Source organism: Micromonospora sp. NPDC005163 (assembly GCF_053599835.1).
Genome location: NZ_JBSFYP010000047.1, coordinates 1 through 52,536, shown reverse-complemented (window position 1 = coordinate 52,536; position 52,536 = coordinate 1). Strand labels below are relative to the sequence as shown.

General features: G+C 71.5%; 43 protein-coding genes and 7 pseudogenes. 24 read left to right on the top strand and 26 right to left on the bottom strand.

The features are described from left to right. Nucleotides 1–122: 122 nt before the first annotated feature. The 5 genes from ACWD6N_RS26715 to ACWD6N_RS26695 all read right to left on the bottom strand — a co-directional run bounded on the left by ACWD6N_RS26715 (nucleotide 123) and on the right by ACWD6N_RS26695 (nucleotide 4,368). The gene (locus tag ACWD6N_RS26715; protein WP_354962523.1) at nucleotides 123–1,700 is read right to left on the bottom strand and encodes an MDR family MFS transporter; all 1,578 of its coding nucleotides are present in this window, start codon (nucleotides 1,698–1,700) and stop codon (nucleotides 123–125) included. A 70-nt stretch (nucleotides 1,701–1,770) separates the two neighbouring features. Beyond that, nucleotides 1,771–2,388, bottom strand: coding sequence for an acyl-CoA-like ligand-binding transcription factor (locus ACWD6N_RS26710; RefSeq protein WP_354962522.1), 618 nt, complete (start codon nucleotides 2,386–2,388; stop codon nucleotides 1,771–1,773). 40 nt (nucleotides 2,389–2,428) lie between these two features. After that, entirely contained in the window at nucleotides 2,429–3,271 is an 843-nt protein-coding gene (locus ACWD6N_RS26705; RefSeq protein WP_354962521.1) for an alpha/beta fold hydrolase, read from the bottom strand. Further along, on the bottom strand, nucleotides 3,237–3,599 hold the full coding sequence (locus ACWD6N_RS26700; RefSeq protein ID WP_354962520.1) for a DUF4873 domain-containing protein: 363 nt from the start codon (nucleotides 3,597–3,599) through the stop codon (nucleotides 3,237–3,239). Before ACWD6N_RS26700 ends, ACWD6N_RS26705 begins: the two co-directional genes overlap by 35 nt. Before the next feature lie 40 nt (nucleotides 3,600–3,639). After that, on the bottom strand, nucleotides 3,640–4,368 hold the full coding sequence (locus ACWD6N_RS26695; protein ID WP_387322150.1) for a TetR family transcriptional regulator: 729 nt from the start codon (nucleotides 4,366–4,368) through the stop codon (nucleotides 3,640–3,642). A gap of 48 nt (nucleotides 4,369–4,416) precedes the next feature. Between ACWD6N_RS26695 and ACWD6N_RS26690 the strand changes: the two genes are divergently transcribed. Beyond that, nucleotides 4,417–5,313: an AurF N-oxygenase family protein gene (locus ACWD6N_RS26690; protein WP_354962518.1), complete on the top strand. Its 897-nt coding sequence runs from the start codon at nucleotides 4,417–4,419 to the stop codon at nucleotides 5,311–5,313. Nucleotides 5,314–5,364: 51 nt separating this feature from the next. Here the strand turns inward: ACWD6N_RS26690 and ACWD6N_RS26685 are convergent, their stop codons facing one another. Beyond that, the gene (locus tag ACWD6N_RS26685; RefSeq protein WP_354962517.1) at nucleotides 5,365–5,916 is read right to left on the bottom strand and encodes a winged helix-turn-helix domain-containing protein; all 552 of its coding nucleotides are present in this window, start codon (nucleotides 5,914–5,916) and stop codon (nucleotides 5,365–5,367) included. Nucleotides 5,917–6,240: 324 nt separating this feature from the next. Here ACWD6N_RS26685 and ACWD6N_RS26680 point away from each other — a divergent pair, with 324 nt between their 5' ends. Continuing rightward, the gene (locus ACWD6N_RS26680) at nucleotides 6,241–10,611 is read left to right on the top strand and encodes a S8 family serine peptidase (RefSeq protein ID WP_450005240.1); all 4,371 of its coding nucleotides are present in this window, start codon (nucleotides 6,241–6,243) and stop codon (nucleotides 10,609–10,611) included. Nucleotides 10,612–10,685: 74 nt separating this feature from the next. On the opposite strand, the gene ACWD6N_RS26675 is transcribed toward ACWD6N_RS26680, so the two are convergent. Next, on the bottom strand, nucleotides 10,686–11,201 hold the full coding sequence (locus ACWD6N_RS26675; protein ID WP_387322154.1) for a winged helix-turn-helix domain-containing protein: 516 nt from the start codon (nucleotides 11,199–11,201) through the stop codon (nucleotides 10,686–10,688). A 348-nt stretch (nucleotides 11,202–11,549) separates the two neighbouring features. Between ACWD6N_RS26675 and ACWD6N_RS26670 the strand changes: the two genes are divergently transcribed. From ACWD6N_RS26670 to ACWD6N_RS26650, 5 genes and pseudogenes are all read left to right on the top strand, one after another. Next, entirely contained in the window at nucleotides 11,550–12,551 is a 1,002-nt protein-coding gene (locus ACWD6N_RS26670; RefSeq protein ID WP_387322156.1) for a phosphatase PAP2 family protein, read from the top strand. Nucleotides 12,552–12,612: 61 nt separating this feature from the next. Continuing rightward, entirely contained in the window at nucleotides 12,613–13,308 is a 696-nt protein-coding gene (locus tag ACWD6N_RS26665; protein WP_354962513.1) for a response regulator transcription factor, read from the top strand. 233 nt (nucleotides 13,309–13,541) lie between these two features. Next, nucleotides 13,542–13,979: pseudogene (locus ACWD6N_RS26660) on the top strand (HAMP domain-containing protein); the annotation flags it as partial. Nucleotides 13,980–14,097: 118 nt separating this feature from the next. Beyond that, on the top strand, nucleotides 14,098–14,772 hold the full coding sequence (locus tag ACWD6N_RS26655) for a sensor histidine kinase (RefSeq protein ID WP_450005239.1): 675 nt from the start codon (nucleotides 14,098–14,100) through the stop codon (nucleotides 14,770–14,772). Continuing rightward, nucleotides 14,769–15,278 carry a hypothetical protein gene (locus tag ACWD6N_RS26650; protein WP_387322161.1) on the top strand — a complete coding sequence of 170 codons (510 nt, stop codon included), beginning with the start codon at nucleotides 14,769–14,771 and terminating at the stop codon, nucleotides 15,276–15,278. The genes ACWD6N_RS26655 and ACWD6N_RS26650 overlap by 4 nt, the downstream gene beginning before the upstream one ends. A gap of 16 nt (nucleotides 15,279–15,294) precedes the next feature. On the opposite strand, the gene ACWD6N_RS26645 is transcribed toward ACWD6N_RS26650, so the two are convergent. The 3 genes from ACWD6N_RS26645 to ACWD6N_RS26635 are packed head-to-tail and all read right to left on the bottom strand — an operon-like array spanning nucleotide 15,295 to nucleotide 18,604. Further along, the gene (locus ACWD6N_RS26645; RefSeq protein ID WP_387322163.1) at nucleotides 15,295–16,317 is read right to left on the bottom strand and encodes a D-alanine--D-alanine ligase family protein; all 1,023 of its coding nucleotides are present in this window, start codon (nucleotides 16,315–16,317) and stop codon (nucleotides 15,295–15,297) included. Beyond that, entirely contained in the window at nucleotides 16,314–17,456 is a 1,143-nt protein-coding gene (gene alr, locus ACWD6N_RS26640; protein ID WP_387322165.1) for an alanine racemase, read from the bottom strand. The genes ACWD6N_RS26645 and alr overlap by 4 nt, the downstream gene beginning before the upstream one ends. Beyond that, nucleotides 17,453–18,604, bottom strand: a complete 1,152-nt coding sequence (locus ACWD6N_RS26635; RefSeq protein WP_387322167.1) for an acyltransferase family protein — start codon at nucleotides 18,602–18,604, stop codon at nucleotides 17,453–17,455. Before ACWD6N_RS26635 ends, alr begins: the two co-directional genes overlap by 4 nt. A 187-nt stretch (nucleotides 18,605–18,791) precedes the next feature. On the opposite strand from ACWD6N_RS26635, the gene ACWD6N_RS26630 reads away from it, so the two are divergent. After that, nucleotides 18,792–19,667, top strand: a complete 876-nt coding sequence (locus ACWD6N_RS26630) for an LLM class F420-dependent oxidoreductase (protein ID WP_354962507.1) — start codon at nucleotides 18,792–18,794, stop codon at nucleotides 19,665–19,667. A 119-nt stretch (nucleotides 19,668–19,786) separates the two neighbouring features. On the opposite strand, the pseudogene ACWD6N_RS26625 reads toward ACWD6N_RS26630, so the two are convergent. After that, nucleotides 19,787–20,923 (bottom strand): annotated as a pseudogene (locus ACWD6N_RS26625) (catalase); the annotation flags it as partial. A gap of 235 nt (nucleotides 20,924–21,158) precedes the next feature. On the opposite strand from ACWD6N_RS26625, the pseudogene ACWD6N_RS26620 reads away from it, so the two are divergent. From ACWD6N_RS26620 to ACWD6N_RS26560, 13 genes and pseudogenes are all read left to right on the top strand, one after another. Continuing rightward, nucleotides 21,159–22,041, top strand: a pseudogene (locus tag ACWD6N_RS26620) (alpha/beta hydrolase family protein). A gap of 139 nt (nucleotides 22,042–22,180) precedes the next feature. Beyond that, nucleotides 22,181–22,966, top strand: coding sequence for an ABC transporter ATP-binding protein (locus tag ACWD6N_RS26615; protein ID WP_354962506.1), 786 nt, complete (start codon nucleotides 22,181–22,183; stop codon nucleotides 22,964–22,966). Between the two features lie 71 nt (nucleotides 22,967–23,037). Beyond that, nucleotides 23,038–23,745: an ABC transporter ATP-binding protein gene (locus ACWD6N_RS26610; RefSeq protein ID WP_387322798.1), complete on the top strand. Its 708-nt coding sequence runs from the start codon at nucleotides 23,038–23,040 to the stop codon at nucleotides 23,743–23,745. A 30-nt stretch (nucleotides 23,746–23,775) separates the two neighbouring features. Continuing rightward, complete coding sequence (locus tag ACWD6N_RS26605; RefSeq protein WP_354962505.1) at nucleotides 23,776–24,654, top strand: branched-chain amino acid ABC transporter permease; 879 nt, start codon at nucleotides 23,776–23,778, stop codon at nucleotides 24,652–24,654. Continuing rightward, nucleotides 24,651–25,763 carry a branched-chain amino acid ABC transporter permease gene (locus ACWD6N_RS26600; RefSeq protein WP_387322170.1) on the top strand — a complete coding sequence of 371 codons (1,113 nt, stop codon included), beginning with the start codon at nucleotides 24,651–24,653 and terminating at the stop codon, nucleotides 25,761–25,763. The genes ACWD6N_RS26605 and ACWD6N_RS26600 overlap by 4 nt, the downstream gene beginning before the upstream one ends. Before the next feature lie 84 nt (nucleotides 25,764–25,847). Then, nucleotides 25,848–27,134 carry an ABC transporter substrate-binding protein gene (locus ACWD6N_RS26595; protein WP_387322172.1) on the top strand — a complete coding sequence of 429 codons (1,287 nt, stop codon included), beginning with the start codon at nucleotides 25,848–25,850 and terminating at the stop codon, nucleotides 27,132–27,134. 199 nt (nucleotides 27,135–27,333) lie between these two features. Next, a complete protein-coding gene (locus ACWD6N_RS26590; RefSeq protein WP_449938508.1) occupies nucleotides 27,334–28,101 on the top strand; it encodes an SDR family oxidoreductase in 768 nt (255 codons plus the stop codon). Nucleotides 28,102–28,186: 85 nt separating this feature from the next. Beyond that, complete coding sequence (locus ACWD6N_RS26585; protein ID WP_387322800.1) at nucleotides 28,187–28,798, top strand: TetR/AcrR family transcriptional regulator; 612 nt, start codon at nucleotides 28,187–28,189, stop codon at nucleotides 28,796–28,798. A gap of 64 nt (nucleotides 28,799–28,862) precedes the next feature. Next, a pseudogene (locus tag ACWD6N_RS26580) lies at nucleotides 28,863–29,117 on the top strand (AAA family ATPase); the annotation flags it as partial. A gap of 10 nt (nucleotides 29,118–29,127) precedes the next feature. Continuing rightward, a complete protein-coding gene (locus tag ACWD6N_RS26575) occupies nucleotides 29,128–29,301 on the top strand; it encodes a Beta-galactosidase C-terminal domain (RefSeq protein ID WP_354962500.1) in 174 nt (57 codons plus the stop codon). Beyond that, complete coding sequence (locus ACWD6N_RS26570; RefSeq protein ID WP_387322176.1) at nucleotides 29,298–31,382, top strand: alpha-glucuronidase; 2,085 nt, start codon at nucleotides 29,298–29,300, stop codon at nucleotides 31,380–31,382. Before ACWD6N_RS26575 ends, ACWD6N_RS26570 begins: the two co-directional genes overlap by 4 nt. 245 nt (nucleotides 31,383–31,627) lie before the next feature. Then, nucleotides 31,628–32,936: pseudogene (locus ACWD6N_RS26565) on the top strand (extracellular catalytic domain type 1 short-chain-length polyhydroxyalkanoate depolymerase). Between the two features lie 38 nt (nucleotides 32,937–32,974). Continuing rightward, complete coding sequence (locus tag ACWD6N_RS26560) at nucleotides 32,975–34,360, top strand: endo-1,4-beta-xylanase (protein WP_387322178.1); 1,386 nt, start codon at nucleotides 32,975–32,977, stop codon at nucleotides 34,358–34,360. A gap of 55 nt (nucleotides 34,361–34,415) precedes the next feature. On the opposite strand, the gene ACWD6N_RS26555 is transcribed toward ACWD6N_RS26560, so the two are convergent. From ACWD6N_RS26555 to ACWD6N_RS26505, 11 genes and pseudogenes are all read right to left on the bottom strand, one after another. Further along, nucleotides 34,416–35,852: a hypothetical protein gene (locus ACWD6N_RS26555; RefSeq protein WP_387322180.1), complete on the bottom strand. Its 1,437-nt coding sequence runs from the start codon at nucleotides 35,850–35,852 to the stop codon at nucleotides 34,416–34,418. Nucleotides 35,853–35,869: 17 nt separating this feature from the next. Then, nucleotides 35,870–36,436, bottom strand: coding sequence for a hypothetical protein (locus ACWD6N_RS26550; RefSeq protein ID WP_387322182.1), 567 nt, complete (start codon nucleotides 36,434–36,436; stop codon nucleotides 35,870–35,872). A 14-nt stretch (nucleotides 36,437–36,450) separates the two neighbouring features. Beyond that, nucleotides 36,451–36,711 carry a hypothetical protein gene (locus tag ACWD6N_RS26545; RefSeq protein WP_387322184.1) on the bottom strand — a complete coding sequence of 87 codons (261 nt, stop codon included), beginning with the start codon at nucleotides 36,709–36,711 and terminating at the stop codon, nucleotides 36,451–36,453. Nucleotides 36,712–36,758: 47 nt separating this feature from the next. Beyond that, entirely contained in the window at nucleotides 36,759–39,509 is a 2,751-nt protein-coding gene (locus ACWD6N_RS26540; RefSeq protein WP_387322186.1) for an AAA family ATPase, read from the bottom strand. Between the two features lie 515 nt (nucleotides 39,510–40,024). After that, nucleotides 40,025–40,480: an NUDIX domain-containing protein gene (locus ACWD6N_RS26535; protein ID WP_334624357.1), complete on the bottom strand. Its 456-nt coding sequence runs from the start codon at nucleotides 40,478–40,480 to the stop codon at nucleotides 40,025–40,027. A 63-nt stretch (nucleotides 40,481–40,543) separates the two neighbouring features. After that, nucleotides 40,544–40,696: pseudogene (locus tag ACWD6N_RS26530) on the bottom strand (GNAT family N-acetyltransferase); the annotation flags it as partial. Between the two features lie 140 nt (nucleotides 40,697–40,836). Next, nucleotides 40,837–41,511 (bottom strand): cytidylate kinase family protein, encoded by a 675-nt coding sequence (locus tag ACWD6N_RS26525; protein WP_387322188.1) that lies wholly within the window; start codon nucleotides 41,509–41,511, stop codon nucleotides 40,837–40,839. Nucleotides 41,512–41,953: 442 nt separating this feature from the next. Next, complete coding sequence (locus ACWD6N_RS26520) at nucleotides 41,954–42,493, bottom strand: GNAT family N-acetyltransferase (RefSeq protein ID WP_354962492.1); 540 nt, start codon at nucleotides 42,491–42,493, stop codon at nucleotides 41,954–41,956. A gap of 136 nt (nucleotides 42,494–42,629) precedes the next feature. Further along, on the bottom strand, nucleotides 42,630–43,625 hold the full coding sequence (locus tag ACWD6N_RS26515) for a WGR domain-containing protein (protein ID WP_387322190.1): 996 nt from the start codon (nucleotides 43,623–43,625) through the stop codon (nucleotides 42,630–42,632). A gap of 91 nt (nucleotides 43,626–43,716) precedes the next feature. Continuing rightward, nucleotides 43,717–44,961: an RNA polymerase sigma factor gene (locus ACWD6N_RS26510; protein WP_387322192.1), complete on the bottom strand. Its 1,245-nt coding sequence runs from the start codon at nucleotides 44,959–44,961 to the stop codon at nucleotides 43,717–43,719. Nucleotides 44,962–45,016: 55 nt separating this feature from the next. Then, entirely contained in the window at nucleotides 45,017–45,397 is a 381-nt protein-coding gene (locus tag ACWD6N_RS26505) for a YciI family protein (RefSeq protein WP_387322194.1), read from the bottom strand. A gap of 200 nt (nucleotides 45,398–45,597) precedes the next feature. Here ACWD6N_RS26505 and ACWD6N_RS26500 point away from each other — a divergent pair, with 200 nt between their 5' ends. Beyond that, nucleotides 45,598–45,990 carry an MmcQ/YjbR family DNA-binding protein gene (locus ACWD6N_RS26500; RefSeq protein ID WP_387322196.1) on the top strand — a complete coding sequence of 131 codons (393 nt, stop codon included), beginning with the start codon at nucleotides 45,598–45,600 and terminating at the stop codon, nucleotides 45,988–45,990. Here ACWD6N_RS26500 and ACWD6N_RS26495 read toward each other — a convergent pair. From ACWD6N_RS26495 to ACWD6N_RS26480, 4 genes are read right to left on the bottom strand one after another with little or no spacing between them, the layout of a single operon-like run. Next, entirely contained in the window at nucleotides 45,946–46,506 is a 561-nt protein-coding gene (locus tag ACWD6N_RS26495; protein ID WP_387322198.1) for a hypothetical protein, read from the bottom strand. The genes ACWD6N_RS26500 and ACWD6N_RS26495 overlap by 45 nt on opposite strands. A 23-nt stretch (nucleotides 46,507–46,529) precedes the next feature. After that, nucleotides 46,530–47,933: a Si-specific NAD(P)(+) transhydrogenase gene (sthA, locus tag ACWD6N_RS26490; protein ID WP_354962486.1), complete on the bottom strand. Its 1,404-nt coding sequence runs from the start codon at nucleotides 47,931–47,933 to the stop codon at nucleotides 46,530–46,532. 44 nt (nucleotides 47,934–47,977) lie between these two features. Then, entirely contained in the window at nucleotides 47,978–48,616 is a 639-nt protein-coding gene (locus ACWD6N_RS26485; RefSeq protein ID WP_387322202.1) for a response regulator, read from the bottom strand. Then, complete coding sequence (locus ACWD6N_RS26480; protein WP_450005238.1) at nucleotides 48,613–49,464, bottom strand: sensor histidine kinase; 852 nt, start codon at nucleotides 49,462–49,464, stop codon at nucleotides 48,613–48,615. Before ACWD6N_RS26480 ends, ACWD6N_RS26485 begins: the two co-directional genes overlap by 4 nt. An 8-nt stretch (nucleotides 49,465–49,472) precedes the next feature. Here ACWD6N_RS26480 and ACWD6N_RS26475 point away from each other — a divergent pair. Both ACWD6N_RS26475 and ACWD6N_RS26470 read left to right on the top strand, forming a co-directional pair. Continuing rightward, nucleotides 49,473–49,958: pseudogene (locus ACWD6N_RS26475) on the top strand (ABC transporter ATP-binding protein); the annotation flags it as partial. After that, on the top strand, nucleotides 49,955–52,477 hold the full coding sequence (locus ACWD6N_RS26470; protein WP_450005237.1) for an ABC transporter permease: 2,523 nt from the start codon (nucleotides 49,955–49,957) through the stop codon (nucleotides 52,475–52,477). The pseudogene ACWD6N_RS26475 and the gene ACWD6N_RS26470, both read left to right, overlap by 4 nt. Nucleotides 52,478–52,536 lie beyond the last annotated feature (59 nt).

The window sequence follows — 52,536 nt, the reverse complement described above, 5'->3', positions numbered from 1 at the left end:
CCCTGATCCCCTCGCCCGGGCCCGGCCCTCGCGCCCGGCCCGAGCGGTCCGGCGGGGGGCAGGGGTGTGGGCGCAGTGCGGGGGCGGGCCGATCGGCCCGCCCCCGCCTGCTGTAGTACGGCTCAGTGAATCGCGGCGTTTGCGGCCGCCTCCTCCTGGGCGCGTCGTTCGTCCCCGCTGAGGGTGTGCAGGGGCTTTTCCTTGATGAACAGCACGACGATCAGCGCGATCAGCGCGATCGGCGCGCCGATCAGGAACAGGTCGGCGGTGGCGGTGCCGTAGACGTCCTGCACGATGCGCAGCACCGGCTCGGGCAGGGTGGACAGGTCGGGCACCTCGGCGGAGCCGCCACCGGCCGCGGCCGGGCCGAGTCGCTCGGTCGTCAGCGAGGTAACCCGGCTCGCCAGGACGGCACCCAGGGCGCTGACCCCGATGGCGCCGCCCATGCTGCGGAAGAACGTCAGCACGGAGGTGGTGGCGCCGAGTTCCTGAGCGGGCACGTCGTTCTGCGCGGCGAGCACGAGGTTCTGCATGAGCATGCCGACGCCGATGCCCAGCACGGCCATGTAGACCGACAGGACGACGACGCTGGTGTTGGCGTCGATGGTGCCCAGGAGCAGCATCCCGACGGTCATCACGGCGGCGCCGGCCACGAGGTAGGCCTTCCACCGGCCGAACTTCGTGATGAGCTGGCCGGCCACCGTCGACGAGACGAGCAAACCGAAGATCATCGGAAGGCTCATCAGGCCCGCGACGGTCGGCGACTTGCCCAGCGAGATCTGGAAGTACTGGGACAGGAAGACGGTGCCACCGAACATCGCGACACCGACCAGCACGCTGGCGGCGGTGGCCAGCGAGACCGTGCGATTGCGGAAGATGCCCAGCGGAACGATCGGCTCCGCCGCCCGCGATTCGACGAGAACGGCCAGCGCCAGCAGGACCAGACCGCCCAGGACCATGACGGCCGTCCAGCCCGATGCCCAGGGGAACTTGTTCCCGGCGAGGGACGACCAGATCAGCAGCGTGCACACGCCCGCGGTGATGAGGACGGCGCCCAGCCAGTCGATCTTGAACTTGCGGCGAGCCACCGGGAGGTGCAGGGTGCGCTGCAGCAGGACGATGGACAGGATGGTGAACGGGACCCCGATCAGGAAGCACCACCGCCAGCCCAGCCACGACGTGTCGACGAGCAGACCGCCGATCAGCGGACCGGCGATGGTGCCGACACCGAAGACCGCGCCGAAGATACCGGCGTAGCGGCCCAGCTCGCGCGGCGGGATCATCGCCGCCATGACGATCGTGGCCAGCGCCGTCATGCCGCCGGCGCCGATGCCCTGCACGACCCGGCTGATCAGCAGCACCTCGACGTTCGGCGTGAAGCCCGCGATCAGCGAACCCACCACGAACAGCCCCAGCGACAGTTGGATCAGCAGTTTCTTGCTGTAGAGGTCGGCCATCTTGCCCCACAGCGGCACCGTCGCCGTCATGGCGAGCAGTTCGCTGGTGACGATCCAGGTGTAGACGGTCTGGCTGCCGTTCAGGTCGGCGATGATCCGCGGCAAGGCGTTCGCCACCACCGTGGAGGCGAGGATGGACACGAACATGCCGACCATCAGGCCGGAGAGGGCCTGGAGAACCTCCCGACGCGACATGCGCGTGCCGACGTCGGCAACGTCAGCGGGCGGGGCGGTGGTGGTCATTGACGCTCCCTTTTCGGGGTCTTGATCGGAGTGGCTGCCCCCGGAACCTGATGCACCGGGGGACTGGTGGTCAGGACTGGTGTGGTGGATCCGGCAGGCCGGCGGCGACCGTGGCGAACGCCTCGTCCACGAAGTCGCGCAGGGGCCGGCTGTCGTCGGCGGCCCAGCGCAGCATCGCGGTGCGGAAGGTGGCACCGGCCACCGCGGTGACCAGCGCCGGGTGGCCGTGCTCGGGGTCGACGCCGAGGCGGGCGGCGAGGGCGGTGACCATGCCCCGCTCGGTCTCGATGTTCCCGGTCATCAGCCGGGGCACCAGCGCGGGGTTCTGTGTGATGACGGCCAGCCGCAGCCGCCACAACTCCCGGTCGGCCTGCATCGTGTCGATCGCCTCGTCGAGGGCGAGTCGAACGGCCTGCAACGCGGGCACGTGCGGTGGGGCGGCGGCCAGTCGCGCCACCACCGGTGTGCCGTCGAGCGCCGGGTCGTCGGTGAGCGCCTCGTCCTTGCAGGTGAAGTAGTTGAAGAAGGTGCGCGAGGAGACGTCGGCGGCTTCGCTGATCTCCTCGACCGTCACGTGCTCCAGGCCCCGTTCGGCGACCAGGCGCAGCGCGGCGGCGGTCAGCGCGGCCCGCGTCTGCCGCTTCTTGCGGTCGCGACGCCCGGTGGCGGCCTGGTCGGTATCGGTCACCCGGGGAGGCTAGAAGGCAAGTTGCGTACCGTGCAAGTTTTTATTCTGTGAAGTGATGTTCGTGACCCGCCCGATCCGCTCGACCGGTGCGGGGCACGGCGCCGGTGGTCTCCAGGATGAGCGCGGCGACCAGATCCGGGTCGTCGCTCATCGGTACGTGCCCGCAGCCGGGCATCGTCACCACCCGGGCCGCCGGCAGGCCGGCCCGGGCACGCTCGGCCTGGTGTACGCCGAAGATGCGGTCGCAGTCACCCCAGCCGATGGTCACCGGCACCGCCGCGTCGGCCAGCCGGAGACCGTCGAAGCGGTAGTCGCGGGCGGCCCGGGCCACGGCGCTGAAGCCGAGCCCACGCCGCAGGGCGAGCGCGTCGCCCAGCGCGCGGTCGGCGTCCAGCAGCCGTGGGCGGGCCACCAGCGGCGCGAAGCACATCGCCCGCAGGTACGCCGACCGCAACGCGACCCGCATGATCGGGGTGGGCAGGTACGAATTGGCCCGCAACATCGTGAGGATGGCCAGTGCCCGCCGGCGCTCAGCGGTGGTGAAGAACCCGGCGGGGGAGAAGGCGGTGGCCGAGGCGACCGCCCCGGTCGCGGCGAGTTCCAGGCCGATCGCCCCACCGAGGCTGTAGCCGGCCACGTGCGGGCGCTCCAGCCCCCACCCGGTCAGGATCGGCAGTATCCCGGCGACGGTGGCCGCCATGTCGGCGGGCATGCCCGCGTCGGGCACCGGAGAGTTCCCGAAGCCGGGCAGGTCGAGCGCGATCACCTCGTGGTGGGCGGTGAGCAGGTCGAAAACCGGCTCCCAGGCCTGGTGGCGGTGACCGATGCCGTGGATGAGCACGAGCGGTTCACCGCTGCCCGCGCGGCGAAAGTGAACTGTCATGACTACCCTTCCACGGAGGTCTGGCTCCATCACTTCTCCGGTAGCTCGGGCACGGAACCGGTTCGGCTGCCGGTGGCCAGGGTGGATCGCCCACGCCGGTGATCCGTACGCCGCCCCACGGGTCGACCTCGGCCAGCCGGGTGGGCCGGACCCGGTCGGCGATGCGCAGCTCGACGTCACGCCGGCCGGAGCGCAGCAGTTGCGCCACCTGCGGGTCGGGCTCGATTCGTCCACCCCAGTGGTAGCGGCCGTCGACCGGCTCCCACCGCCCGCTGAGGTGCACCCGGACGGTGGTGCCCGCGAGGCTCGCCGGGCCGTGGTAACTCACGCCGCCACCCGGTGCTGATGATTCGCTCGCTGACGCACGCTCATGGCGTGATCCGTTCGTGGGCGCGGGTGAGCTCGCGGGGCAGGTCGGCGCTGGCCCGTACGCCCTCGATCCCGTTCCACAGCAGAGCGGTCAGGTAGTCGGTGAGGGCTGCCCGGCTGATCGGCTGACCGTGCGTGGTCCACCAGTCGCCGACCGCCTGCACGAAGCCCACCAGGCCGTACGCCCACGGCTCGGCGGGGCCGGCGTCCAGCCCCAGCGCGCGCAGCCGGTCGCCGATCACGCGGGCCAGCCCGGCGGCGACCTGCTGGCTGGTCCCGGCGACGACCTGGTGGATGCCGGGATGACCGGACTGGTGCATCAGGAACCGGTAGAGCGTGGGCTGCGCCTCGATCACCCCCAGGTAGGCGTCGATCGTCGCCTGCACCAGGCCGCGTTCCTCGCGGACCTGCTCCACCGCGGGCGCCACGGTGTCGATGATCCGGGCCGCCACCACCTCGCTCACGGCGACCCAGAGTTGCGACTTGTCGGCGAAGTAGCGGTAGAGGACCGGCTTGCTGACGCCGGCGGTGGCGGCCACCTGGTCCATGTCGACCTCCGGCCCGTACCGCAGCAACGCCTGCACAGCGGCCCCGATCAGTTCCCGCCGTCGTTGCTCACGATGGTCGGCCCACCGGTCCCGGCGGCCGTTGCCCTTCGCCTTCCGGCCCTCGTCGGCGGCCGGGGCTGCCGGATTGGATCCATTGACATCTTTGAGCGGCGATTGCATGCTACTACTCGTAACAGTTACCTGACGTCACGTCAATATGGAGGGGCCATGGACGCGACACCGGCGGAATCGGAGCGCACCGCCGTCGCCGAGCGACTGCTCACGTCCTCGCTCCGCACCAGCTACGACCCGGTCGTCGAGATCGACTGGGACGCTCCGCACACTCCGGGCGCCTACTGGCTCCCGCCGCACCGCAGCAGCCTCTACGGCACGCCGCTGTGGGAGCAGCTCAGCGAGGAGCAGCGCGTCGAGCTGACCAAGCACGAGGTGGCCAGCGCGGCCAGCGCCGGGCTGTGGTTCGAGACGATCCTCATGCAGATGCTGATCCGGGAGTACTACGGCGCCGACCCGACCAGCCGGCAGGCCCAGTACGCGCTGACCGAGGTCGCCGACGAGTGCCGGCACTCCATCATGTTCGGCCGGCTGATCGAGGCGATGGGCTGCCCGGTCTACCGGGCGAGCACGGTGGACCATCACCTCGGGCGCTTCCTCAAGGCCACCGCCAGCGGCCCCCGGATGTACGCCGCGATCCTCATCGCGGAGGAGATCCTCGACGCGTTCCAGCGCGAGATCATGGCCGACGAGTCGCTCCAGCTGCTCATCCGGATGGTCTCGCGCATCCACGTGGTGGAGGAGGCGAGACACGTCCGGTTCGCCCGCGAGGAACTGGCCGCCGCGGTCGCGGCCACCGGCCCGGTGGGCATGGCGTACGCCCGCCTGCTGGTCGGTCGTGCCGCCGGCACGATCGCCAACCGCCTGGTCCATCCAGACGCGTACGCGGCGGTGGGCATCCCACCGGCGGTCGGCCGGGCCGCCGCGCGCGCCAACCCGCACTGGCGCGCCACCCTGCGCTGGTCGGCGGAGCGGGTGCACACCCATCTCGCGGGCGTGGGTCTGGTGGCCGGGCCGGGCCGTCTGCTGTGGACCCGCGCCGGGCTGATCTGACCGATCGACACCCGATGGTCACCGGGGCGCTGCCCACATCAGGCAGCCGCGTCAGGCCCGTCCGATCCGCGGCTCCTGGCGATCGGTCAGCCGCAGCCCGACGCCGCGTACGGCCTCGATCGTGGCGCCGGTGCCGAGCTCGTGCAGCTTGCGTCGTAACCGCTTCACCAGCGACTGTACGTCCGCCTTGCGCTCGCGCCCTTCGTCGCGCCAGACCGACCGGTGTAGCTCGGCGTAGCTCCAGACCCGAATCGGCACGGTGGTCAGGCAGATCAGCAGGTCGTGTTCGAGTCGGGTCAGGTCGACCTCGCGGTCCTGACAGCGGGCGGTGGACCGGTGCGAGTCGATGACCAGGGCGGAGCCGGCCGCGACGGCGGGCGCTGGCGGGGGCGGTGTGCCGGCGGGCTGCTGTGGAGTCGCGATCAGCCGGCGCAGCTCGTCGAGGTCGGCCACCAGCAGCAGCGGTGCGATGCCCTCGAGCTGCTCCGCGAGCCGGATCCGCTCGGTCGGCGACGAGGTCACCGCGATCAGCAGCGGGAACGGCTCGTCGACCGGCTCGGACCCGTCCAACGCTGCCTCGTCGTCCTCGGCCACAGCACCCACCCGGGATCCATGGGCATCATCCTGCCCACCTCGCGTCATGGTCCTGACAGTGTTGGGCAAGCGTGCCGCCAGCCTGGCAACCGTTAGCGACAAGTTGCTCACGGCAAGTTCTTGATCGTCCGTTCTTCTCGATCATAGTGTCCACTCGGGCAACCGGCGTGACCCGCGCGGTGTATGGGGAGGCATGAAGGGTTCGTCCGCTCGGTTCCATCGAGGCGGATCTCCCGCACCCTCACCATGGCCCATTTTTCACCCTGGGTTGTTCTGAGGGACGCAGCACCGATGTTCAGACGTCCACAATGGAGGCGCACAGCCAGATCAGTGGTGAGCGCTGGTGCGGCGATGATCCTCGCCGCGACATGTCTGGCCAGTATCGGCTCGGGCGCGCAGGCGGCGCCCGGCGGGACGGGGGCCGGCGCCGCTCCGGGGGACAAGATCCGACCGGAGCTCGCGAAGCAGCTCCAGGCCAAGAGTGCAGGGGACTTCTGGATCCGGTTCAAGGACCGGGCGGACTTGAGCAAGGCCAGCGCCATCAAGGACTGGTCCAAGCGCGGCACGGCGGTCGCGGAGGCACTGCGCAAGACGGCCGCCGACAGCCAGGGCAAGATCCGGGCCGAACTCGACGGATCGGGCACCAAGTACCAGACCTTCTGGGCGACCAACGCCATCAAGGTGAGCAGCGGCTCACTGGCGATGGTGCAGAAGTTCGCCGCCCACTCGGAGGTGGAGGGTCTCTACGCCCCGGTCGCCTACAAGGTTCCCGAGGTCACCAAGGGCACCGACGAGAAGACCGTGAACGCCCTCGAGTGGGGCATCGCGAACATCAACGCCGACGACGTCTGGAGCCAGTACGGCGTCACGGGCGAGGGCATCACCATCGCGAACATCGACACCGGGGTCCAGTTCGACCACCCGGCGTTGGTCGGCTCCTACCGCGGCAACAACGGCGACGGCACGTTCGACCACAACTACAACTGGTTCAACGCCGCCGGGACGTGCGCGACCGCGCCCTGTGACAGCAATGGCCACGGTACGCACACGATGGGCACCATGGCCGGCTCCGACGGCGCGAACCAGATCGGTGTCGCTCCCGGGGTCAAGTGGATCGCGGCGAACGGCTGCTGCCCCAGCGACGCGGCGCTGATCGAGTCGGGTCAGTGGATGCTCGAGCCGATGGACCTCAACGGCCAGAACGCGGACGCGAGCAAGCGACCGAACATCATCAACAACTCGTGGGGCAGCCAGAACCCGTCCAACGAGCCCTTCATGGAGGACGTGACGCTGGCCTGGGCCGCCTCCGGGATCTTCGGGGTCTGGTCCAACGGCAACAGCGGACCGGCGTGCCAGACCAGTGGTTCGCCGGGCAGCCTCGTCAGCAACTACTCGACCGGCGCGTACGACATCAACAACAACGTCGCTGGCTTCTCGGGCCGGGGTGTCGGACAGAACGGCGAGATCAAGCCCAACATCTCGGCGCCGGGCGTGAACGTCCGGTCGAGCATTCCGGGCAACGCCTACGGCAGCATCAGTGGCACGTCGATGGCCGCTCCGCACCTCGCGGGCGCGATCGCCCTGCTGTACTCGGCGGCCCCGTCGCTGGTCGGTGACATCAACGCGACCCGTGCGCTGCTCAACGGCGCCGCGATCGACAAGGCCGACGACCAGTGCGGTGGCACCCCGGCGGACAACAACGTCTACGGCGAAGGCCGACTGGACGCCCTCGCCCTGCTCAACGCCGCCCCGACCGGCGACACCGGCACCCTGGCCGGCACGGTCACCGACGCGGCCACCGGCAGCCCGATCGCCGGTGCCACCCTGACGCTCACCGGACCGACCGGCCGCGAGGTGTCCACCGGCGCCGACGGCAAGTACTCGACCACGCTTCCGGTCGGTGACTACCAGGTCGCCGTGGCGGCGTTCGGGTACGGCAGCACGACCAAGCCGGCGACCGTCACCGACGGCGCGACCACGACGCTCAACGTCGCGCTGACGGCGGTGGCGAGCGTCAACGTCACCGGAGCGGTCACCGACGGTTCCGGACACGGCTGGCCGCTGTACGCCAAGGTCACCGTGACCGGCGTGTCGGGCGTGTACGACTACACCACGCCGGCGAACGGCCGCTACAGCATCAAGCTGCCGGCCGGGCAGACCTACACCCTGACGTACGAGTCGCAGTACCCGGGCTACCAGACCGTCACCAAGGAGGTGGTGGTCGGCTCGCGCAACGTGACCGCCAACGTCGCGGTGCCGGTGAACACCAACACCTGCACGACGGCGCCCGGCTACACGTTCGGTTCCGACGGTGAGTACGAGACCTTCGACGGCGCCACCGTGCCGGCCGGCTGGTCCGTGGTGGACAACAAGGGCAACAGCCAGGTCTGGAAGTTCACCGACGACGGCAACCGCGGCAACCTGACCGGTGGCACCGGCAACTTCGCGGTGGTCGACAGCGACGCGTACGGCGCCGGCGGGAGCCAGGACACCTCCCTGGTCAGCCCGGTGGTCAACCTGACCGACGTCACGGCCCCGGTCATCCGGTTCAACCAGGACCTCAACCAACTGGCCGACGACACCGGCGATGTCGATCTGAGCATCGACGGCGGTGCCACCTGGACCAACGTGCTCCGGCAGGAGACGGACGTCCGGGGTCCGAAGGTCACCGAGATCCCGATCCCGCAGGCGGCCGGTAAGGCGCAGGTCCAGGTGCGGTTCCACTACTACGACGCCTCGTACGAGTGGTGGTGGGAGGTCGACAACGTACTGATCGGCAGCCAGGTCACCTGCGTGCCGGTCGACGGCGGTCTGGTCGTCGGTCACGTCCGTGACAAGAACGACAGCAGCTACGTCAACGGCGCCACCGTCACCAGTGCCGACCGGCCCGCCGAGAGTGCCGTCACCGTGGCGACCCCGGACGACCCAGGGCTGCCCGACGGCTTCTACTGGCTCTACTCGACCCTGACCGACACGCACAAGTTCACCGCGAAGGCCGGCAACTACGTCAGCCAGAGCAAGCAGGTCGACGTCCAGGCCGACTGGGCGACCGCCGCGAACTTCCAGCTCGCGGCCGGCCGGCTGTCGGTGGCGCCGGACCAGGTGAGCGCGACGGTGCAGATGCCCAACGGCAAGGCCAGCAAGACGTTCACGGTGACCAACACCGGCGGGGCGCCGGTCGAGGTCGAGTTCAGTGAGCGCGACAACGGGTTCGAACTCCTCCGGGCGGACGGGTCCCGGATGACCAGGCAGCAGGTGCTCGGAGCCACCGGCGCACCGGAGCAGCGGCTCACCGTCCCGACGTCGTTCGCCGCCAAGGCGTCCGGCAAGGCGGCCATGGCGGTCCCCGCCGCGGTCACCCCGCAGGCCGCACCGTGGACGGACATCACCGACTACCCGGCCAACATCATGGACAACCGGGTGGTGACGCTGGACGGCAAGGTCTACTCGATCGGCGGTGGTGACGGGTCCAGCTCGACCACGAAGAACTACGCCTACGACGCGGTTGCCCAGACCTGGACGGCGATCGCCGATCTGCCCGGCGCCCGCAACGCCCTGGCGGTGGGCGTCGTGGACGGAAAGATCATCGCGACCGGCGGCTGGGCGGACGGCGGCCCGGACGCGGCCACCTGGTCGTACGACCCGGCGGCCAACACCTGGACGGATCTGGCCGACAACCCGGCGCCGAGAGCTGCCGCCGGGCAGGCTGTCGTCGACGGCAAGCTGTACGCCATCGGTGGCTGCACCACGGCGGCCTGTACGCCGATGTCGAACACCGTCGTCCGGTACGACCCGGGCAGCAACACCTGGGAGACGATGGCGAACTACCCGAAGTCGGTGGCCTTCGCCTCCTGCGGCGGGATCGACGGCACCATCTACTGCACCGGCGGCAACGACGGGGCCGCCGCGCAGAAGGCCAGCTACTCCTTCGACCCGGGTGCCAACACCTGGACCGCCATCGCCGACGCGCCGGTCGACAACTGGGCCAGCTCGTTCGCTGTCGCCAGCGGCAAGCTCCTCGTCGTCGGCGGTTCGCAGGGCGGGGCCATCAGCAACGCCGGCTTCGCCTACGACCCGGGCACCAGCTCGTGGTCCAACCTGCCGAACTCCAACACCGCGCGGTACCGCGGTGGCGCGGCGTGCGGCTTCTACAAGATCGGCGGCTCGTCCGGCAGCTTCAGCGCGGCGCCGGACAGCGAGGTGCTGCCGGGCTTCGAGGGTTGCGCCGAGGCGGCGGCCGATGTCAGCTGGATGACGATCGACAAGTCGGCGGTCACCCTGACGCCGGGTCAGAACGTCACGGTCACCGTCGGGATGACGGCGAACGTGGACCAGCCGGGCACCTACTCCGGCTCGGTCGGCATCAAGGAGAACACGCCGTACACGGTGGCGCCGGTGGCGGTGACCATGACCGCGACGCCTCCGAAGACCTGGGGCAAGCTCATGGGCACGGTGACCGGGACCAGCTGCCAGGGTGCGACCTCGCCGATTGCCGGCGCGGTGGTCCAGGTCGACTCGTGGGCGATGTCGTGGACCTTCGCCACCGACACCCAGGGCAAGTACGCCTACTGGGTGGACCGTCGCAACAACCCGCTCACGATGATCGTCGCCAAGGACGGCTGGAAGCCGCAGACCCGTCAGACGAGGATCGACACCACCACGCCCACGGTGGAGAACTTCGGGTTGTCGCCGATCCGGTGCTGAACGCCTGACCGGTAAGTGACAGATCCGGCCCGCCTCGTCGCTGACCAGGCGGGCCGGACCATGTTCGTCGGCGGTCAGACCGGGGCGAGCCGGAAGCCGACGCCGCGGACCGCGTGGATCGTCGCCGCGGCGTTGAGCCGGACGAGTTTGCGGCGTACCCGGCGGATCACGGAGTGGATGTCCGAGCCGCGGCCGAGGTGCCGGTTGCCCCAGACCTCGAGATGCAGTCGCTCGTAGGTCCAGACCTGCCCGGGCGCGTCGACCAGGCAGAGCAGGACGTCATGCTCCAACCGGGTCAGGTCGATCTCCCGGTCGCGCCACCGCAGCACCCGGCGGTCGGAATCGACGGCCAGGTCCGGCGGTGGCGGCGCCTGCGGGCTCTGCGCCACGTCGGGCACCACGCTCTGGGCGGTGGGTATCACCGTGGTGGCGGCCGGCATCTCGACCACCCCGAGAAACTCCCGAGCCTGATCGACATTCGAGACGATCAGGAAGGCGTCACTCCCGCCGAGCAGCCGGGCCAGTTGCCTGCGCTCGGCCGGCGTGGACGCGATGCCGATGACCAGGGAGGCGACCGGAATCCCCTGCATTTTCCCCAACCCCTTCCGGTTCCCCAACGTGCTCCGGATGGTTTTCGCACCGCCGACCGAAACATTGCTTGATCGGCGTCCTGACCTTAGTGGTATTGCGTCTCGGCAGGGTAAAACATAGTTGCATGCAAGCATATGAATGACCCTTCACGCTTTGCATAAGTCATTCGAGATGACTTGGCCGGGTTTGCTGGTGAATTTGGGAAATCGACGCGTTGCGGCGTCCGTTGGCCGGTCGCCGTGCCCGGCGCGGTCCACCCGTTCTCCTCTGGCCCTGGCCGGGAACTGTGACAGAACGAAGACAATCCGCGGACGGCGTCCGGATCTGGCGGCACGACGATGGCCGGTATGTCCCTCGGATCGTCATACATCGGACGGTCGGCGCCCGCCCCGCGGCCGGCGCCACCGCTGCCACATGTCCGCGCAGCCGCGCCGCTGGGCCGGCTGCTGCTCGGGGCGGCCGTCGGCCACCTGCTCGCCCTGGGCCTCACCTACGCCGTGTTCGTGCGCACCCACCCCGGTCAGTGGCTGGACGGTCTGCTCCTGCCGCGTGCCGAGCGGGGCGGGGGCTACGAGCAGCAGACCGTCCTGGTCGGTCCGGCCCGGACCGTGCTGGCCACCTTCGGCAGCCCGACGCTGCTGGCCGCCATGCTCGGCACGGTGCTGCTGGTGGGAGTGCTCTGCCGACGGATGCTGGCGGGAGTGGTGGGCGTCGGCATGGTCCTCTGCGCGGTGGTGGTGGCCGGCCCGGCGAAGTCGGCCCTTGCCCGCCCGGACTTCCAGATCGTCAGTTCCAGCACCCACAACAGCTTCCCCAGTGGTCACGTCGCGGCCGCGACGGCCCTGCTGCTGGCGTTCATGCTGGTCGTGCCCGGGTGGGCCCGAGGCTGGCTGGCGGTGCCGGGCGCGGCAGGTGTCTCGGTGATCGCCTCGGCCACCATGATCGCTGGCTGGCACCGGTTCAGTGACGCTCTCGGCGGCGTCCTGCTGGGTGTGACGCTGTTCTGCCTGGCCGCGGCGGCGTTGGCGGGTCGGCGCGGTGACGCCGGTCCGGGCGCCGGTCCGCGCCGCGAACCGGGCGGCGCGGTGGGGCGCGGGCTGGTCGGGGGAGCGGTGGGGCTGGCCGTGCTGCTCTGGGTGCTTCTGGTGGTGCTGCCCGGTCTGGCCGCATCGGTGCAGCCCGGGCTGCTGGTCGCCATCGTGGCGGTGACCGCGGCGACGATGGTGGCGGTGGGCTCGGTGGTGTTCCTGGTGCGGTCGGCGAATTTCGTCGTCCCGCCCCGCCTGTGGCAGCGCGCCCAGCGGCACGCGACGGCGACCAGCCGGGACGGCGGGGCCCCGCAGGGGTGAGACGCGACCGTCCGGCCATCGACCGAACGCTAAACCTATTCATGATGGGATACTTGCCGACATGTCTCAGGTCCTGCTGATCGAAGACCACCAGACGGTGCGCGACGGGTTGCAACTGGCGCTCACCCGACAGGGCCACACCGTCGACGCCGTGGCCACCGGTGAGCAGGGGTTGGCGCGGCTGCGGGTGGCCTCGTCCGACGTCGTGGTCCTCGATCTCATGCTGCCCGGAATGGACGGGTTCGAGGTCTGTCGCCGAATCCGGCAGCTCGGCGACCTTCCGATCATCATGCTCACCGCCCGCAACGACGACATGGACGTGGTGGCGGGGCTGGAAGCCGGCGCCGACGACTACGTGGTCAAGCCCGTGCAGGCCCGGGTGCTCGAGGCGCGGATCCGGGCGGTGCTGCGGCGGACCGCTGGCGAGTCGCGGCGCACCGGCGGCGAGCGGTCCGGCCTGGAACAGCACGGTGCCCTCACCATCGACCGGGCCGCGCTCGTGGTCAGCAAGGAAGGGCTGCCGGTCAGCCTCGCCCCGACGGAGCTGCGCCTGCTGCTCGAGCTCGCGCAGACTCCTGGCCAGGTGCTGAGCCGTCAGCAACTGCTGGAGGCCGTGTGGGAGCACGGTTACCTCGGCGACTCGCGGCTGGTGGACGCCTGTGTGCAGAGGCTGCGCGCCAAGATCGAGGACGACTCGTCGGCGCCGGTCTTCATCCAGACGGTCCGCGGTTTCGGGTACCGGTTCGGGCCGCTGTGACGCCGTGGCGCTGGACCGGTGGCCGAGCGTCGGGCCTGCGGGTCCGGCTGCTGCTGGCCTTCGTGTTGCTGGGCGTGACCACCACCGCGGTGGTGGCCAGCGGAAGCTACTTCCAGGCCCGGACGGTCATCCTCCAGCAGGCGCAGGACGCCGCGGTGGCGTCGCTGACCGATCAGCTCAGGCAGGCCTACCCGGTACGCCGACTCCCGCCGTCCCAGGGGGAACTCGACACGATGGCCCAGCTCCTCTCCGACCGGGAGGGGTACGCGGTGGTCCTCTACGGTGACATGCGGGCGCAGGGCGCTCAGGTGCCCGAGCCGCTCACCCCGGAGCTGCGGCAGGCGGTCGGGGATGGCGTCATCGCCTGGCAACGCGTCTCGCGAGGCGGAGAACCCGTGCTGCTCATCGGGACCCAGCTGAAGATCGACCGGACCGATGGCGGGTCGGTGCCGTCCGGCGTGGAGGTCTACTCGGTGCGCAGCCTCGCCTCCGAACAGCGGAGCATCGACCGGCTCGCCACCCTGGCGTGGCTCACCGGCGGGCTCTCCCTGGTCCTCGCGGTCCTGCTGGCCCTGCTGGCCGCCCGGGGAGTGCTGCGCCCGGTCCGCGAGCTGGGCCGGGCGGCGCGCCGGCTCGGTGAGGGCGACCTGACCACCCGGCTGGCGGTGCGGGGCGTCGACGAACTGGCCGACGTGGCGCGGACCTTCAACGACACCGCGGGGACGCTGGAGCGGCAGGTCGGTGAGCTGCGGCGGATGGAGGCCGACGGCCCGACGCTTCGTGGCCGACGTGTCGCACGAGCTCCGCACGCCACTGGCCGCGATGACGGCGGTCACCGACGTGCTCGACGAGGAGGCGGACCGGCTGCCCGGGGATGCCGGCCGGGCCGCCCGGCTCGTCAGTCAGGAGACGCAGAACCTCACCCAGCTGGTCAACGACCTCATCGAGGTCAGCAGGTTCGACTCCGGCACCGCGCGGCTCGCCCTCGACGACATCGACGTGGCCGCGGCGGTGACCGCGACCCTCCGCGTCCGGCGCTGGGCCGATCGGGTGCGGGCGGAGCTGCCGTCCGGAGTCTTCGCCCGCCTGGACCCCCGCCGGCTGGACGTCATCGTCGCCAACCTGGTCGGCAACGCGTTCCGGCACGGCGCCGAGCCGGTGTCCGTGCGCCTGCGCGCCGAGCCGGACTGGATCACGATCGAGGTCCGCGACCAGGGGCCCGGCCTGGACCCGGAGGTGCTGCCGCACGTCTTCGACCGCTTCTACAAGGCGGACACCGCCCGGACCCGCTCGGAGGGCAGCGGCCTCGGCCTCGCCATCGCGTGGGAGAACGCGCGCCTGCACCAGCACGCCGGGCAGGCCGGAAGTCTCGTCGCGGGCAACAATCCGATGGGCGGCGCGGTGTTCACGCTCCGGCTGCCGCGCGTGGCCACGGACGTGGCGGACGCCGGAGGCGTACGGTGACCGGCCGCCGGGCCGGCCGGGCCTTGCTCGCCGGCGGGCTCCTGGTCACGCTGCTCGCGACGGGCTGCGGGGTTCGGCCCAGCGACGTCATCACCGGCCGCTCCGCGACGACCGGCCCAGCCGCGGGCGCCGCCCTCTACCTGCTCTCGCACGGACGACCCACGCTGGTCATCCGGGACACCAAGGCACGCAGCGGCGTCTCGCCGGAGAAGACGCTCGGCATGCTGGCGGCGGGCCCGGACGAGTCGGAACGGAGCCAGGGCTTCGTCAGCGAGGTGCCGGCCGGTCTGGTCCCGGCCTCCCTGGTGACGTCGAACGCCGACGGATCCGGCGGCACGGTGACGATGACGGGTGCCGTGCTGCCGCTGTCGGCGGCCGCGGCCGACCAGATCATCTGCACCCTGGCCGGTGCCGTGGCGCTCACCGGCCAGGGAAACAGCTTCTCCCCGGTCACCATCGCCGGGCCGGACGGCGCCCGGCCGCCCCGGCCCTGTCCGATCAAGTGACCGGGGCGACGGCCGCTCAGACCAGGTCCACCGCCCGTGCCGGCCGGGGCAACCCACTGGACCGGATCCGAGCCTGGTTGGCCAGCGCGCCGGAGATCAGGATGTCGAGCAGGGTGGCGAACCCGATCCCGGCCTGCTGCCAGATCTGGGGGAACTGCGAGGCGGTGGTGAATCCGGGAAAGGTGTTCACCTCGTTCACGATCGGCTCGGCGAACCCCTGCGTGGGCAGGAAGAAGTCGACGCGGAGCAGCCCGCGGCAGTCGAGGGCGTGGAAGGCGCGAATCGCGCGGTCCTGGAGCACCTGGGTGGTGGCCGGGTCGAGCGCGGCGGGGATCTGGAAGACCGCCCCGCCGTCGTACTTCGCGTCGTAGTCGAAGAAGCCGGCACCGGTCACCCGTATCTCCAGGGGCGGACCGGCCTGCACCCGGCCGTCGGGATGCTGCAGGACGGCCACGTCGATCTCCCGTCCGCGCGCCCCCTGCTCGACGAGCACCTTCGGGTCGACCTCCCGCGCCTGCCGCAGCGCGGCGGGAAGTCCGGCCCAGTCGGTCACCCTGACCACGCCCAGGCTGGAGCCGGCCCGGGCGGGCTTGACGAACACCGGCAGGCCCAGCCTCCGCTGCTCGGCCGGGGACAGCTCCTCGCCGGGACGCAGGGTCACCCCGGGGCTGACCCGCAGGCCCTCCGCGGCGAGCAGTCTCTTGGTGACGCCCTTGTCCATGCCGGCCGCGCTGGCGAAGACACCGTTGCCGACGTACGGCACCCCGAGCCATTCCAGCAGCGACGCGACGGTGCCGTCCTCGCCGTACGGGCCGTGCAGGGCTGGGAACACCACGTCCTGGGCGCGCAACACGCGCAGCGCCAGGGGGAGTGGCACCGGACGGCCGTCGACGTGCCACCCGCCGTCCCGACCGATGAGCACCTCGGTGACCCGGTACCTCTCCCGGTCCAGGCCGGCGAGGATGCTCTCCGCCGAGCGGCGGGACACCTCGTGCTCGCCGCTCTGCCCGCCGTAGAGCACTGCCAGTCGGATCGTCATGACGTTGCCGCCCTTTCGTGGAGGTGGTCGCGGGCCACCCGGGCCCCGACACCGGTCAGGATCTCGTGCGGGTTCGTGCCTGCCCACCGCGCCCACTCGGCGACCGTCGGTGGGGCGTGGTCGCCCCGGTCGGGGCCGAACACCACGACCGGGTCCCCGATGGCCACGGGAAGGTCGCCTGCGTCGATGACGCACTGGTCCATCGCGATGCGACCGACGATCGGGCGACGCCGGCCGCCCAGCCACACCTCGGCGCGACCCTCGGCGGCCCGGGTCAGGCCGTCCGCGTAGCCGAGCGGCAGCAGAGCCAGGGTGGTCGGCGCGCCGGTCACGTACTCGGGCCCGTAGGAGACCGCGGTGCCGGCCGGTACCCGCTTCACGTTGACCACGGTCGTGCGCAGCGTCATGGCGGCGCGTAGTCCGACCTGGCCCGGCCCGGTCCCGCCGAACGGATCCACGCCGTACAGCGCGAGCCCGATCCGGCAGAGGTCGAAGCGGGTCCGGGGCGCCGCCAGCGCGGCGGCCGAGTTCGCCAGGTGCACCAGGTCCGGGTCGAGGCCGGCGGACCGGGCGACCCGTAGCGCCTCATCGAAGACCGCCACCTGCCGGGCGAGCCCGGGGCTGCCCGGTACGTCGGCGTCGGTCAGGTGTGACCACACGCCGCGCACCCGAACCCCGCCCTCCACCTCGTACTTGCGGGCCCAGCCGACCAGCTCGGGCCAGTCGTCGCCCGCGGCGCCGTTGCGGGACAGCCCGGTGTCCGCCTTGAGCTGCACCGTCGCCGGCACGCCGAGTCGGTGGGCGGCGTCGGCGACAGCGTGCAGGTGGATCGTGGTCGACACGCCGACGTCGACGCCGGCGGCGATCAACCGGTCGAAGTCGTCGTCGGGGCGGTGCAGCCAGCTCAGCGTGGGCGCGGTGATGCCCGCCGACCGCAGCGCCAGCGCCTCGGACGCCGAGGTCACACCCAGCCAGCTCGCGCCGGCACGCAGCGCGGCCCGCGCGACCGGCACCGCCCCATGGCCGAACCCGTCCGCCTTCACCACGGCCATCAGCTCGGTGCCGGTGACCGACGCGATCATCCGTACGTTGCTGGCGATCGCGTCGAGGTCGACCACCGCCTCGCCGAGGGCGCTCATCCGGCCGCCTCCACCCGCCGGACGCCGGGAAGGGCGAACAGCCAGCGTGCGTGCAGCGCCAGGAGCCCCCGGTGGACGGCCAGGCTCACGCCGATCACGAGCCCGGTCAGCAGGACCGGGTACCCGAGCACGAGCAGTCCCTGACCGACCTGGTCCAGCCCGGAGATCGGCCCGAGCAGCAGCCGGTGCAGCAGCGCCAGCACCGGCATGTGGATGACGTAGATGGGCAGGGTGATGCGGCCGAGGGTGGCGAGCCGGTTGCTGACGGCCGGCCAGCGGCCCAGCCGGGCGGCGGCGGTGACGCCGAAGGCGACCGCCACGACGGAGACCACCGGCCACACGCCGAACCACTGCTGCGCGCCGACCGCCGCCATCGCGGCGAGCACGAGGACGTACGCGCCCGAGGTCACCGCGAGTCGGCGCCCGGTGGCGGTGGCCGCCCACCGTTCGATCTGCGGTCGCAGGTACAGGCCGGCGAGAAAGAAGACCAGGTTCTGGTACAGGCCGGCGCGGTTGCCCGGCGTGTCGAGCAGCCCGGCGGCGGCGACGGCGGACAGCACCGCGGCGGGCGCCAGAACCAGCACGCGGGAGACCCGGCGAACAGCCTTGGCGAGCGTGAAGTAGAGCGCCAGGGCGTACAGGTACCAGAGGTTGGAGGGCGTGATGGTGAGCTGTTCCAGCAGACCGAGGGCGGACGTGGCCCGGTCGGTCGGGAAGTCCGGGGCCGCGGCGAGGACCGCGGTGTGGATCAGCAGCCAGACGGCGTACAGGTAGAGGAACCGCGCGATCCGGCCGCGGGCGACGACCCGCCAGGGCCGCTGGACGGCGTTCGCCGCGAAGACGCCGGAGATGGTGAAGAACAGCGGCATCCGCAGCGGCAGGAACTGCTCACCCAGCGCCCCCCACAGGCCCGGCACCGGTACGCCGATGTGCCAGTCGATCTGCAGGTAGTCCTTGACGACGACGTGCCACAGGACGACCAGGATGATGCAGACGCCCTTCGCGGCGTCGGCCCACTCCGCTCGGCGTGGCCGTCCCGCTGCGGGGCCGGACAGCGTCCGGTGCCTCCGGTGACGGAACCGGACGTGCGTCACGTCGGGCTCGTGCTCGGGGGGCCGGGCGTCGGTGGATGTCGGCTGTCGGATCACCCGACCGAAGGTGTCAGCCGGATATCCCGGAGTGATCCGCGAACTGTCATGAACCGGTAATGGAACCCGCCGCTGGCGTCCGTCGCGATCCGCTGCCCGCGGGGGCGGACTCGCCGCCGTTGTCGATCAACAGGCCCGTCGCTGGCGTCCAGGACCACTAGGCTTGGTTCCGGAGGTGTCGCGAGGCATGAAACTCGGACTGCACTACTGGAGTTACTCGACCCCGGCCGAGGCGGGGGCGATCGCACCGACCCTGACCGAGGCGGCGACCACCGCCGAGCAGGCCGGCGTCGCGTCCTTCACGGTCATGGACCACTTCTTCCAGATGGAGGCCGTGGCCCCGGCCGAGGAGCCGATGCTGGAGGCGTACACCACGCTGGGCTTCGTCGCGGCCAAGACCCAGCGGATGACGCTGGGCGTGCTGGTCACCGGCGTGATGTACCGGTACCCGGGGCTGCTCGCCAAGACCGTGACGACGCTCGACGTGCTCTCCGGCGGCCGGGCCCGGCTGGGCATCGGCGCGTCCTGGTACGAGCGGGAGCAGCGCGGGTTGGGCGTGCCCGTGGTGCCGGTGGCCGAGCGGTTCGAGCGGCTGGAGGAGACGCTGCGCATCGTCCAGCAGATGTGGAGTGACGACAACGGGCCGTTCGCGGGGCGGCACTACCAGCTCGCCGAGACGATCAACTCGCCGCAGCCGTTGAGCCGTCCGCACCCGCCCATCATGATCGGCGGCGGCGGCGAGAAGAAGACCCTGCTCCTGGTCGCCCGGTACGCCGACGCCTGCAACCTGTTCGGCACGGCCGCCGGCGCCGACGACGTGGCGCGGAAGCTGGACGTGCTGCGGGGGCACTGCGCCGCGGAGGGCCGCGACTACGACACCATCGAGAAGACGGTCGTCGCCCACCGGCCGCCCCTGGCCGACGTCGACGCGTTCCTCGCCGAGGTGTCCTCGTACGCCGCGCTCGGCGTCAGCGAGGTGCAGGTCACGCCAGATCGCCACCCGGTGGAGTTCGCCCAACGGCTCGGCGACGAGGTGCTGCCCCGGCTGGCCGACATCGGCTGACGCCGTTGCGCTGGCACGGGCACTGTGAACAGAAGCCCCGACAACGCCGGGTGAACCGTGCTGCCGAGAGCTGACCTCCTGGAGAACCGGAGGACAGCCCTCGGCAGTGCTTTGTCGTGTCAGGCGACCGAGGCGGGGAACCGTTCCCACACCCGGTGCGCAGCCATCAACCGCTGCACCGCGGTCAGGGCCTCGACTCCGGAGCCGGCCGAGACGACGCCGGGAGTGCCGGTCACGCCCGCCTGCTCCAACACGCTGACGCCGCCGTCCCAGGCGCCGACCGCCTTGGCGTGCCGCCAGCACTCCTGAACGAGGAGCAGCACGCGGGGGTCCACGGAGGCTCGGTCCGTCGTACCCGCCCTCTCGTCGCGGGCGGGAAGCGCATCCGGGGCGGGCACCGGTGCGCCGGCCAGCAGGAGCGCGTCGAACTCGACAGATCGACCTGTGGCGAAGGTGCGCTGGACGGGCAGGTGACCCACCGTGCCACCGTGCGGGGCGACGAGGAGCGGCACCATCCCGGCCGCGAAGACGGCTTCGCATACCTGGTCGACACCGTCGAGGTCGGTGTCGGGGTCGACGACGATTCCGATCGTGCGGCCGTCGGCCGGCCACTCCCCGCCGACCTGCGACAGCGCGGGGCTCGGGGCGACGTCGGCGAGCGGCACGGTCGGCGCCGGCGCGGGCAGGCCCAGACCGGTGGCGACCTGCGCGCACAGCACCGGATCGATGTTGGCGAGGCACCGGAGCTGACGTTCCTTGATCGCCTGGTGGTAGCACTTGCCGAGCTCGAAGGTGTAGGCGCGGATGATGTGCTCCTTCTCCACCGGCGACATGCTCAGCCAGAACAGGCGTGCCTGGCTGAAGTGGTCGTCGAACGAGACGGGGTTCGCGCGGACCTTCGGTGCCTCCGCGACCCGCACCGGCACGTCGAGGAACGCGTGGTCCTCGTCGCCCGCGGGGAAGGGGTTGCCGCCGTCGAGTGAGTTCGGCCGGTACGGCGCGACCCCCGCGTGGACGGCGTGCTGGTGGAAGCCGTCGCGCAACATGTCGTTGACCGCGGCGTGCGGACGATTGATCGGGACCTGGGGGAAGTTGGGCCCGCCCAGCCGGGTGAGCTGCGTGTCGACGTACGAGAACAGCCGGCCCTGCAGCAGCGGGTCGTTCGTGACGTCGATGCCCGGCGGGAGGTGGCCGAGGTGGAAGGCGACCTGCTCGGTCTCCGCGAAGAAGATCGTCGGCGTCCGGTTAAGCCCCAGGTCAGGTGGTCAAAACGCCGCGAATGTCCGCACCCCGGTCACCCGGGTGCGGATGCCGACGGTGAGCACGGCGTCGCGGTGGTCGCGCCGGGCTCGCTGGCGGGCCCACCGCCGGGACTGGTGATTTCACCGATGCGGGGACCGGGTGGTGACGCCAAAACTGACGCACGTCGATATCCCTCGACTCTAGGGAGTGCCCGACGTGTCGTCACCAACCACCACCCGTCCCCGTTCCATGGCCGTCCGAGCCGTTCGGCTCGCGCTGGCCGCCGCCCTGGTCGCCGGCGGCGTCCTGGCCGGACCCTCCGGCGCCGTGCAGGCGGCGGAGAACCCGTACGAGCGGGGCCCGGCCCCGACCACCGCGATCCTGGAGGCCAGCCGCGGTCCGTTCGCCACGTCCTCGCAGAACGTGTCCTCGCAGAACGTGTCCTCGCTGAGCATGACCGGCTTCGGCGGCGGCGTCATCTACTATCCGACCAGCACCAGCGAGGGCACCTTCGGCGCCATCGCGATCTCGCCGGGCTTCACCGCCGCGTGGTCCAGCATCAGCTGGCTCGGGCCACGGCTCGCCTCGCACGGCTTCGTGGTGATCGGCATCGAGACCAACACCCGGCTGGACCAGCCGGACAGCCGCGGCCGGCAACTGCTCGCCGCGTTGGACTACCTGGTCGAGCGCAGCTCGGTGCGTACCCGGATCGACAGCAGTCGACTCGCGGTGGCCGGCCACTCGATGGGCGGCGGCGGGAGCCTGGAGGCGGCGTCGGCACGGCCGTCGCTGCAGGCCGCGGTGCCGCTCGCCGTGGAACACCGACAAGAGCTGGTCCGAGCTCCGGGTGCCCACGCTGATCATCGGCGGCGAGAGCGACACCGTCGCGCCGGTCTCGTCGCACTCGGAGCCCTTCTACAACAGCATCCCGGCGTCCGCCGAGAAGGCGTACCTGGAGCTGAACGGGGCGAGCCACTTCTTCCCGCAGACGGTGAACACCCCGACCGCACGGCAGATGGTCGCCTGGCTGAAGCGGTTCGTCGACAACGACACCCGCTACGAGCAGTTCCTCTGCCCCGGCCCGAGCGGCTCGCAGATCCAGGAGTACCGCAACACCTGCCCCAGTTCCTGATCGCGATCCCGGGGCGGTCGCCGGTGGCGGCCGCCCCGTCCGCGTGCCGGCGACAGGGGGCATTGAAGGTCTTGACGCGGTACCCGAGAAACGTACACTGCGAGTGTAAATAACACCCGCCACAACAGAGGGATGGGTGATGGATCGCGGTCTCGAACTGCACCACATCGGCGTACGTTTCGGCGGCCTCACCGCCCTCGACGACGTCTCGCTGCGGGTGGCACCCAACCAGGTGGTGGGCGTCATCGGGCCCAACGGCGCCGGCAAGACCACGCTGTTCAACGTGATCTGCGGCTTCGTCGCGCCGGAGACGGGATCGCTCACCCTCGACGGCCGACCGCTGCGGCCACGGCCGCACCGGCTGACCCGGCTCGGCATCGCCCGGACCCTGCAGGGAACCGGCCTCTTCGCCGGGCTCACCGTGCTGGAGAACGTGATGACCGGCGCCTCGCACACCGCGCGGGCCGGTTTCGTCCCGGCGCTGCTCGGCCTGCCCAGCAGCGACCGCGACGAGCGGCGGCTGCGCCAGCACGCCCTGGACATCCTGGACGGCCTGGGCATCGCCGGGCACGCCGACGCCGCGCCGACCACGCTGCCCTTCGCCGTACGCCAGCGGGTCGCCCTGGCCCGCGCGCTCGCCGCCCGACCCCGGCTGCTTCTGCTCGACGAACCCGCCGGTGGCCTCGGGCCCGACGACATCACCGAGCTGGCGGAGCTGGTCCGGCAGCTGCCCCGGCGGGACGCCGACCCCTGCGCGGTGCTGCTGGTCGAGCACCACATGGACCTGGTGATGGCCGTCTGCGACGAGATCGTGGTGCTGGACTTCGGCCGGGTGATCGCCGCCGGCACACCCGACGAGATCCGCGACGACCCGGCGGTCACCGACGCCTATCTCGGAGCCGCCGTCGACGAGGTCACCACGTGAGCGCGAGGAGTGAGCCGGGTTTGCGAGCCCCGCAGTCGCGAACGAAAGACGGTGCGGGGAGTGCCTCCGACCTGCTCGTGGTGCGCGGGTTGGTGGCCGGCTACGGTGCCGCGCCCGTGCTGCAGGCGGTCGATCTCACCGTTCCGGCCGGCACGATCGCCGCGGTCGTCGGGGCGAACGGCGCCGGCAAGACCACCCTGCTGCGCGCGCTCTCCGGCATGATCCGTCCGACATCCGGGCAGGTCGTCCTCGCCGGGGAGGACCTGCGCGGCACGCCCGTGGAGCAGCTCGCCCGGCGCGGCATGGCGCACGTGCCGGAGGGGCGGGGCGTGATCAGCGAACTCACCGTCGACGAGAACCTGCGGCTCGGCGGGCTGTGGCGCCGCGACCGGGCCGACGCCGGCCGCGCTCTCGACGAGGTCTATCAGCTCTTCGAGCCGCTGGCCCGGCGCCGTCGGCACCTCGGCCACCAGCTCTCCGGTGGGGAACGGCAGATGCTCGCGCTCGGTCGGGCGCTGGTCGGCCGGCCCCGCCTGCTGCTGCTCGACGAGCCGTCGCTCGGCCTGGCGCCTCGGGTGGTCGCCCGGACGATGGCTCTGCTGCGTCAACTGCGCGACCAGACCGGCCTGACCGTGCTGCTGGTCGAGCAGAACGTGCGCAGCGCGCTCGCCGTCGCCGACCAGGGCGTGGTGATGTCCCTCGGCCGGGTGGTGACCGCCGCCCCGGCCGCCACGCTCCGCGACGACACCGACCTACGGCACGCGTACCTCGGTTTCTGACCATCACCTCGTCCCCAGGAGGGAGGACTGTTGGACCGCTTCGTCTTCCTCACCGTCGACGGCCTGTCCCGGGGCGCGGTGTACGCCGCGTTCGCGCTGGCCCTGGTGCTCATCTGGCGGGCGGCGCGGGTCGTCAACTTCGCCCAGGGGGCGATGGCCGTCGCCGCCGCGTACGTCGCCTACACCGTGTCCGCGCATACCGGGTCGTACTGGCTGGGTTTCGTGGTCGCGATAGTCGCCGGGCTGCTGCTCGGCGCGCTGGTCGACCGCGCCGTGATGCGCTTCGTCGACCACACGTCACCGCTCAACCCGGTGATCGTCGCGCTCGGGCTGGTGCTGCTGATCCAGGCCGTCCTGGGCATGGTGTACGGCAGTGAGTTCCGGCCGGCCGAGGCGCCGTTCAGCCGGTCCGCTCTCAGCCTGGGCGGGGTCGCCGTGCTCTCGCCGTACGACCTGTTCGTCTTCGCGACGATCGGGGTGGTGGTCTGCGCGCTGGCCTGGATGTTCGCCCGGACCCCGGTCGGGCTGCGGATGCGCGCGGCGGCCTTCGCTCCCGAGGTTTCCCGCCTGCTCGGGGTCAACGTCGGCGGCATGCTGACCCTCGGCTGGGCGCTCGCCTCCGGGGTGGGCGCGCTGGCCGCGATGCTGGTCATCCCCACCGAGCTCGGGCTGCACCCGCACGCGATGGACCTGGTCTTCGTCTCGGCGTTCACCGCGGCGGTGGTCGGCGGTCTGGACAGTCCACCAGGGGCGGTCGTCGGCGGCCTCGTGGTGGGGCTGCTGCTCTCCTATGTCAGCGGCTATGCCGGCAGCGACCTCACCCCGCTGGCGGTGCTGGTCCTGCTGCTGGCGGTGCTGCTGGTCCGGCCCGGTGGGCTGTTCGCCCCGGTCGCGGCGAGGCGGGTGTGAGCGCCACCCGGGCGGCCCTGCCGCGCAAGCGGGCGCTGGCCGACGCCGGTGAGCGTCCGGTCGACCGGCGACGCGGCTCCACCCTGCTGCGCCACCTCGCCTTCACGCTCGCCGGCGGGTTGCTGCTGGTCGGGGTCAGCTACGCCGTCGAGCCGTTCCGCAACTTTCAGCTCGCCACCGTGGCGGCCTACCTCTGCGCCACCGCCGGGCTGACCCTCCTCACCGGGCTCAACGGCCAGCTCTCGCTCGGGCACGGCGCGTTGATGGCGACCGGCGCGTACACCGTGGCCTTCTGCCAGAACGCGTTCGCCGATCGGGGGATGACGGGTGGTTGGCTGCTGCCGCTCTCGCTCGGTGCGGCGATCCTCAGCACGGTCGTTGTCGGCGCGGTGGTCGGCGTCGCCGCGGCCCGGCTGCGCGGCCCCTACCTGGCCGGGGTCACCCTCGCCGTGGCCGTCGTCGTCCCGGCGCTCGCCGTCACCTTCGACGGCGTCTTCAACGGTGAGCAGGGGCTGTCGGTGCCGGTGGAGCCGCCGCCGGTGTCGCTCGGCCCCTTCTTCCCCTATGAGCGGTGGCAGCTCTGGCTGGCCGGCGCGGCCACCTTGCTGGCCCTGTTGCTGCTGGCCAATCTCATCCGGAGTCGTTTCGGGCGCACCTTCCGGGCGGTCCGCGACGACGAGGTGGCCGCCCGTCTCGCCGGCATCCACGTGGCCCGCACCCAGGTCCTCGCGTTCGTGGTCAGCGCCGCCACCGCCGGCCTCGGCGGCGCCCTGCTGGCGGTGCTCGCGCAGAGCGTCTCGCCCGGCGCGTTCTCGCTGACCCTGTCGCTCTTCCTGCTGATGGCCGTGGTGATCGGCGGTCTGGGCAGTCTCACCGGTGCAATGTGGGGCGCCGTCCTGCTCGTCGCCCTGCCCGATCTCACCCACTCCGTGACCGAGCTGTTCACACTCTCGCCCGCGGTGGCGCAGCGGCTGGAGGGCAACCTCCCGCTGGCGATCTTCGGAGTGACCCTGATCGTCGTCATGATCGCCGCACCCGGCGGCGTGCAGGGTCTGCTGTCGCGTCTCGGCCGGGCACTGCTGGCCCGGTGGCCGGCCCGGCCTTCCTGAGCTGTCCCTGTCCGGCCTCGGCCGGGCGCCCCACCACCACCGAAGTTCGATTGAGAACCGGACCGAGAAAGGTCGGTGTTTCCCATGCACCGTACGGCACGACGCGGTCTTGCGATCGCCAGCACCATCGCCTTGCTGATCACCACCGTCGGTTGCAGCGGCGACGACGGTTCCGGTCCCGGCGGGGGATCGGTGCCGGGCGTCACCGACACCGAGATCGTCGTTGGCACCCACATGCCGCTCACCGGACCGGCCTCGGCCGGGTACTCGAAGATCGCCCCGGCCACGAAGGCGTACTTCGACTACGTCAACGCCAACGGCGGCGTGCACGGTCGGAAGATCACCTACAAGATCATGGACGACGGCTACAACCCGGCGAACACGCAGCAGGTGGTTCGTCAGCTCGTCCTGCAGGACAAGGTCTTCGCCATCCTCAACGGCCTCGGCACGCCGACGCACACCGGCGTGCTCGACTTCCTCAAGAGCAACCGGGTGCCCGATCTCTTCGTCGCCTCCGGCAGCCGCAGCTGGGACCAGCCGGACAAGTATCCCGGCACGTTCGGCTTCAACCCGGACTACACGGTCGAGGGCAAGATCCTCGCCAACTACGCCAAGGCGAACCTGGCCGGCCAGAAACTCTGCTTCCTCGGCCAGGACGACGACTTCGGCCGCGACAGCCTGGCCGGCGTGGAGAAGGTGCTCGGCGCCGGGGGCGTGGCGGTGAAGCAGACCTACGTCACCAGCAACACCAACGTGGCGCCGCAGATCGGCGCGTTCAAGGCGGCCGGATGCCGGGTCGTCGTGCTTGCCACCGTGCCCGGCTTCACCGCGCTCTCCATCGGCACCGCCGCGCGGCTGGGCTTCAAGACGCAGTGGCTGGTCTCCAACGTCGGCGCCGATCAGCCGACCCTGGCCAAGCAGCTCGGAGCCGCCGCGCCGCTGCTGGAGGGCGTGGTCGGCACCAACTACCTGCCGATGCAGAACGACACCGCGAACCCGTGGATCCAGCTCTACACGAGGATCAACAAGTCGCACAACGGGGACGCGCCGTTCGACGGCAACATCGTTTACGGCATGTCGGTCGGCTATCTCTTCGTGCAGGCGCTGCTGGCCGCGGGCAAGGACCTCACCCGGGAGAAGGTGCTCGAGGCCGTGCAGAAGGGCGGGTTCCAAGGCCCCGGGCTGGTGCCGCTGCGCTTCTCGGCGACCGACCACTCCGGTTACGGCGGGCAGCGGCTGAGCCGGGTGAGCGGGGGAGTGCAGAGCTACTTCGGGCCGGCGTACGAGACGGACGAGGCGGACGGGCCGGTCAAGGAGTACACCGCCACCCCGGTGGCGCCGCCGGCGAACGGGGTGCCGACCGTCTCCTGACGACCCGTACGCCCGGCAGTCGACCGGGTGTGGTCGCGCGGCACACCGCCGTGACCACGCCCGGTCGTCCGGCTGCCCGGACGTCGTGACCGCATCTGATCGCCGCCGGCCGGCGGTTGGCGAGTGCGGGCTGCCCGAGAGTCGACGCTGCTTCCCCCGACGTTGACCGACACCGATCGCTGCTCATAGTATCTGCACCGTGAATGCAGATTCAGGTCGGCTCGTGGGTCAGGTCGCCATCGTCACCGGTGCGAGTCGAGGGATCGGCCTGGCCATCGCCCAACGGCTGGTGGCCGAGGGCGCGCGCGTGGGTCTGACCGCCCGACGGCCGGAGGCGCTGGCCGACGCGGTCGCCACCCTCGGCGGGCCGGCGTACGCCGTGGCCGTGCCCGGTCGGGCCGACGACGCCGCGCACCGGGCCGCCGCGGTGGGAGAGGTCACCGCGGCGTTCGGGCCGGTGGACCTCCTGGTCAACAACACCGGCATCAACCCGGTGCACGGCCCGCTGCTGGGGCTGGACCTGGCGGCCGCGCGCAAGATCCTCGACGTCAACCTGGTCGGCGCGCTCGGCTGGGTGCAGGAGGTGTGCGCCGCCGGCATGACCGACCGGGGTGGCTGCGTGGTCAACGTCTCGTCGATCGCCGGCCTCGGTCCGTCGCCCGGCATCGCCTTCTACGGGGTGAGCAAGGCGGCGCTCAACCACCTCACCGCGAGCCTCGCCGCGGAGCTGGGGCCGACCGTCCGGGTCAACGCCGTCGCCCCCGGGGTGGTGAAGACCCGTTTCGCCGCCGCGCTGTACGAGGGCCGCGAGGACGAGGTCGCCGCGCGGTACCCGCTCGGGCGGCTCGGCCTGCCGCAGGACGTGTCCGGCGCGGTCGCCTTCCTGGCCTCCGCCGACGCCGCCTGGATCACCGGGCAGACCATCGTGTGCGACGGCGGGGTCACGCTGACCGGCCGCGCCGGATGACGGCGGCCCGGGTGCCGATGATCACCGCCTGTCTAGACTCGGCGGTGCGTCGGGGGACGTCATGGCGGTGAAGGGGCGGGGGCGGATGGGCGGGGTCGAGGTCGCGGGCCGGGTCGACGGGCGGACCGCCCGGGCCGAGCGCACCCGTGTGGCCATTGTCGAGGCGCACCTGGCGCTCATCTCCGAGGGGGACTTCCGGCCGACCGGGGAGCGCATCGCCGAGCGGGCCGGCATCTCGCTGCGGACCCTCTGGACCAACTTCAAGGACATGGAGACGCTCTTCGAGGCGAGCGGCGCGGAGGTGCTCCGCCAGCAGGACGCGGCCTACCGGCCGGTCTCAGCCGGGCTGCCGCTGGCGAAGCGGGTCGACGCGTACTGCCGGCAACGGGCCCGACTGCTCCAGCTCATCGCGCCTTCGGCGCGGGCCGCGCAGATGCGCGAGCCGGTCTCCGACCAGTTGCACCGCAACCGCCTCAAGCACATCGACCGGGTCCGGGACGAGGTCGAGCAGCTCTTCGCCGCCGAGCTGGCGCAGGCCGGGCGGGGCCGGGAGCAGCTGCTGAACGCGCTGGTGGCGGCGAGCATGTGGCCGGCCTGGTCGATGCTGCGCGACGGCCTGGGGTTGGGCGTGGACCAGGCCCGTGGGGTGATGGCCCGCACCGTGGGCGCGCTGCTGGCCGAGGTGACGGCCGGCTGACGCCGGCCCCGGACGATACCGCCCGCCTCTTTCCATCCGGTTACCAATAGGTGACACTGAATGCATGGTTACTGCATTAAGAGTGCAAATAACCGTGCTGCGCGGCCGGGACGACGAGTGCCGGGCTGTCCGGAACCTGCTCGACGGCGTGACCGACGGCGGTGGCGCCCTGCTGCTGCGCGGCGAGCCGGGGTCGGGCCGCACCGCGCTGGTCGACTACGCCCACCGGTCCGCCGAGCACTGCACCGTGCTGGCTGCGACCGGCCTGGCCGAGGAGGCCGCGCTGCCGTACGCCGGCCTGCAACGCCTGCTCGATCCGGTGCTCGGCCGTGCCACCGCCCTGCCCGACGCGGCTGCTGTTCCTGCTCAACCACCGCACCGAGCCGGTCGAGGTCACCGCCCGGGCCGGCGGCGTCGACCTGCTCACCGGTGACCGGGCGGAGACCGGGCAGCCGCTGCGGCTGCCGGCGTACGGGGTCGTGGTGCTGCGGGAGGACCGGTGAGCGCCGACGAAGCGCGGGTGCACGCCGCCTGGCTCCCGCCGGAGGCGTTCCGGGCGCTCGGCTCGCGCCGCGTGCTGGTGCAAGGCGACGGGATGCTCGTCGACACCGTGCTCGACGAGGTCGCCCGCGCCTGCGCCCGGTACGGCGGGCGGATGTGGCATTCCCCGTCCTGGGACGTGGACGTCGATCTGGTGCTCGCGCTCCGCGGCGCCGACGAGTTGCCGAGCGCGGCGGTGGAGGCGGCGCGGGCAGCGGGGGAGGCGGCGCTGGCGAAGGCGGGCAACGACGCGGTGCTCGGTGCCGAGGGGTTCGTGCTGGCCCGGGCGGGCGACGTGACCGCCGTGCTGGCCGACGCGCCCGCCGGCCTGCTGTACGGGCTGTTCCACCTGGTCCGGCTCGGCGCGGCGGCGTTCGACACCACCCGCCAGGCGGAACGGCACCGGCCCGCACTGCGCCGGCGGATGCTGAACCACTGGGACAACGTGGCCGTGCACCCGGTGATGGGCCAGGTGGAGCGGGGGTACGCCGGCGGCTCGATCTTCTGGCGGGTCGGACGGTCGCGCGGCGACCTGGCCCGGGTCCGGGAGTACGCGCGGCTGCTGGCCGCCTGCGGCATCAACGCGATCTCGGTGAACAACGTCAACGTGGGCCGGACCGAGGCGCGGCTGCTCACCGACCGGCTCGGCGAGGTGGCTGAGATCGCGGACGTGCTGCGCCCGTACGGCATCCGGGTGCACCTGTCGGTCACCTTCGCCGCGCCGGTGGTCCTGGGCGGCCTGCCGAACGCCGACCCGAGGGACGAGGCGGTACGGGCCTGGTGGGCCGTGACGACCCGGCAGGTGTACGAGCGCATCCCGGACTTCGGCGGCTACGTGGTGAAGGCCGACTCCGAGGGGCAACCCGGCCAGTTCACCTACGGTCGCGACCACGCCGACGGGGCGAACCTGCTCGCCGAGGCCCTCGCCCCGCACGGGGGAGTGGTGCACTGGCGGGCGTTCGTCTACAACCATCACCATGATTGGCGGGACCGGTCCACCGACCGGGCGCGTGCCGCGTACGACCACTTCGTCCCGCTCGACGGGCGGTTCGCTGCCAACGTGGTCCTGCAGGTGAAGTTCGGTCCGGTGGACTTCCAGGCACGCGAGCCGGTCTCCCCGGTGCTCGCCGCGATGCCGGCCACCCGGCTGGCGGTGGAGTTGCAGGTCACCCAGGAGTACACCGGCCAGCAGCGCCACGTCTGCCACCTCGGCCCGTGGTGGAGCGAGGTGTTGCGGTTCGCGCCGTGGGGTCCGGGCGGGCGGACAGTCGCCGACGTGGCCGCGGGGGAGGCGGGCGAGGGTGGTGGCCTGGTCGCGGTCGCCAACGTCGGCGACGACCTCTTCTGGACCGGGCACCCGCTGGCGCAGGCGAACCTGTACACCGTCGGCCGGCTCGCCTGGGATCCCCGGCTGGATCCCCGGGCGGTCCTCGACGAGTGGATCGCGCTGACCTTCCCGCCGTCGGCGATGGCCGACCCGGAGCTGGTTGGGCGGACGCTGCACGAGGTCATGGACGACTCCTGGCGCACCTATGAGCGGTACACCGCCCCGCTGGGCGTCGGCTTCATGGTTCATCCCGGTGACCACTACGGCCCCGACGTGGACGGGTACGAGTACACCCGGTGGGGCACGTACCACTTCGCGGATCGCGATGGCGTGGGTGTGGACCGCAGCCGCGCGTCGGGCACCGGCTTCGCCGGTCAGTACCCGCCGTACTGGGACCAGGTGTTCGAGTCGCCCGAGCGGTGCCCGGACGAGCTGCTGCTCTTCTTCCACCACGTCCCGTACGGGCACGTCCTGCACAACGGTTCCACGGTCATCCAGCACATCTACGACACCCACTTCGCGGGCGTCGAGGAGGTGGCGGCGATGCGGGGGCGGTGGCGGACGTTGAAGGGGTTGATCGACCCCGCCGTGTACGAGCGGGTGGAGCAGCGCCTCGACGAGCAGGTGCGCAGCGCCACCGAGTGGCGGGATCAGATCAACACCTACTTCTTCCGCAAGTCCGGCGTGCCGGACGCGCGCGGGCGTCGCATCCACTGACCCGGCGGCTTCCGGAAGCATCCCGATAACACCTCGCCGGGCAGGTCCGTCGATGGTTCGGTCGGTGCCCGTCGATGCACAGGTCACAGCCGGCCCCGGCCACCGAAAGGCTTCCGGAAGTCTTGACAATCGAGTTCTCTCGATTGAAGCTGACAAGGTCACGCGAGCCGCGGTCAGGGTCGGGCGAAGGGCAGTCCTCGACTTACTCCCCTTCCATGCGCCATTCTGCTGAGGAATCGCGAACGATGACACTGAAAACAAGAACGCTCGGCGTCGTCACGGCCGTGGTCACACTGGCCGCCGCCGCGTTGACGTTCGCCGCGCCGGCGTCGGCGGCGACGCTTACCCAGGTGACCGGCTTCGGCACCAACCCCACCAATCTCCGGATGCACCTGTACGTCCCGGACCGGGTGGCCACCCGGCCGGCGGTCCTGCTCGCCCTGCGCTACTGCACCGGATCGGGTCCGGCGTACCACTCCGGCACCCAGTACGCGTCCCTCGCCGACCGGTACGGGTTCATCGTGATCTACCCGTCGGTGACCCGCAGCAGCCTGTGCTGGGACGTGTCCTCCCCGCAGGCACTGCGCCGGGGCGGCGGCAGCGACCCCGTCGGGCTCATGTCGATGGTCGACTACGTACGGCAGCGGTTCGCCGCCGACCCGGCGCGGATCTTCGCCACCGGCACCTCGTCCGAGGCTATGATGACGAACGTCCTGCTGGGCGACTACCCGGACGTGTTCGCGGCCGGCGCGTCCTTCGCCGGGGTGCCGTTCGGCTGCTTCGCCACCGGGGGCGGCTCGGAGTGGAACAGCGAGTGCGCGAACGGACAGCTCATCAGAACCCCGCAGCAGTGGGGTGATCTGGTCCGCGAGGCCTATCCCGGTTACACGGGTCGTCGCCCACGCATGCAGATCTGGCACGGCACCAACGACGAGACGCTGCGCTACCCGAACTTCGGCGAGCAGGTCAAACAGTGGACCAACGTGCACGGGCTGAGCCAGACCCCGACGTACACCGACTCGCCGCAGTCCGGCTACACCCGCACCCGCTACGGGAGCAGTGGCGGAACGGCCCCGGTCGAGGCGATCAGCATGCAGGGCGTCTCGCACAACCTGCCGGTCGACGCGGCGCAGGTGATCCGCTTCTTCGGGCTGGACACCGGCACCCCGCCCACCACCCCGCCACCGACGACCCCGCCGCCGACGACCCCGCCCCCGACCACTCCGCCGCCGACCGGCGGTGGTTGCCGGATCGGGTACGCGGTCAACGCCTGGAACACCGGCCTCACCGCCAGCGTGACCATCACCAACACCGGTGCGACGGCGGTGAACGGATGGGCCCTGACGTTCGCGCTGCACCGGCCAGCGCATCACCAACGGCTGGAACGCGCAGTACTCCATGACGAGCGGTGCGGTGACCGCCCGCAACGTCTCCTACAACGCCGCCATCGCCCCGAACGCGTCGGTCGACATCGGCTTTCAGGCCACCCACGAGGGCGGCACCGGTAAGCCCTCGTCCTTCGCTCTGAACGGCATCGCCTGCTCGGTGGCCTGACCCCTCGGGACACCACCACCATCGATTGGAGTTGCACGATGAGAAACGCGCAATGGAAGGCGGTATCGAGAGCCGCCCTCGCGCTGACCGGGGTGAGCGCCCTCGCCGCCGGCGTGGCGATGGTCCTGGCTGCTCCCGCCGCCGCCGGCACCACGCTCGGTGCGTCCGCCGCCGAGCAGGGTCGGTATTTCGGCGCCGCGGTGGCCGCCAACAAGCTGAACGACAGCGCCTACACGACGATCCTGAACCGCGAGTTCAACTCGGTGACGCCCGAGAACGAGATGAAGATCGACGCCACCGAGCCGCAGCAGGGCCAGTTCAGCTACGGCGCGGCGGACCAGATCGTCAACCACGCGCGCACCCGCGGGATGCAGGTGCGTGGTCACGCCCTGGCCTGGCACTCGCAGCAGCCCGGCTGGATGCAGAACATGAGCGGCACCGCGCTGCGCCAGGCGATGCTCAACCACGTCACGCAGGTGGCGACGCACTTCCGGGGACAGGTCGTCGCGTGGGACGTGGTGAACGAGGCGTTCGCCGACGGTGGCTCCGGCGCCCGGCGGGACTCCAACCTCCAGCGGACCGGCAACGACTGGATCGAGGCGGCCTTCCGGGCCGCCCGGGCGGCCGACCCCGGCGCGAAGCTCTGCTACAACGACTACAACACCGACGACTGGTCACACGCCAAGACCCAGGCCGTGTACACGATGGTGCGCGACTTCAAGCAGCGTGGCGTACCCATCGACTGCGTCGGTCTCCAGTCGCACTTCAACAGCGGCTCGCCGTACCCCGGCAACTACCGCACCACGCTGTCCAGCTTCGCGGCGCTCGGCGTCGATGTGCAGATCACCGAGCTGGACATCGAGGGGGCGTCGGCGGCCACGTACCGCAGCGTCGTGCAGGACTGCCTCGCCGTGACCCGCTGTAACGGCATCACCTTCTGGGGCATCCGGGACAGCGACTCGTGGCGGGCCTCGCAGACCCCGCTGCTGTTCACCAGCGGCGGCGCCAAGAAGCCGGCGTACGACGCGGTACTCGCCGCGCTGAACAACGGGACGACCCCACCGCCGACCACCCCGCCGCCGACCACTCCGCCGCCGACGACTCCGCCCCCGACGACTCCGCCCCCGGGACCCGGTGGCTGCACCGCGACGGTGGCGGTGAACCAGTGGACGGGTGGCTTCGTGGCGACGGTGCGGGTGACGGCCGGATCAGCGGCGATCAGCTCCTGGGCGGTGACGATCACGTTGCCGTCGGGCGCGACGGTCACCAACGCCTGGAACGCCAACCGCAGCGCTGACGCCGGAACGACGCGCTGGACGAATGTGGCTTACAACGGCCGGGTCAGCGCCGGGCAGTCCACCGAGTTCGGATTCCAGGCCAACGGCACCGCCGGCGGCCTGACCCCGGCCTGCGCCGCGGGCTGACGCACACCGGCCGGTGTGGAGGATGGCCCCGAATCCTCCACACCGGCCAGGGCGGTCAGGTTCGGCAGATCTTCACGTTCGGCTGGACGTCCAGCTTGTTGAACACGTTGTCCACCCGACCGATACCCGCCTTCTCCTCGATCGAGCCGGCGTTGAACAGCCTCAGGAAGGTGTTGACCGCCTTCACCAGGCCGGCTGGGATGCTGTAGCCGACGCCGTACTCCAGGAACACGCCGAGCTGGGTGCTGCGGCACAGCTCGATCGGCGCGCCCAGGGCGGAGCCGACGGTCAACCCCACCGAGGCGGTGACCGTCGCGTACAGCCCGGCGGTGAACCCGAAGACGCCCAGGCCGGCGCGGAAAAAGGCCTGGTAGTGGACGATGATCCCGCTGACGCCGACTGATGGCCCGTAGATCGAGTCGGTGATGCTGTTGCGGACGGTGAGGTTCCACGGCTTCGTGACGCCGAAGGCGCCGTCGGCGTAGCCGAACCCGACTGAGCCGCCGAGCGACCACTCGCCGGCCGCCTTGATGTTGCCGTCCTTGGAACTGAACGCCGTCTGCACCCCGATGAGCTGGTTGGCGGTGATGGCGAACGGAACGCCGAGGATCTGACCGACCGGCACGCTGAAGTCCAGGGGGATCGGAATGCGCTTGTTGACGTTGTGCCCGGCGTCGGTGGCGCCTGCGATCTCGATCCGCAGCCCGGACATGCCGTCGATCCGCAGTTCCGCCCGACGGACCGTGCCACCCCGGATCTCCAGGTGGAACCGGGCCGACGGGCTCTTCATCAGCAGGGTGACCGTACCGGTGATGCGGATCCCGCCGCCGTTGTAGCTGAAATGTGCGCCGACCCCGTTCGCGCAGCAGATCGGGGTGACCGGAAACCCGGCGATCCCTCGTGCATCGGCCGCGGTCGCCGGTGCCACGGCGAAGGGCACGCCGACGACCGGCGTCATCGATCCGCCGCCGCCGCTGCCGGCTCCGGCCTCGGCGTCGTACTCGGCCCAGAACGGCGTGCCGGCGTCGTAGCGGATCGGATTCTCCAGGGAGACCGGACCGTCGGTGGCGAAGGTGCCGTCGCGGATCACCTGGGTGATGTCCACCGGCCCCAGGGTCACCGCCAGATCGTTCCCGTCGCGGCGGACGTCGAGCACCCGCCCGACCGACCGCCCGGTGAGGAACATGATCTTCCCCCGGGCGAGCCGGTCGGCGCCGCTGGCGTCGGGGTCGATGCGCCAGGTGAGTGCGTCGTCGGAGAGCCCGCGCACCGACCCGCCCCCGCCGCCAACGAACACCACGTCGGGCTGGTAGGTCACGTGTCGATCCGGCGCGGGCGCCGCCCCGTACCGCTGGTCTGCGCCACTGCCCCCGGCCGGTGGAACCGGTGACGTCGGGCCCGCCCCACCCCGGTCGCAGGCCGCGAGAAGCAACAGCGTCACCGCGACCAGCGCTGTCATGGCCCGGCGACCCCGGGACCCGGCTGCCAGCATGTCGCCTCCTCGCGAGCTCAGAGCCGGCCGGCGGCCGTACGGGCCACGGCTGTCAGGGCGGTGCGGTACTTCGCCGGGTCGTCGGTGCGGACCAGCCGGATGGAGACCCACACCCCGCCCTTGCTGAAGAAGACCGTGCCGTCCTCGGCGTACGCCTCGTCGCCCGCGCCGCTGACCGGGGTCAGTTCGTGCCCGAGTTCGCGCTCGATGTCGAGGAACTTCTTCGCGCCGGGGCCGACGAACACCTCGACCTGGGCGGTCGGGCCGCTGACCGGACCGGTGTAGGTGCAGGTGTCCCGGTCTGGCGCCGGCTTCTCCAGTGGGTCGTCCAACGGGGTGCCGGCCAGCTTCTCGGCGTCCTTCTTGGACACGAGGGCGCAGGCGTCGACGGTGGACGCGGCGGGCGACTCCTCGTCCGGCGTGGCGGCCGGCGGGTCGCCGTCGACCGTGGTGGCGATGCTCGGCTCGGCACCGGCCACCGGGCCGGCTGGGTCCGCGCCGCCGGCGTCGTCGGGGCCGCAGGCGACCAGCGGCAGGAGCAGCAGTGAACACCATAGGGGTGCGATCAGACGGCGCACAGTCATGCTTCCTTCGCCACTCAGGGGAGTTCCGGGTTGGTGAGGCCCGGTGGAAAGAGCCACTGGGCCGGGATCAGCCGGTCGATCCGCCAGGCGGCGGCCGCGGCGGCCGCGGCCACCACCTCCGCGTCGGGCCCCTCGACCAGCGCGATCACGACGTCGTCGGTCGGCAACCGGATGGCCGCGACCAGCCGGCAGTCCGGGGTGCCGAACACCGGCACCGTCCCGCCCGCGCTGGGGGAGCAGTCGTACTGCTCGAGTGCGAACAGGTAGCCGGCCATGAACCCGAGGCTAGGTCGCCGCGGGCGGCGAGGAATCGGGCGTTTCCCTATGCTTGCGCGTCGGCCCTGGTCATCGCGGCACCCAGCTCCGCCCGGGTGGAGATGCCGAGCTTGCGGTAGATCCGAGCGAGGTTCGCCTCGACGGTCTTCGGGCTGACGAACAGCTCGTCGGCGATGGCCCGGTTGGTCCGCCCGCGGGCGGCGAGCTGGGCCACCCGTTCCTCGGTGGGGGTGAGGTGCCGGGGCGTCGGCGGGCGTCCACCGACGCGGGCCAACTCGGCGCGGGCGCGATCCGCGAACGCGGCCGCGCCGATCACGGTGAACTCCGCGACCGCCGCCTCCAGCGCCTGCCGGGCCGGCAGCTTGCGGCGGGCCCGGCGATGCACGATGCCGGCCACGAACAGGCAGCGGGCGCGGTCCAACGGCAACACCTCCGGCGGTACGGCGTCCCGTGCCGCCGTCAGCGCGTCGAGCGCCGCGCCGGGGTCGACACCGGTGGCGCTGTCCAGCAGCGCGCGGGCCCGAGCAGCGCCCAACATCGTCCAGGGACGCGGCAACCGACGGTGTCGGGCGGTCAGCCGGGCCAGCACGGTCGCCGCCAGGTCGAGGTCGCCCACCCCGACGCACGCCTCGATCCAGTCCGGCTCGAACCGCATGGCCAGCGGCTCCACCAGCCCGTTCGCGTCGATCGTCGCGGCCAGGCCGGTGTACGCGGCGGCCGCCTCCGCCATCCGGCCGGCGGAGAGCGCCACGAATCCGGCCAACTGCTGGTGGATCCGTCGGCACCAGTCGTCGTCCAGTTCGTCGGCGAGCCGCAGGCCGGACTCGGCCACCCGGCTCGCGTCGGCCAGCCGGCCCCGGTGCGCGTCGAGCAGCGCGGCAAGCCAGGCCTCACCGACCAGGCCCGTGCCGAGCTGGTCACCCAGCTCCCGGGCCGCGCTGATGTGCCGTTCGGCGTCTTCCCACCGCCCGGCCAGCAACTCGGCCTCGCCGAGGTGGGAGAGCAGCTCGTGTTGCAGCGGCTCGTCGCCCCTCGCCTCGGCGCGGCCCAGCATCCGGTGCAGCCGCAGTCGGGCCCGCTGCGCGTCGTCGATCGACTTCCACCAGATCGCGGGCACCGTGCTCGCCAGCCACGCCGGTTCGTCGCCCTCCAGGGTGAGGGCCCGGTCCAGCAGGTCGGTACGCGGTGGCCGTCCGAGCCGTACCTCCTGGAAGAAGAGCAGGACCAGGGCGGCGGCGAGCAGGTCGTGTTCGTCGTCGCGTCCGTCCAGCAGTGCGGCGGCCGCCTCGGCGTGCTTCCGGGCCGACTCGGTGTGGTCCTGAAAGACGGCAAGGTGGGCATGGATGCGGCCGGCCAGGGCCGAGCCGGCCGGAGCCGCCGCCAACGCCCGGGTGCCGTTGTCCACCGCGACCCGGCTGGCCTCACCGGCGGACCAGGCGACGACGGCCCGCAGCAGGAGCGACTCCGCCCGTACCTCGCCGGTGAACTCGGCCGCGACCGCCTCGGCCGCCTCCCGGGCCGCCGGGAAGTCGCCGCTGTCGAACCGGCAGCGGGCCGCGGCCAGTCGCCGCCGGCCCAGGCGTGGCCGGTCGTCGACCGGGGTGAGTTGGCCCGCGCGGTCGTGCAGATCGGCGGCGAGGTCGGGCGCGCCCCGGCTGTGCCAGCGTTCGGCCGCGGCGGCGAGGGTGTCCGCGACCACCGGGTCCGGGTCCGTCGCGCAGAGCGCGAGGTGCCGGGCCCGCTCGTCCGGATCGGCGAGCAGGTCGGCGAGCTGGCGGTGCAGGCGGCGGCGGACCCCGGGCGGGATACTGGCCCGGACGGCCGCCGCGTACACCGGGTGGGTGAACCGCACGCCGTTCGGCGTCACCACGATCAGCCCGGCCTCCTCGGGCGCGTCCAGCTCGGCGGTGGACACCCCCGCCGCCGCCAGGTCGGCCAGGGTGGGCACGGTCAGCAGCGCGGCGAGCCGCACCGCGGTGCGGCTGGCCAGGGGCAGCCCGGCGAGGACGTCCGCGAGCAGGTGGTGCATGGACGCGGCCACCGGCAGGTCGTCGCCGGGTGCGGGCTGGCGCGGGAGGCGTTGCACGGCGCGGACCACCTCGATGGCCAGCAGCGGATTGCCCTCGGCCTCCCGTGCCACCCGCACGAGCATAGGCCGGCTGAGCGTGACCCCGAGCTGCCCGCGCAGGACGTGGTGTAGCGCGCCGACGTCCAGGGGAGGCACCTCGACCCGTCCGACCGGGCCGCCGACGTGACCCGCACCGAGACCGAGCGGTACGTCGTCGGGTGTGCCCTGGCCACGTCGGCGGCTCAGCAGGGTCGCCAGGCCGGTCACCCGGCGCAGGGCGTACCGCAGCGCGCGTTCGCTGGGCCGGTCCAGCCAGGGCGCGTCGTCGACCGCGAGGAGCACCGTCGGATGGGTGCTCGCCGCCGTCGCGGCCTCCAGCAATGAGCGGGTGGCCGCCCCGACCACCCGTACGTCGACCGCCTCGTGGGCGTCGCCGGAGAGGAGCACCACCTCGGCGGCGATCCGCTGTGGCCGGGGCAGCTCGGCGACCCGGTCGGCGAGCGGGCGGAGCAGGTCGGCCAGGGCAGCGTACGGGAGCTCGGATTCGGCCTCGGTCGGCGCGCAGCTCAACACCAGCCACCCGGCCTGCGTCGCGTGCGCGACCAGCGCCCGCCACAGCTCGGTCTTGCCGATGCCGGCAGGCCCTTCCAACAGCACCGGCCCAGGCTGGCTCAGGAGGCGCCAGGCCTGGTCGAACACCTCGTCCCGCCCGACGATGGCGCGTCGCATGCGGGAATTCTGGCATCGAGCAGGTCGACGGACCATCCCGCCAACGGGTGACCGGGCTGGCTCGTCGGTCGGGCCGTTGAGCAGGCGTACGGTGCCGTCCGCCCAGCACCGGTGTGCCGTGCCATTTCAGCGTGCCTGGCCTGCGGCGTCCGTGCCGCGGTTGGCTGCGCCCGGCGGCAGCACCTTGGATCGGGTCGGCTGTGCTGGACGCTCAGGCTGTGCTGGTTCGTGCCTGTCGAGCTGCCCCAGATGTGGGCCCGTGACCGTACGTCCCCGTCCCCGTCTCGGGCGCGACGCGTGCCGAACGCCGCCCCCAGCCCGGACGGTCGTAGAGCCACGTCGGTGTCGGCATTGGGACGAGCGTGTTCGTGCGGGGTGAGCTCTTCCTCCGCACGCCGGCAGCCACCGGAGCGCGTCACGGACCGTCGCCGAAGCGGGCTAGCGCCGACAACCGGATCTGTCGATGACCGGATGCAGGGGATTCAACCGGACGGAGGTGCCGAGCAGCGATGGATCTACGGGCCGCTCGGCGATGCGGTTGTCCGTGCTTCGTCGCGACGAGGCAGCCGGTCAGGCTCAGGCAGGGAACGAAGCAATGCCGGCAGGGCGCCAAACACGAGGGGAAGGCCGCCCAGCTCGCTGATCCCGACCCATGCGATGTCGTCATGCTCCTCAGGTGCACGGTTGGTGGGAGAGCCGACCCAGTCTCTGATTTGCCAGACGCCCACGTGGACGGCGTCCTCGCCACTGCCGGCATGCAGGTCGCCCAACCGTGACGAGGACTCCGCCACAATGTGAACCCCTAGCTCCTCGTGCATCTCACGCGCGAGGGCCTGTAGTTCCGACTCACCCGCTTCGACGTGCCCCCCGGGCAGATCCCAGAGATCCGGGTATGCCCGGCGGGTCGGGCTGCGGTGTACCAGCAGGACCGCGCCGTTCTCCACGAGTGCGCCGCAGACGACGACATGCATGACGGGATTAGAGCACAGGGATAGGACAAGCTCGCTCCAGCCAGAGGGCACGCGCTGGCGGAATCCCAGCGCCCGCGCCACTCGGCGCGACGGTTCCGGTCGAGCCCGCCACTGCGGCAGCAGATGGTTCGCCAAACCGTCCGCGGCTGCGACGGAGGCAACGGCACGTGCCAGCCCGCGCCCACGGTGATTCGGCTTTGTAGGCCATGGAGGCATCCTCACGCCTGGCCCAGTGTTCACGCCACCGAGTTCGCAGCTGTCAGGGTCGGCACCCACATTGGCCGCAGACCGTACGCTACGCAGCCGTCGCCATAACTGCACCAAGCCCGCACCCGGTCGTGCCGAACTGAGTGCGGTCAGTGTGTTCGGGTTTCCCAGGCCGGCTGCTGGGGCTCGTCGTTGTGCACGATGATGTCGACGTGATCGGTTGGGCGGACCGTAGCGAAGTAGAGCTGTTGGGAGGGGATGTATCGCTCGCGCCAGCGCCGTTCGACGTCCGCCCGAGATGACACCCGGCGCTCTCGGGTCACGGCACGATCCACGGTCTTCTCGAGCGCGGTCGACACGAAGATGCGCAGGTCCCACCGATCAATCAGTTCCGGGCGCATGAGGAAGACGCCGTCGAAGACCAGCACCGCGTCGGCGGGCGCAGTCGTGACCGGCGGGGACAACGCGGTATCCGCGGTGCGGTCGTAGACCGCGTTTTGGAAGCGTCGATCTCCGCCCGGACCGAGCGGATCGAGCAGAACCCGGTTCAGCGCATCGTAGTCGTGGGCGTCGAAGTAGCAGCCTTCAGCCGAGTACTCGCCGCGCGGATAGCGCCGCGCCCGGGGGAAGAGGAAATCGTCGATCGTCGCGCGGATGACGTCGCGGCCCTGTGTGCGCAAGACGAGGGCCAGCTCGTCGGCGAGGGTGGTCTTGCCTGCGGCGGGCGGTCCGTCGATGGCAACCCGCGTCGGGTGTGCGGCTGTGACGGACCCGACTGCCTCAGCCAAGCGGCCGAGCACCTCGTCGCGGGTGCCTTGGTCCATGTCCTGCCCCGTCCTGGTCTGGCGAAGGTCGCCGTGTCGCGCCGACCTTCTGTCTGACAGCCCCTTCGCGAGCGCGCCACTCCCCGAGCCAGCGGGAATGCCCCGATGCGGAAGTGGCTTCGGTCGCGGCGCAAACGGTCTGTCATGCCGCGGCTTCGTCATCCTCGACGCTGACGACGGCGGGCGCTGGTCGCTCAGTACAGCGTGACCGCTCATACCGGCGACCGTGCGCACAGCACGGCAACGGGTGGACGTCGCCTCGCCGCGGATGGACGTGCGGTGGCGCCCGACGCACGATCGCGCCGATGAGCGCAATGTGCCCTATGTGGTGTAGCCAGGGCCCCGAGGAAGATGCGAATCGCTCCCAGGGTGGACGGCAACCCCGACGTGCCTCGGACGCCTGAGCCGCCCGATCACGACCGGACGTCGCCGCGCCGGCCGGCTACGGCGTCCAGTCGCGTCGGAGCAGACCGTAGATCACCATGTCTACGAAGCCGTCGCCGTCGTACTCGCGCTCCCGCTGGGTGCCTTCGTGCGTGAAGCCGCACGTCTCCGCGGTCCGCCGCATGGCCGTGTTGCTGGCCAGCGTCTCCAATTCCAGACGGCGTAGGTTGCGGTTGCGGAAACCGTACCGGCAGAGCAGCCGGATCACCTCGGTCCCGTACCCCTGGCCACGCGCCTCGGGTAGCAGCGAGATGCCGAGGTGGGCGTACTGATTGAACGCGTTGATCCCCCACAGCACGCTGCCACCGAGGAAAGTGCCGTCGGCCACGGTTTCGGCCAGCAGCGACACCGTGGTCTGGCCGTCGGGCGGCTCGGTGACCTGCTTCTCCAGCCGGGCCCGAACCTGGCCGACGTGGCGCGGCAGGAACGGCTCGCCGTCTGTGATCAGGTGCAACTCGGGATCACCGTACAGGCGGAACATGTTCGGCGCGTCGTCGGGCGTAGGCGGGCGCAGTCGGACCCGGTCGGTGGCGAACATGCCGCGACGCTAACAGCCGGCATGGAGATCCACGACCGGGTTAGACCGGGGCATCCGGACCGCGAGAGGGTGCTGGTCTCCGAGCCGCGGCGTACCAATATGACGAGATGAGTGCGTTGCTTATCCCGCCGAGCAGCTATACCGCAGGGTGGGAGTCGAGCAGGAATTGGTGCAGGTCGCCGGGGGCAGCGAGATTGGTTGGGGTCAGCCGACGGACCTCGCCGCGGAAGGACCGGAGTTCCAGCCAGCTGTCAGATGCGGCTGCCGCGAGCTTGGGCAGCAGGGTGTCCAGGCGGGGGCGTGGGTACACCTTGAACGTGCGATCGCGCTCGGGGTAGGGGCCTTGGATGTCGAAGCGCAGGTCGACGACCGGATGCGGTCGACGCGCCCAGTCGCTGTAGGGCAGCGCCCCGTGCCCGTGGATCCGGGCGTCGACGAAGGCCTCCGCATCGGCGTCGCCGATCTCGCAGTCGTAGATCGGAAAGACGGTGGCCACCTTGGCTGCGATCGTCGGGTGAGCGACGGCGGCTTGACCCAGCGCGGGCGAGCACAGCAGCGCGTGGCTGAACGGCCCTGCCGGGCGCGACAGGGCGATCTTGTGATGCGATTGCCCGTCGAAGGGAAGGTCGCGAACGGTGACGACCGTCTCCAGGAACTCCGCGACGGACTCCGGTCGATGCGACGATTCGCGGACGTTGAACGCGAGAGCGCCGAGGCCCTGGTCACGCAAGATCAGGTAGCGGTAGAACCCTTTACCCGGAGACTTCGGATAGATCTGTGCGTGGCAAACCACGTCACGGAATTCCTCCACGGGCCGATAATGCGGTCGCGGAAGCCCGTAAGCCCGCTTCGCTACCGCGTCGGCGATAGTCTCTACCACGAGCGCGTCCGGGTCGCCGATCGGTGCGGGTAGGCCGGCTACCTCGAGGAAGCCCTTGCGAAGCTGCCCCCTGATCTTCTTCTCGACGTGCGACTTCGCGTGACGCTCATCCAGCAATGCCACGGTCGTCGACCCGCCACGACGGCTACCGTCACGGCCCCAACTTATGAAGCAGCGGATGTCTTCCTGACGAATCTGCCAGAACTCACAGGCACCGCCTTGGACCCGCTCGAACCGCCGCCAATGGCCCACCCAACGCCCACCTTCCTGCCGCGGCGACCCTACCAACGACGCCCGCTCATCCCGCGAACCGGTGCTGGAACGGGCTGGCTCCACGTGTCGGTCAGCCGGCGAGCTGGTCGCGGCGACGGGTGAGGTAGGCCCGCTCGGCGGGGTTGCCGGCGAGACCGATGGCCCGGTCGTACGCCGCCCGCGACTCGCCGCCGCGCCGGAGTCGCCGCAGCAGGTCGGCGCGGGCGGCGTGGAAGGCGTGATAGCCGTCGAGGATCTCGGCGAGCCGGTCGATCTCGGCGAGCCCGACCTCGGGTCCGTCGACCTCGGCGACCGCGACCGCCCGGTTGAGCCGCACGATCGGTGAGGGGTCGAGCAGCATCATGCGGCCGTAGAGGGCGGCGATGGTGGACCAGTCGGTGTCTCGGGCGGATGGGGCATCCATGTGGACCACGTTGATCGCGGCCTGCAGTTGGTAGCGCCCCGCTGGGTCACCGCCGGCCGCCACCGCCTCGACCCGCTCGCGGATCAAGGCTCTGCCCTCGGCGATGAGGGTGCGGTCCCAGGCGCCGCGGTCCTGCTCGTCGAGGGTCACCAGTTCCCCGGTGCGGGACACGCGCGCCGGCCGCCGGGCGTCGGTGAGGAGCATCAGGGCAAGCAGGCCGGCTACCTCGCCGTCGTCCGGCAGGAGAGTTCGGAGCAGGCGGCCAAGGCGGATCGCCTCGTCGGTGAGGTCGACGCGCACCGGCTCTTCCCCCTCGGTGGCGAGATAGCCCTCGTTGAAGACGAGGTAGACGACCGCGAGCACACCGGCGAGCCGCTCGCGGATGTCGTCGTCCCTGGGCACCCGGTAGGGAATGTGTGCTGCCTTGATCTTTGCCTTGGCGCGGGTGATCCGTCGCGCCATCGTGGTCTCCTGCACCAGAAAGGCGCGGGCGATCTCGGGGACGGTGAGGCCGCCGAGCAGGCGCAGGGTGAGCGCCACCCGGGCCTCCAACGCGAGCGCAGGGTGGCAGCAGGTGAAGACCAGTCTGAGCCGGTCGTCCTCGACCGGGCCGGTCGGCTCATGAGGGGTGTCGTCGTACACGATCCGGGCCGCCTCGTGCTTGGCGTCGCGCTGCGATTCGCGACGGAGCCGATCGATCGCCTTGCGGGTCGCGGTGGTGGCGAGCCAACCGCCGGGACTGGGCGGTACGCCGTCACGCGGCCACCGCTCCGCCGCCGCTACGAACGCCTCGGCCGTCGCTTCCTCGGCGACGTCGAGGTCGCCGAAACGGCGCGCGAGGCCGGCGACCACCCGCGCCCACTCCTCGTGGTGGACACGGGTGATCGCCTGCTCGACGGTGGGATCGGTCACGGCTCCGGCAGCGCTCGGACGGATTTCTCGGACAGCAGGTGCCTGGGCGCCGCGTTCACTCCTTCCCGGAGCCGTCACGCCGGGCCTCCCCGGGACCTCGGAACCGGTGCACCTCCTGCGGCCAGTCGAGCACGGTCGCGAGCCGGCCGGCCCAGTATCGCGCCCCTGCGTCGTCGGGCACGTCCACGACGGCGAAGCCGCCGAGGTGCTCCTTGGTCTCGACGTACGGGCCGTCGGTGAAGACGGGCTTGCCGTCAACCCGCTCGACACTGCACACCGCGGTGGACCGGTCGAGCCCGCCGTTGCTGAAGATCAGGACACCCTCGGCCTGCATCTCCTCGATCACGACCCGGGCGGCCGTGCCCTTCTCGCGTATCTCCTCCGCCGTGTGGTCGGGCACCCACTCGTCGTTGAAGGTGATCAGGTACTCCGTCATGGTCGTCTCCTCTCAGTCCCCGGACGAGGGCCTTTCTCGACTCCTCGTGTCCGTCGGCCCAGCCGGCCGCCGCACCACTGGTTCCACGAACGGCTGCGCCTCGATACGACACCATCCCGGAAACTCATCTTCAAGGCAGCCCTGGCGGCAGGACACCACTGCGGTCCACCGTGTGTTTACCTTCCGATATGCCGCACCCCATGATGTTTGACGAGGCAGACCCACTCCTGAGCCGGCTGCGGGCGCTCGCCCTGGCCTTCCCCGACGCGGCCGAGAAGATCTCCCACGGCCATCCCGCCTTCTTCACCACCAAGGTCTTCGCCTACTACGGGGGATCGGTGAAAGTCGACGGGGTCCATCGGCAGCATGAACATTCGTTGCTCGTGCTGGTTGATCCCGACGAGCGAGTGGCGCTGTTGGACGAGGAGCGCTGCTTCGTGCCGGCCTACCTGGGTCCCTACGGGTGGATCGGGGTAGACCTGGCCGGAGACACCGACTGGGACGAAGTCGACGAGTTACTCGACGCCAGCTACCGACGTACGGCCGGGCTACGCAGGGTTGCCGTGCTCGACTCCCGGCGTTCCCGACCGTGATGCTGTGTGCGTGATCTCAGTGGCGCCGTGGGCCCACGACCCCTCGAACCAGGATTCGTGTTCCGTGCCGTAGAGCGACTCATACTGCACCCGAATTGTGATTCGCTGCGTCACCGCCGTCCAGAAATCGGCGTCTCTCGCGGGGTCATACGCCTCAAGAGCAAAGATCATCATCTCGTGACCGACCGGGATGTGCCTGCCGGGACGGAGTGACACGAAGTGCGGCCAGAGCGGGAAGGTGCCGCGCAGGGGGTCGACGACGTGCTTCTCCCATGGGCCGACGGCTTCGCCGTCAAGGAACAGCATGGTGGTTTTGATGATGGCTGGCCCGAGGCCGGCATTGGTGATTTTGATGCCTGCCGTATGCCCGTCGTGTCGTAGGCATTCGAAGCCCAACAAAGGTCGGACGGACTGCCAGTTGTGTCGCCGCGTCGCCCTCATCTCCCCGATCGACACCACCAGGGAAGCGATAGCGATCGTCGTCGCGCAAGCCGCGATGATTGAGCTTGCATCCATGCGTTCTCCCGACCTGGAGGGGTTCAGCCGTCGATGCGGGTGATGTTGCGGATCTTGTTGGACGCGTCCAGGGCGGCCACCTTGTACGCCTCGGCCAGCGTCGGGTAGTTGAACACCGCGTCGACCAGGTAGTCGATCGTGCCGCCGCAGCCGATCACGGCCTGCCCGATGTGGACGATCTCGGTGGCGGCCGTCCCGAACACGTGCACGCCGAGCAGCCGGCCGTCGTCGGGTGAGACGAGCAGCTTCAGCATCCCGTACGAGTCACCCACGATCTGGCCGCGAGCCAGCTCGCGGTAGCGCGCGATGCCCACCTCGAACGGCGTCGACGTGTCGGTCAACTGCGCCTCGGTCTGCCCCACGAAGCTGATCTCCGGAATCGTGTAGATGCCGATCGGCTGAAGGCCGTGCATCTCCCGGATCGGCTCGCCGCAGGCGTGCTGCGCGGCCAGCCGGCCCTGCTCCATCGACGTGGACGCGAGGGCCGGGAAGCCGATCACGTCACCGACCGCGTAGATGTTCTCCACCGAGGTGCGGTAGTTGGCGTCCACCTTGATCCGGCCGCGCCGGTCCGCCTCCAGCCCGGCTGCCTCCAGAGCGAGGTCGTCGGTCTGGCCCTGCCGACCGGCCGAGTACATGACCGTGTCCGCGACGATCTTCTTGCCGCTCTTCAGGATGCACAGCGCCGCAGTCTGGTGTTTCTCGACGGCGGCGACCTCCTCGCCGAAGCGGAACGCCACGGACAGGTCGCGCAGGTGGTACTTGAGCGACTCGACGATCTCCTCGTCGCAGAATTCGAGCATCCGGTCCCGGCGTTCCACCACGGTCACCTTGGTGCCGAGGGCGGCGAACATGGACGCGTACTCCATGCCGATGACACCGGCGCCGACCACGACCATGCTGCGGGGTACGGCCTGGAGGTTGATGACGCCGTCGGAGTCCACGATGGTCCGATCGTCGAAGTCGACGCTGTCCGGGCGGGCCGGGCGAGTGCCCGCCGCGATGATGATTTTGTCGAACGTCACCCTGGACTCGCGGCCGGAGCCGCCGTCGACCCAGATCGAGTGCGCGTCCGCGAACCTGCCGGTGCCGGTGATCATCGCGACCCGGTTGCGGGCGAGCTGGTTGCGGATGACGTCGGTCTGCCGGGTGATCACGTGCTGGGTCCGGGCGGCCAGGTCGCTGACCGTGATCTCCTCCTTGACCCGGTAGCTGCTGCCGTAGAGGTCCCGCTGGCTGAGCCCGGTCAGATAGAGCACAGCCTCGCGCAGCGTCTTGGACGGGACGGTGCCGGTGTTGATGCACACCCCACCGATCATGTCGCGGCGGTCCACGATGCCGACCCGCCTGCCGAGCTTGGCGGCGGCGATCGCGGCCTTCTGCCCGCTGGGTCCGGAGCCCAGCACCACCAGGTCGTAGTCATACACAACCGTTAGCGTCGCAAGATGTCGGCACCCGCGCCAGACCCGGATCAGCCGATGAGGCGGCGTTCCCAGGCCCAGGCGGCGATCTCGACCCGGTTGCGGGCCTTGAGCTTCATCTGCACGCTGGCCAGGTGGGTCTTGACCGTGCCGACCGCGATGAAGAGCTGCGTGGCGATCTCGGCGTTGGTCAGGCCCCGGGCGACGAGCTTCACGACGTCGAGTTCCCGCGGGGACAGGCCGGCGTCGTCGCGCGCCGGAGCGGGTGAGCTGAGGTGCTCCAGCAGTCGTACCGTGATCGACGGGCTGATCAGCGCGTCACCGGAGACGGCCGCGCGGACCGCTTCCACCAGCAGCGCCGGGCCGGAGTCCTTGAGCAGGAAACCGCAGGCGCCGTTGGAGAGCGCGGTGTGCACGTACTCGTCCAGGTCGAAGGTCGTCACCACGACCACCCGGACCGGGTCGGCGACGCCCGGCCCGGCGAGCAGCCGCAACGCTTCGAGGCCGTCGAGGCGGGGCATCCGGATGTCCAGCAGCACCACGTCCGGGCGGAGTCGCCGGGCCAGCTCGACGGCGACGACCCCGTCGGCGGCCTCGCCGATCACCTCCATGTCCGGCTGTGCCCCGATGATCATTCCGAAGCCGGTGCGGACCATCGCCTGGTCGTCGGCGATCAGCACCCGGATCATCGGCTCACCGCCGTGCGCAGCGGGAACGCCGCATCGAGCACCCAGCCGCCGGTGACGCCAGGCCCGGCGGAGATCGTGCCGCCGAGGGCGCGTACCCGTTCGGTGAGGCCGATCAGGCCGAAGCCGTGTCCCCGGGTCGGCGTGGTGCGCGCCGATGCGCCGTCGTCGGCCACCCGGACCAGCAACCAGTCGGGGGTACGTCGCACCGCCACGTCCACGGACCGGGCGTCCGGCGCGTGCTGACGGGTGTTGGTCAGCCCCTCCATCACCACCCGGTACGCCGAGGTCGAGACCTCCACCGGCAGCCCGTCCAGGTCGCCGTCGACGTGTAGCCGTGCCGGTGCGCTCGCCGTGCCGTTGAACCCCGTCAGCAGCGGCGCCAGGTCCGCCACACCGGCCAGCGGGGCCAGCGGCGCGTCCGGCGGGGCGTCCGGGTTGCGCAGGATCCCCACCATCCGCCGCATCGACGCCATCGTCTCCGCGCCGGCCCGCTCGATCTGCTCCAGGGCGACGATCACCCGCTGCGGGTCCTGCTCGGCGACGAACCGGGCACCCTGCGCCTGCACCACGATGCCGGTCACGTGGTGGGCGATGAAGTCGTGCAGGTCACGGCCGAACTCGGCGCGCTGCTCGGCCCGGACCAGCGCGATCGCCCGCTCCCGACCGGCGGCGATGATCCGCAGGTAGAGCCCCACCCCGGCGGCGCCGGCCGCGGCGAGCACCTGAAGCAGACCGAAGATCACGAGCAGGCTGTCGGTGCCGGTGCGCAGCGGCACCGCGGCGACGGCCAGTCCGGCGGCCACCGCCGCCCACGGGGCGAGACGGGGCGCGCCCCAGCGGGTCACCACGAAAACGACCCCGCCGCGAGCGGATCGGGTTCGTCTTCCAGTCCTTCAACCTGCTGCCGCAGCTCACCGCCGCGCAGAACATCACCCTGCCGCTGGATCTCGCCGGCCGGCAGCCCGACGCGGAACTCTTCGCACACCTGGTCGGCGTGCTGGGGCTCGGCCAGCGGCTCCGGCACCGCCCCAGCGAGCTCTCCGGTGGCCAGCAGCAGCGGGTCGCGCTGGCCCGGGCGCTGGTGGCGCGCCCCGAGGTGGTCTTCGCCGACGAGCCGACCGGCAACCTCGACTCCCGCTCCGGCGCGGAGGTGCTCACCATCCTGCGCGACTCGGTACGCGACCTCGGCCAGACCGTCGTCATGGTCACCCACGACCCGATCGCCGCCGCGTACGCCGACCGGGTGGTGCTGCTCGCCGACGGCCGGGTCGCCGGGGAGATCGACAAGCCGGACCAGATGTCGGTCACCGACGCGCTGCGTGATCTGGCGGCCGGCGCGTGAGGGCGACGGTGCTGCGTACCCAGACGAGCGCCGCGGCCCGGCGCCCCGGCCGGCTGGTCCTGACCGGGCTGGCGATCCTGGTCGCGTCGTTCGTCGTCTTCGGCACCGTGCTGGTGCAGCAGATCACCGAACGGACCGTGCGGGACAACCTCAGCGGCACCCCGGCCGCCACCGACCTGGTGATCGGCGACTCCGAGCAGCCGCCACCCACCGTGACGGACCTGCAGCACGTTCGCGCCGTGCCCGGTGTGGCCGAGGCGGTGGGCCGGGTGGCGATCGGGGTCTCCCTCGGCGAGGGATACCTCAACCTGCAGGCCGACCCCGGCACCGGCCCGCTGGCCACGGTCCAGGTGGTCGAGGGCAGCTATCCCGAGGGCCCCGGCGAGATCGCGATCACCCCGCGTACCGCCGAGCGGCTCGGGCTCCGGGTCGGCAGCACGACCAACGGCACGGCCGGTGAACTCACCACGCCGACCCGGCTCACCGTGACCGGCGTGGTCGAAACCGCAGTCGACGCCGGCTCCGACGCGTACGCCCCGGACCGTCTCGTGATCTCCTGGGCGACCGTGGAGCGCGTCGATGTGCGGGCGGCCCCGGGCGAGTCGGAGGCCGTCCGTCAACGGGTGACCGAGGTGGTCGCGGCAGGCCAGCCGGTCCGCTCCGGCGCGGAGGTACGCCAGGCGGAGGCCGACGCGGCGGCCCAGGAGATCGGGAGGCTCTTCATCCTGGTCGGCATGTTCGTCTCGATCGCGGTCGTCGCGGCCGCGCTGGTGGTCACCTCGACCTTCCGCATCGTCTTCGCCCAGCGGATGCGGCAGCTGGCGCTGCTGCGCGCGGTCGGCGCGAACCGGGGCACCCTGGTCGGGGCGTTGACCGCCGAGGGAGCCCTGACCGGGTTCGTCGCCGGCGTCGTCGGCGTCGCCAGCGCCCTCGCCCTCGGGTACGCGCTGCCGGCGGTCCTGCGCTCCACCGGCCACGCGGTCTCGTCGCCGGGCCTGCCACTGGCGGCGGCGGTCGCGGTGGTGATCGGCGCCGTCGTGATCACCGTGCTGGCCGTTCTGGCGCCGGCACTCTCGGCCGCCCGCGTCTCCCCCCTGGAGGCACTGCGCACGGCGAGCACCACCGCCGGTCGGCGCGGCATCGGCGTACTGCGCCTGGTGTTCGGGTTGCTCCTGGTCGCCGGCGCGGCCCTGGCCGCTGTCGCGACGATCAGCCAGTTGCCGGAGCCGGAGCAGCGGTCGTACGACCCGACGGAGCCGCTGCTCCTGCTGGTCGGGTCCGATGCGCTGGCGTTCTTCGCGTTGGTCGCGCTCGGGCCGCTGCTGGTGCGTCCGGTGCTGGCCGTGGTGGGTTGGCCGCTGCGCCAGCTCGGGTCGCTCGGGCGGATGTCGGTCGGCGGGATCGGCGGGGCGCCGCGCCGGGCGGCAGCGGTCTCCGTCGTGGTCGCGCTCGGCGTGACCCTGATCTCCGGGGTGGTCATCGGCGGCGCGTCGCTGCAGGTGCTCGCCGAGCGCGAGATGGCGCTCTCGGCACCGAGCGACTTCGAGGTCACCAGCAACGGTGGGACACTGCCGGCCGCTGTCGTGACCCGGGCCGAGGCAGCGCGGGGCGCGCTGTCCCGAGTGGTGCCCTACCGGCGCATCGACGACGTCACGCTGATGCGCGGTGCCGACAGGCTCGGCGACGCCGAGTTCGGGTACCCGACGAACGACCTGGACCTGGCGGTGTTGCCGAGCACCGGCGATCTGGACGTGGCGGAGGGCACGCTGGCCGACCGCGGCCCCGGCCGGATCGTGCTGAACAGCTGGGTCGCCGGGAACGCCGGTCTTCGGGCCGGCGACGCCGTCACGCTCGCCATCGCCGCGCGCAGGGTCGACGTGCGGGTGGCCGCGGTCCTGCCCGGCGACGGCCCGCTGCACGCGGGCATCCTCACCGACCGGGCTGACCTGGACCGGCTCGGCGTGCCGACGGCGTACACCGGTCTGCTGGCCGACGCGGCCGGCTCCGGCGAGGACGGCCGCACCGCCGGCGTGCGGGCGCTGCGGCAGGCGATCGGGGGCAGCGAGGGGGTGGGCCTCGCGGTGCTCGCCGACGAACGGGACCGCAACGACGAGGTGGTGAGCACCCTGGTCTGGATCGCGGTCGGCCTGGTCGGCCTGACCGTGCTGATCGCGGTCGTCGGCGTCGGCTCCACGACCGCGCTCTCGGTGGTGGAGCGGGTACGCGAGTCCGGGTTGCTTCGGGCGATCGGCCTGTCCCGGCCCGGCCTGCGCACGATGCTGACCGTCGAGTCCGGCCTCTACGGGGTGATCGGTGCGACCATCGGTCTGCTGCTCGGCGTCCCGTACGCCTGGTTGGCGGTCCAGACCCTCGGAATCAACGCGCCGCTGACCGTGCCGGTGCTGCCGCTGGTCGGGCTCTTCGTGGCGCTGATCGTCCTGACCGCGTTGGCCGGGGTACTGCCGGCCCGGCGGGCGTCGCGGGTCAGCCCGGTGGTGGCGCTGGGGGCCGATGGCTGAGCACCGCCGCGGGGGGGGGGGGGGGGCGCCGGCGCGCGCCCCCGGCCGCCCGGGCGGGC

What these genes read in the sequence shown, in the direction of transcription:
- ACWD6N_RS26715 (WP_354962523.1), bottom strand. Translation starts at nt 1,700, where the DNA reads ATGACCACCACCGCCCCGCCCGCTGACGTTGCCGACGTCGGCACGCGC.
- ACWD6N_RS26705 (WP_354962521.1), bottom strand. Translation starts at nt 3,271, where the DNA reads ATGACAGTTCACTTTCGCCGCGCGGGCAGCGGTGAACCGCTCGTGCTC.
- ACWD6N_RS26695 (WP_387322150.1), bottom strand. Translation starts at nt 4,368, where the DNA reads ATGCAATCGCCGCTCAAAGATGTCAATGGATCCAATCCGGCAGCCCCG.
- ACWD6N_RS26690 (WP_354962518.1), top strand. Translation starts at nt 4,417, where the DNA reads ATGGACGCGACACCGGCGGAATCGGAGCGCACCGCCGTCGCCGAGCGA.
- ACWD6N_RS26675 (WP_387322154.1), bottom strand. Translation starts at nt 11,201, where the DNA reads ATGCAGGGGATTCCGGTCGCCTCCCTGGTCATCGGCATCGCGTCCACG.
- ACWD6N_RS26670 (WP_387322156.1), top strand. Translation starts at nt 11,550, where the DNA reads ATGTCCCTCGGATCGTCATACATCGGACGGTCGGCGCCCGCCCCGCGG.
- ACWD6N_RS26665 (WP_354962513.1), top strand. Translation starts at nt 12,613, where the DNA reads ATGTCTCAGGTCCTGCTGATCGAAGACCACCAGACGGTGCGCGACGGG.
- ACWD6N_RS26645 (WP_387322163.1), bottom strand. Translation starts at nt 16,317, where the DNA reads ATGACGATCCGACTGGCAGTGCTCTACGGCGGGCAGAGCGGCGAGCAC.
- alr (WP_387322165.1), bottom strand. Translation starts at nt 17,456, where the DNA reads ATGAGCGCCCTCGGCGAGGCGGTGGTCGACCTCGACGCGATCGCCAGC.
- ACWD6N_RS26630 (WP_354962507.1), top strand. Translation starts at nt 18,792, where the DNA reads ATGAAACTCGGACTGCACTACTGGAGTTACTCGACCCCGGCCGAGGCG.
- ACWD6N_RS26615 (WP_354962506.1), top strand. Translation starts at nt 22,181, where the DNA reads ATGGATCGCGGTCTCGAACTGCACCACATCGGCGTACGTTTCGGCGGC.
- ACWD6N_RS26595 (WP_387322172.1), top strand. Translation starts at nt 25,848, where the DNA reads ATGCACCGTACGGCACGACGCGGTCTTGCGATCGCCAGCACCATCGCC.
- ACWD6N_RS26585 (WP_387322800.1), top strand. Translation starts at nt 28,187, where the DNA reads ATGGGCGGGGTCGAGGTCGCGGGCCGGGTCGACGGGCGGACCGCCCGG.
- ACWD6N_RS26560 (WP_387322178.1), top strand. Translation starts at nt 32,975, where the DNA reads ATGAGAAACGCGCAATGGAAGGCGGTATCGAGAGCCGCCCTCGCGCTG.
- ACWD6N_RS26555 (WP_387322180.1), bottom strand. Translation starts at nt 35,852, where the DNA reads ATGCTGGCAGCCGGGTCCCGGGGTCGCCGGGCCATGACAGCGCTGGTC.
- ACWD6N_RS26550 (WP_387322182.1), bottom strand. Translation starts at nt 36,436, where the DNA reads ATGACTGTGCGCCGTCTGATCGCACCCCTATGGTGTTCACTGCTGCTC.
- ACWD6N_RS26545 (WP_387322184.1), bottom strand. Translation starts at nt 36,711, where the DNA reads ATGGCCGGCTACCTGTTCGCACTCGAGCAGTACGACTGCTCCCCCAGC.
- ACWD6N_RS26540 (WP_387322186.1), bottom strand. Translation starts at nt 39,509, where the DNA reads ATGCGACGCGCCATCGTCGGGCGGGACGAGGTGTTCGACCAGGCCTGG.
- ACWD6N_RS26535 (WP_334624357.1), bottom strand. Translation starts at nt 40,480, where the DNA reads ATGCATGTCGTCGTCTGCGGCGCACTCGTGGAGAACGGCGCGGTCCTG.
- ACWD6N_RS26525 (WP_387322188.1), bottom strand. Translation starts at nt 41,511, where the DNA reads ATGGACCAAGGCACCCGCGACGAGGTGCTCGGCCGCTTGGCTGAGGCA.
- ACWD6N_RS26520 (WP_354962492.1), bottom strand. Translation starts at nt 42,493, where the DNA reads ATGTTCGCCACCGACCGGGTCCGACTGCGCCCGCCTACGCCCGACGAC.
- ACWD6N_RS26505 (WP_387322194.1), bottom strand. Translation starts at nt 45,397, where the DNA reads ATGACGGAGTACCTGATCACCTTCAACGACGAGTGGGTGCCCGACCAC.
- ACWD6N_RS26500 (WP_387322196.1), top strand. Translation starts at nt 45,598, where the DNA reads ATGATGTTTGACGAGGCAGACCCACTCCTGAGCCGGCTGCGGGCGCTC.
- ACWD6N_RS26495 (WP_387322198.1), bottom strand. Translation starts at nt 46,506, where the DNA reads ATGGATGCAAGCTCAATCATCGCGGCTTGCGCGACGACGATCGCTATC.
- ACWD6N_RS26485 (WP_387322202.1), bottom strand. Translation starts at nt 48,616, where the DNA reads ATGATCCGGGTGCTGATCGCCGACGACCAGGCGATGGTCCGCACCGGC.